The 57,671-nt window shown below is 69.3% G+C and carries 50 protein-coding genes and 2 tRNA genes (1 of these 52 running past the window's edge); 24 read left to right on the forward strand and 28 right to left on the reverse strand.

What is annotated here, in order from left to right:
- The 7 genes from QC283_RS27605 to QC283_RS27635 all read left to right on the forward strand — a co-directional run.
- Window positions 1-389, forward strand: partial view of a DUF3662 and FHA domain-containing protein gene (locus tag QC283_RS27605; protein WP_279564412.1) — the 3' portion only. 505 nt of this gene lie to the left of the window's left edge; only the last 389 of its 894 coding nucleotides appear in the window; the start codon falls outside the window, past its left edge; it ends in the stop codon at window positions 387-389.
- A 10-nt stretch (window positions 390-399) separates the two neighbouring features.
- Window positions 400-918, forward strand: a complete 519-nt coding sequence (gene fhaB / locus QC283_RS27610) for an antibiotic biosynthesis regulator FhaB (RefSeq protein WP_279564413.1) — start codon at window positions 400-402, stop codon at window positions 916-918.
- Between the two features lie 141 nt (window positions 919-1,059).
- Window positions 1,060-2,607 carry a Stp1/IreP family PP2C-type Ser/Thr phosphatase gene (locus QC283_RS27615; RefSeq protein WP_279564414.1) on the forward strand — a complete coding sequence of 516 codons (1,548 nt, stop codon included), beginning with the start codon at window positions 1,060-1,062 and terminating at the stop codon, window positions 2,605-2,607.
- A 27-nt stretch (window positions 2,608-2,634) separates the two neighbouring features.
- Entirely contained in the window at window positions 2,635-4,071 is a 1,437-nt protein-coding gene (locus QC283_RS27620) for an FtsW/RodA/SpoVE family cell cycle protein (RefSeq protein ID WP_279564415.1), read from the forward strand.
- The gene (locus tag QC283_RS27625) at window positions 4,068-5,540 is read left to right on the forward strand and encodes a peptidoglycan D,D-transpeptidase FtsI family protein (RefSeq protein WP_279564416.1); all 1,473 of its coding nucleotides are present in this window, start codon (window positions 4,068-4,070) and stop codon (window positions 5,538-5,540) included. The genes QC283_RS27620 and QC283_RS27625 overlap by 4 nt, the downstream gene beginning before the upstream one ends.
- 190 nt (window positions 5,541-5,730) lie before the next feature.
- A complete protein-coding gene (gene pknB / locus QC283_RS27630; RefSeq protein ID WP_279564417.1) occupies window positions 5,731-7,746 on the forward strand; it encodes a Stk1 family PASTA domain-containing Ser/Thr kinase in 2,016 nt (671 codons plus the stop codon).
- A 150-nt stretch (window positions 7,747-7,896) separates the two neighbouring features.
- Window positions 7,897-8,943: a restriction endonuclease gene (locus tag QC283_RS27635; RefSeq protein ID WP_279564418.1), complete on the forward strand. Its 1,047-nt coding sequence runs from the start codon at window positions 7,897-7,899 to the stop codon at window positions 8,941-8,943.
- Window positions 8,944-9,012: 69 nt separating this feature from the next.
- On the opposite strand, the gene QC283_RS27640 is transcribed toward QC283_RS27635, so the two are convergent.
- The 5 genes from QC283_RS27640 to QC283_RS27660 form a co-directional block, all read right to left on the reverse strand.
- Window positions 9,013-9,786: a class E sortase gene (locus QC283_RS27640; RefSeq protein ID WP_279564419.1), complete on the reverse strand. Its 774-nt coding sequence runs from the start codon at window positions 9,784-9,786 to the stop codon at window positions 9,013-9,015.
- 13 nt (window positions 9,787-9,799) lie between these two features.
- Window positions 9,800-10,897, reverse strand: a complete 1,098-nt coding sequence (locus QC283_RS27645) for a class E sortase (protein WP_279564420.1) — start codon at window positions 10,895-10,897, stop codon at window positions 9,800-9,802.
- The gene (locus tag QC283_RS27650) at window positions 10,894-11,532 is read right to left on the reverse strand and encodes an aminodeoxychorismate/anthranilate synthase component II (RefSeq protein WP_279564421.1); all 639 of its coding nucleotides are present in this window, start codon (window positions 11,530-11,532) and stop codon (window positions 10,894-10,896) included. Before QC283_RS27650 ends, QC283_RS27645 begins: the two co-directional genes overlap by 4 nt.
- Window positions 11,529-11,690 carry a hypothetical protein gene (locus QC283_RS27655; protein ID WP_043382636.1) on the reverse strand — a complete coding sequence of 54 codons (162 nt, stop codon included), beginning with the start codon at window positions 11,688-11,690 and terminating at the stop codon, window positions 11,529-11,531. Before QC283_RS27655 ends, QC283_RS27650 begins: the two co-directional genes overlap by 4 nt.
- Before the next feature lie 81 nt (window positions 11,691-11,771).
- Window positions 11,772-12,551: a DUF881 domain-containing protein gene (locus QC283_RS27660; protein ID WP_279564422.1), complete on the reverse strand. Its 780-nt coding sequence runs from the start codon at window positions 12,549-12,551 to the stop codon at window positions 11,772-11,774.
- A 121-nt stretch (window positions 12,552-12,672) separates the two neighbouring features.
- On the opposite strand from QC283_RS27660, the gene crgA reads away from it, so the two are divergent.
- Window positions 12,673-12,927, forward strand: a complete 255-nt coding sequence (gene crgA / locus QC283_RS27665; protein WP_121748040.1) for a cell division protein CrgA — start codon at window positions 12,673-12,675, stop codon at window positions 12,925-12,927.
- A 256-nt stretch (window positions 12,928-13,183) separates the two neighbouring features.
- On the opposite strand, the gene QC283_RS27670 is transcribed toward crgA, so the two are convergent.
- Together QC283_RS27670 and QC283_RS27675 are read right to left on the reverse strand one after the other, a co-directional pair.
- Entirely contained in the window at window positions 13,184-14,071 is an 888-nt protein-coding gene (locus tag QC283_RS27670) for a rhomboid family intramembrane serine protease (protein WP_279564423.1), read from the reverse strand.
- Between the two features lie 103 nt (window positions 14,072-14,174).
- A complete protein-coding gene (locus QC283_RS27675; protein WP_279564424.1) occupies window positions 14,175-14,708 on the reverse strand; it encodes a peptidylprolyl isomerase in 534 nt (177 codons plus the stop codon).
- 319 nt (window positions 14,709-15,027) lie between these two features.
- Between QC283_RS27675 and QC283_RS27680 the strand changes: the two genes are divergently transcribed.
- The gene (locus tag QC283_RS27680; protein ID WP_279564425.1) at window positions 15,028-15,726 is read left to right on the forward strand and encodes a DUF5324 family protein; all 699 of its coding nucleotides are present in this window, start codon (window positions 15,028-15,030) and stop codon (window positions 15,724-15,726) included.
- Between the two features lie 93 nt (window positions 15,727-15,819).
- On the opposite strand, the gene QC283_RS27685 is transcribed toward QC283_RS27680, so the two are convergent.
- The gene (locus QC283_RS27685; RefSeq protein ID WP_279564426.1) at window positions 15,820-16,596 is read right to left on the reverse strand and encodes an isoprenyl transferase; all 777 of its coding nucleotides are present in this window, start codon (window positions 16,594-16,596) and stop codon (window positions 15,820-15,822) included.
- Between the two features lie 432 nt (window positions 16,597-17,028).
- Window positions 17,029-17,101: transfer RNA gene (locus QC283_RS27690), tRNA-Ala, on the reverse strand.
- Between the two features lie 178 nt (window positions 17,102-17,279).
- Here QC283_RS27690 and QC283_RS27695 point away from each other — a divergent pair.
- Both QC283_RS27695 and QC283_RS27700 read left to right on the forward strand, forming a co-directional pair.
- Window positions 17,280-17,828 (forward strand): helix-turn-helix domain-containing protein, encoded by a 549-nt coding sequence (locus tag QC283_RS27695; RefSeq protein WP_279564427.1) that lies wholly within the window; start codon window positions 17,280-17,282, stop codon window positions 17,826-17,828.
- Window positions 17,829-17,913: 85 nt separating this feature from the next.
- Complete coding sequence (locus QC283_RS27700) at window positions 17,914-19,545, forward strand: serine/threonine-protein kinase (protein ID WP_279564428.1); 1,632 nt, start codon at window positions 17,914-17,916, stop codon at window positions 19,543-19,545.
- Between the two features lie 80 nt (window positions 19,546-19,625).
- On the opposite strand, the gene QC283_RS27705 is transcribed toward QC283_RS27700, so the two are convergent.
- Together QC283_RS27705 and QC283_RS27710 are read right to left on the reverse strand one after the other, a co-directional pair.
- On the reverse strand, window positions 19,626-21,056 hold the full coding sequence (locus tag QC283_RS27705; protein ID WP_443032702.1) for a hypothetical protein: 1,431 nt from the start codon (window positions 21,054-21,056) through the stop codon (window positions 19,626-19,628).
- 209 nt (window positions 21,057-21,265) lie between these two features.
- Window positions 21,266-21,394: a DLW-39 family protein gene (locus QC283_RS27710; RefSeq protein WP_003999697.1), complete on the reverse strand. Its 129-nt coding sequence runs from the start codon at window positions 21,392-21,394 to the stop codon at window positions 21,266-21,268.
- A gap of 337 nt (window positions 21,395-21,731) precedes the next feature.
- Here QC283_RS27710 and QC283_RS27715 point away from each other — a divergent pair, with 337 nt between their 5' ends.
- Window positions 21,732-22,103 carry a DUF6344 domain-containing protein gene (locus QC283_RS27715; protein ID WP_279564429.1) on the forward strand — a complete coding sequence of 124 codons (372 nt, stop codon included), beginning with the start codon at window positions 21,732-21,734 and terminating at the stop codon, window positions 22,101-22,103.
- 245 nt (window positions 22,104-22,348) lie between these two features.
- The gene (locus tag QC283_RS27720; RefSeq protein WP_279564430.1) at window positions 22,349-23,116 is read left to right on the forward strand and encodes a glycosyltransferase family 2 protein; all 768 of its coding nucleotides are present in this window, start codon (window positions 22,349-22,351) and stop codon (window positions 23,114-23,116) included.
- Between the two features lie 55 nt (window positions 23,117-23,171).
- On the opposite strand, the gene QC283_RS27725 is transcribed toward QC283_RS27720, so the two are convergent.
- Both QC283_RS27725 and QC283_RS27730 read right to left on the reverse strand, forming a co-directional pair.
- Window positions 23,172-24,125: an FkbM family methyltransferase gene (locus QC283_RS27725; RefSeq protein WP_279564431.1), complete on the reverse strand. Its 954-nt coding sequence runs from the start codon at window positions 24,123-24,125 to the stop codon at window positions 23,172-23,174.
- Window positions 24,126-24,145: 20 nt separating this feature from the next.
- Entirely contained in the window at window positions 24,146-24,340 is a 195-nt protein-coding gene (locus QC283_RS27730; RefSeq protein ID WP_279564432.1) for a ferredoxin, read from the reverse strand.
- A 488-nt stretch (window positions 24,341-24,828) separates the two neighbouring features.
- Between QC283_RS27730 and QC283_RS27735 the strand changes: the two genes are divergently transcribed.
- A complete protein-coding gene (locus tag QC283_RS27735) occupies window positions 24,829-29,031 on the forward strand; it encodes an nSTAND1 domain-containing NTPase (protein WP_279564433.1) in 4,203 nt (1,400 codons plus the stop codon).
- A gap of 345 nt (window positions 29,032-29,376) precedes the next feature.
- Window positions 29,377-29,715 (forward strand): DUF7144 family membrane protein, encoded by a 339-nt coding sequence (locus tag QC283_RS27740; protein ID WP_279564434.1) that lies wholly within the window; start codon window positions 29,377-29,379, stop codon window positions 29,713-29,715.
- 64 nt (window positions 29,716-29,779) lie between these two features.
- Here QC283_RS27740 and QC283_RS27745 read toward each other — a convergent pair.
- The 9 genes from QC283_RS27745 to dnaA form a co-directional block, all read right to left on the reverse strand.
- Window positions 29,780-29,856, reverse strand: a tRNA-Ile gene (locus tag QC283_RS27745).
- Window positions 29,857-29,956: 100 nt separating this feature from the next.
- On the reverse strand, window positions 29,957-30,703 hold the full coding sequence (locus QC283_RS27750; protein WP_279564435.1) for a DUF3566 domain-containing protein: 747 nt from the start codon (window positions 30,701-30,703) through the stop codon (window positions 29,957-29,959).
- A gap of 18 nt (window positions 30,704-30,721) precedes the next feature.
- Window positions 30,722-33,316 (reverse strand): DNA gyrase subunit A, encoded by a 2,595-nt coding sequence (gene gyrA, locus QC283_RS27755; RefSeq protein WP_279564436.1) that lies wholly within the window; start codon window positions 33,314-33,316, stop codon window positions 30,722-30,724.
- A gap of 42 nt (window positions 33,317-33,358) precedes the next feature.
- Window positions 33,359-35,419 (reverse strand): DNA topoisomerase (ATP-hydrolyzing) subunit B, encoded by a 2,061-nt coding sequence (gene gyrB / locus QC283_RS27760; RefSeq protein ID WP_279564437.1) that lies wholly within the window; start codon window positions 35,417-35,419, stop codon window positions 33,359-33,361.
- A gap of 435 nt (window positions 35,420-35,854) precedes the next feature.
- On the reverse strand, window positions 35,855-36,460 hold the full coding sequence (locus tag QC283_RS27765; RefSeq protein ID WP_279564438.1) for a DUF721 domain-containing protein: 606 nt from the start codon (window positions 36,458-36,460) through the stop codon (window positions 35,855-35,857).
- Window positions 36,457-37,578 carry a DNA replication/repair protein RecF gene (gene recF, locus QC283_RS27770; protein WP_279564439.1) on the reverse strand — a complete coding sequence of 374 codons (1,122 nt, stop codon included), beginning with the start codon at window positions 37,576-37,578 and terminating at the stop codon, window positions 36,457-36,459. Before recF ends, QC283_RS27765 begins: the two co-directional genes overlap by 4 nt.
- Window positions 37,579-37,642: 64 nt before the next feature.
- The gene (gene gnd, locus QC283_RS27775) at window positions 37,643-38,518 is read right to left on the reverse strand and encodes a phosphogluconate dehydrogenase (NAD(+)-dependent, decarboxylating) (protein WP_279564440.1); all 876 of its coding nucleotides are present in this window, start codon (window positions 38,516-38,518) and stop codon (window positions 37,643-37,645) included.
- Between the two features lie 216 nt (window positions 38,519-38,734).
- The gene (gene dnaN / locus QC283_RS27780) at window positions 38,735-39,865 is read right to left on the reverse strand and encodes a DNA polymerase III subunit beta (RefSeq protein WP_003975054.1); all 1,131 of its coding nucleotides are present in this window, start codon (window positions 39,863-39,865) and stop codon (window positions 38,735-38,737) included.
- Between the two features lie 936 nt (window positions 39,866-40,801).
- Window positions 40,802-42,727: a chromosomal replication initiator protein DnaA gene (dnaA, locus tag QC283_RS27785; protein WP_279564441.1), complete on the reverse strand. Its 1,926-nt coding sequence runs from the start codon at window positions 42,725-42,727 to the stop codon at window positions 40,802-40,804.
- 376 nt (window positions 42,728-43,103) lie between these two features.
- On the opposite strand from dnaA, the gene rpmH reads away from it, so the two are divergent.
- The 9 genes from rpmH (at window position 43,104) to QC283_RS27830 (ending at window position 50,128) form a co-directional block, all read left to right on the forward strand.
- Window positions 43,104-43,241: a 50S ribosomal protein L34 gene (gene rpmH, locus QC283_RS27790; protein ID WP_069813595.1), complete on the forward strand. Its 138-nt coding sequence runs from the start codon at window positions 43,104-43,106 to the stop codon at window positions 43,239-43,241.
- 21 nt (window positions 43,242-43,262) lie between these two features.
- Complete coding sequence (gene rnpA, locus QC283_RS27795; protein ID WP_279564442.1) at window positions 43,263-43,634, forward strand: ribonuclease P protein component; 372 nt, start codon at window positions 43,263-43,265, stop codon at window positions 43,632-43,634.
- A complete protein-coding gene (gene yidD / locus QC283_RS27800; RefSeq protein ID WP_279564443.1) occupies window positions 43,631-44,005 on the forward strand; it encodes a membrane protein insertion efficiency factor YidD in 375 nt (124 codons plus the stop codon). Before rnpA ends, yidD begins: the two co-directional genes overlap by 4 nt.
- Before the next feature lie 3 nt (window positions 44,006-44,008).
- Complete coding sequence (yidC, locus tag QC283_RS27805; protein ID WP_279564444.1) at window positions 44,009-45,295, forward strand: membrane protein insertase YidC; 1,287 nt, start codon at window positions 44,009-44,011, stop codon at window positions 45,293-45,295.
- Window positions 45,296-45,310: 15 nt separating this feature from the next.
- A complete protein-coding gene (locus QC283_RS27810) occupies window positions 45,311-45,823 on the forward strand; it encodes a Jag family protein (protein ID WP_279564445.1) in 513 nt (170 codons plus the stop codon).
- Window positions 45,824-45,948: 125 nt separating this feature from the next.
- Window positions 45,949-46,668: a 16S rRNA (guanine(527)-N(7))-methyltransferase RsmG gene (gene rsmG / locus QC283_RS27815; RefSeq protein WP_279564446.1), complete on the forward strand. Its 720-nt coding sequence runs from the start codon at window positions 45,949-45,951 to the stop codon at window positions 46,666-46,668.
- Between the two features lie 326 nt (window positions 46,669-46,994).
- Window positions 46,995-48,068, forward strand: coding sequence for a ParA family protein (locus QC283_RS27820; RefSeq protein ID WP_279564473.1), 1,074 nt, complete (start codon window positions 46,995-46,997; stop codon window positions 48,066-48,068).
- Window positions 48,065-49,177: a ParB/RepB/Spo0J family partition protein gene (locus tag QC283_RS27825; RefSeq protein WP_279564447.1), complete on the forward strand. Its 1,113-nt coding sequence runs from the start codon at window positions 48,065-48,067 to the stop codon at window positions 49,175-49,177. Before QC283_RS27820 ends, QC283_RS27825 begins: the two co-directional genes overlap by 4 nt.
- Before the next feature lie 333 nt (window positions 49,178-49,510).
- A complete protein-coding gene (locus tag QC283_RS27830) occupies window positions 49,511-50,128 on the forward strand; it encodes a GNAT family N-acetyltransferase (protein WP_279564448.1) in 618 nt (205 codons plus the stop codon).
- Between the two features lie 84 nt (window positions 50,129-50,212).
- On the opposite strand, the gene trxA is transcribed toward QC283_RS27830, so the two are convergent.
- The 6 genes from trxA to murJ form a co-directional block, all read right to left on the reverse strand.
- Window positions 50,213-50,545, reverse strand: coding sequence for a thioredoxin (gene trxA, locus QC283_RS27835; protein ID WP_003975042.1), 333 nt, complete (start codon window positions 50,543-50,545; stop codon window positions 50,213-50,215).
- Between the two features lie 41 nt (window positions 50,546-50,586).
- Window positions 50,587-51,555, reverse strand: a complete 969-nt coding sequence (gene trxB / locus QC283_RS27840) for a thioredoxin-disulfide reductase (RefSeq protein WP_279564449.1) — start codon at window positions 51,553-51,555, stop codon at window positions 50,587-50,589.
- A gap of 162 nt (window positions 51,556-51,717) precedes the next feature.
- On the reverse strand, window positions 51,718-52,617 hold the full coding sequence (locus tag QC283_RS27845; protein WP_279564450.1) for an anti-sigma factor family protein: 900 nt from the start codon (window positions 52,615-52,617) through the stop codon (window positions 51,718-51,720).
- A gap of 17 nt (window positions 52,618-52,634) precedes the next feature.
- Window positions 52,635-53,360: an RNA polymerase sigma factor SigM gene (sigM, locus tag QC283_RS27850; protein ID WP_279564451.1), complete on the reverse strand. Its 726-nt coding sequence runs from the start codon at window positions 53,358-53,360 to the stop codon at window positions 52,635-52,637.
- Between the two features lie 31 nt (window positions 53,361-53,391).
- A complete protein-coding gene (locus QC283_RS27855) occupies window positions 53,392-55,110 on the reverse strand; it encodes a protein kinase family protein (protein ID WP_279564452.1) in 1,719 nt (572 codons plus the stop codon).
- Window positions 55,111-55,250: 140 nt separating this feature from the next.
- Window positions 55,251-57,671 (reverse strand): murein biosynthesis integral membrane protein MurJ, encoded by a 2,421-nt coding sequence (murJ, locus tag QC283_RS27860; protein WP_279564453.1) that lies wholly within the window; start codon window positions 57,669-57,671, stop codon window positions 55,251-55,253.

Raw genomic sequence — 57,671 nt, forward strand, 5'->3', positions numbered from 1 at the left:
CCCCGCCCATGCCGGCCGCGCCGCCACCCGGCGGGCGCCCCGGCGGCTACGGCTACCCCCCGGCCGCGGGCGCCCAGCAACCCCCGGCCGCACCCGCGTCCGGCGGACGCACCCGCCACTGGATCGAGATCAACGGCACCCGCCACCAGATCTCCCGCGCGACACTCGTACTCGGACGCAGCACCGAGGCCGACGTGCGGATCGACGACCCCGGCGTCTCCCGCCGGCACTGCGAAATCCGGACCGGAACGCCCTCGACGATCCAGGATCTCGGGTCCACCAACGGCATCGTGGTGGACGGGCAGCACACCACCCGCGCTACGCTCCGCGACGGCTCGCGGATCGTCGTGGGCAGCACCACCATTCTCTATAGGCAAGCCGAAGGGTGATCCGGGGGCAATGTCAGAGCTGACCCTCACGGTCATGCGGCTGGGTTTTCTCGCCGTACTGTGGCTGTTCGTGATCGTGGCCGTGCAGGTCATCCGCAGCGACCTGTTCGGTACGCGAGTCACCCAGCGCGGAGCGCGGCGCGACGCCGCCCGACCGCAGCAGGCCGCCACGCGCCAGGGCCAGGCGCCTCCACCGCAGCGCCAGCAGCCCAGCGGCGGCCGGGGCCGCCGAGGCGCGCCCACCAAACTCGTCGTCACGGAGGGCACCCTCACCGGCACCACCGTTGCCCTCCAGGGCCAGACCATCACGCTCGGCCGGGCACACGACTCGACCATCGTGCTGGACGACGACTACGCCTCCAGCCGCCATGCCAGGATCTACCCGGACCAGAACGGCCAGTGGATCGTCGAGGACCTGGGCTCCACCAACGGCACCTACCTGGACCGGTCCCGGCTGACGACCCCCACACCGATCGGGCCGGGATCGCCGATCCGCATCGGCAAGACCGTCATCGAGCTGCGGAAGTAGTGCTACACCAATGAAAGAGCGCGAGCGGAGCGAGCACGCAGCGGCGGCCGGCACCCCGGGCCACGGCGCGCTCCCGACCGGAGGGTGGGCAGTGTGGCTCGACACGACCGGCTGCAGTCGGAGCCGACAGGCGAGGTGCGCATGAGTCTGTCACTGCGCTTCGCCGCCGGATCGCACAAGGGCATGATCCGCGAGGGCAACGAGGACTCCGGCTACGCCGGTCCCCGCCTGCTCGCCATCGCCGACGGCATGGGCGGCCAGGCCGCCGGTGAGGTCGCCTCCTCCGAGGTGATCTCCACCATCGTCGCCCTCGACGACGACGTGCCCGGCTCCGACATCCTCACCTCCCTCGGCACCGCCGTGCAGCGCGCCAACGACCAGCTCCGCCAGATGGTCGAGGAGGACCCCGCCCTCGAAGGCATGGGCACCACCCTCACCGCCCTGCTCTGGACCGGCCAGCGCCTCGGCCTCGTCCACGTCGGCGACTCCCGCGCCTACCTCCTGCGCGACGGCGTCCTCACCCAGATCACGCAGGACCACACCTGGGTGCAGCGCCTCGTCGACGAAGGACGCATCACCGAGGAGGAGGCGGGCACCCACCCGCAGCGCTCCCTGCTGATGCGCGCCCTCGGCAGCGGCGACCACGTCGAACCCGACCTGTCCATCCGCGAGGTACGGGCCGGCGACCGCTACCTCATCTGCTCCGACGGGCTCTCCGGCGTCGTCTCCCACCAGACGATGGAAGACACCCTCGCCAGCTACCAGGGCCCCCAGGAAACCGTGCAGGAGCTCATCCAGCTCGCCCTGCGCGGCGGCGGCCCCGACAACATCACCGTCATCATCGCCGACGTCCTCGACCTCGACACCGGGGACACCCTCGCCGGCCAGCTCTCCGACACCCCGATCGTCGTCGGCGCCGTCGCCGAGAACCAGGCCCAGTTCGGCGACAACGGCATCATGCAGACCCCGGCCGGCCGCGCCGCCGGCCTCGGCCGCCAGGGCGGACAGCGCGGCGGGGGCGGCGAGTTCGGCCCGCCCGGCAGCGGCGACATCACCGGCTACATCCCGGCCGGCGACTTCGACGACTACGGGCCCGACGACTTCGTCAAACCCCGCAAGAACCGCAAGTGGCTGAAGAGATCCCTCTACACCGTCCTCGCCCTCGCCGTCATCGGCGGCGGCACGTACGGCGGCTGGCGCTGGACCCAGACCCAGTACTACGTCGGCACCAAGGACGACCACGTCGCCCTGTACCGCGGCATCAGCCAGGACCTCGCCTGGGTCTCCCTGTCGAAGGTCCAGAAGGACCACCCCGAGATCGAACTCAAGTACCTGCCGCCCTACCAGCAGAAACTCGTCGAGTCCACGATCGCCGAAGGCGACCTGGCCGACGCCCGGGCGAAGATCGAGGAACTGGCGGTCCAGGCATCCGCCTGCCAGAAGCAGGCCGACCAGCGCACCGCGGACACCGAGAAGAACGCCAAGACGGGCGAGGGCGAGGCCGGAGGCACCACGGGAACCACCCCCGCCTCCTTCACGTCCAAGGCCTCACCGACCCCGAACCCGTCGGGATCACCGAAGGCACCCGAATCGTCCGAGTCCCCGTCCACGACCGCACCCACTCCAGGCCCCGGCCCGACCCTCTCGGAGGAAGAGCAGAAGGTCGTCTCGCTGTGCGGTAAGCAGTAGGCAAGCCGTGAGAGGCCCCGTCACACGATGAGCAGTTCCACCAACTCGCCGACACACCACACGTCCACGATCGGCGCCATCGGCGCCCCGAGCCGGCGCAACACCGAGCTGGCTCTGCTCGTGTTCGCCGTCGTCATCCCGGTCTTCGCCTACGCCAACGTAGGACTGGCCATCAACGACGAGGTGCCCGCCGGCCTGCTGAGCTACGGCCTCGGCCTCGGCCTCCTGGCCGCCGTCGGCCACCTCGTCGTCCGCAAGTTCGCCCCGTACGCGGACCCGCTGATGCTGCCCCTGGCCACCCTGCTCAACGGACTCGGACTCGTCGCCATCTGGCGCCTCGACCAGTCCGAACTGCTCCAGAGCATCGACCAGGCCGGTAACGCCGCACCCCGCCAGCTGATGTACACCGCGATGGGCATCGCCCTGTTCGTCGCCGTCATGATCTTCCTCAAGGACCACCGCGTCCTACAGCGCTACACCTACATCTCCATGGTCGGCGCCCTGGTCCTCCTGCTGCTCCCCCTGGTACCGGGCCTCGGCAAGAACGTCTTCGGCGCCCGCATCTGGATCCAGATCGGCTCCTTCTCCATCCAGCCCGGCGAATTCGCCAAGATCGTCCTCGCGATCTTCTTCGCCGGCTACCTCATGGTGAAACGCGACGCCCTCGCCCTGGCCAGCCGCCGCTTCATGGGCCTCTACCTGCCCCGCGGACGCGACCTCGGCCCGATCCTCGTCGTCTGGGCGATCTCGATCCTCATCCTCGTCTTCGAGACCGACCTCGGCACCTCGCTGCTCTTCTTCGGCATGTTCGTGATCATGCTGTACGTCGCCACCGAGCGGACCAGCTGGATCGTCTTCGGCATGCTGATGTCCGCCGCCGGCGCCGTCGGCGTGGCCAGCTTCGAACCCCACATCCAGCAGCGCGTCGACGCCTGGCTCGACCCGATGCGCGAGTACACGCTCTCCCGCGCCGGCCAGGTCGGCCACTCCGAACAGGCCATGCAGGCCCTGTGGGCCTTCGGCTCCGGCGGCACCCTCGGCACCGGCTGGGGCCAGGGCCACTCCGACCTCATCCGCTTCGCCTCCAACTCCGACTTCATCCTCGCCACCTTCGGCGAGGAACTCGGCCTCGCCGGCCTCATGGCACTCCTCCTGCTCTACGCGCTGATCGTGGAACGCGGCGTACGCACCGCCCTCGCCGCCCGCGACCCGTTCGGCAAGCTCCTCGCCATCGGCCTCTCCGGCGCCTTCGCCCTCCAGGTCTTCGTCGTCGCCGGCGGCGTCATGGGCCTCATCCCGCTCACCGGCATGACCATGCCCTTCCTGGCCTACGGCGGCTCCTCCGTCATCGCCAACTGGGCACTGATCGGCATCCTGCTGCGCATCAGCGACACCGCCCGCAGACCGGCACCCGCCGCACCCGCCAACCCGGACGCCGAAATGACCCAGGTGGTCCGCTCGTGAACAAGCCACTGCGCCGCATCGCGATCTTCTGCGGCCTCCTCGTCCTCACCCTGCTCATCCGCGACAACTGGCTCCAGTACGTCCAGGCGGACGAGCTCAAGGAGGACGAGCACAACCGCCGCGTCGCCATCGAGCGGTACGCCAGCCCACGCGGCGACATCATCGTCGACGGCCAGGCCATCACCGGCCACGCCACCACCAAGGGCGACTTCAAGTACAAGCGCACCTACAAGGACGGCGCCATGTGGGCGCCCGTGACCGGATACGTCTCCCAGGCCTACGGCGCCACCCAGCTCGAAGCCATCGACGACGGCATCCTCACCGGCAACGACGACCGGCTCTTCTTCCGCAACACCCTCGACATGATCACCGGCAAGAAGCGCGAAGGCGGCAACGTCGTCACCACCCTCAACAGCGCCGCCCAGAAGGCCGCCTACGACGGCCTGAAGAAGCAGGGCGCCAAGGGAGCCGTCGTCGCCCTCGAACCGTCCACCGGCAAGATCCTCTCGATGGCCTCCTACCCGTCGTACGACCCCACCTCGATCGCCGGCGGAAGCGACGCCGACGGCGAGGCCTGGAACAAACTCCAGAAGAAGAACAACCCCGACGACCCGATGCTCAACCGCGCCCTGCGCGAGGTCTACCCGCCCGGCTCCACCTTCAAGGTGCTCACCGCCGCGGCCGCCCTGGAGCACGACCTGTACGACTCGGCGGACGACAAGACCGACTCCCCCCTGCCCTGGACGATGCCCGGCACCACCACCGACCTGCCCAACGAGGGCGACCTCCCCTGCGAGAACGCCACCCTCCGCGAGGCACTCCGCGTGTCCTGCAACACCGTCTTCGGCAAGATCGGCGCCGACCTCGGCAACGACAAGATGCTCGAGACCGCCAAGAAGTTCGGCTTCGACGAGGAGCAGTTCGTCCCCGTCCGCTCCAACGCCTCCGTCTTCTCCGGCGACATGAACGCGTCACAGACCGCGCTCTCCGCCATCGGCCAGTACAACACCGCCGCCACCCCCCTGCAGATGGCCATGGTCACCTCGGCCATCGCCAACAACGGCACCCTGATGAAGCCGTACATGGTCGACGAACTCCAGGACCCGGGCCTCGACACCACCGAGAAGACGGACCCCGAGGAGTTGAGCAAGCCGCTCTCCGCGGACAACGCCCAGATCCTCCAGTCCATGATGGAAACCGTCGTCAAGGACGGAACGGGAACCAACGCGCGGATCGACGGCGTCACCGTGGGCGGCAAGACCGGCACCGCACAGCACGGCGTCGACAACAGCGAGAACCCCTACGCCTGGTTCATCTCGTACGCCAAGGGCGACGACGACAGCTCACCCGTCGCCGTGGCCGTGGTGATCGAGGACGAGAACGCCAACCGTGACGACATCTCCGGCGGCGGCCTCGCGGCACCGATCGCGAAGAACGTCATGGAGGCCGTCATCGAAAGCAAGAAGTAACCGCGCCATGAACGGGACGTGACTCCGCTCACGTCCCCTTCACATCGGCGCACGTTGCGATACCGGTCCTGTATCGGCTGCCCGGCTTGGCCAAGTCACACAAAGCAAGCCGGGTACCGTAGGCCGGACGGCAGCCTCCGACCGTACAAGCATGCCGGTCGGGACCGACGGAGAGGGCTGGTAGGTAGCTATGGAAGAGCCGCGTCGCCTCGGCGGCCGGTACGAGCTGGGCCCGGTGCTCGGCCGTGGTGGCATGGCGGAGGTTTACCACGCACATGACACCCGGCTCGGACGCCAGGTAGCGGTGAAGACGCTGCGCGCGGACCTCGCGCGCGACCCGTCCTTCCAGGCCCGCTTCCGCCGGGAGGCCCAGTCGGCCGCCTCGCTCAACCACCCCGCGATCGTGGCGGTCTACGACACGGGCGAGGACTACATCGACAACGTGTCGATCCCGTACATCGTCATGGAGTACGTCGACGGCTCCACACTCCGCGAACTGCTCCACTCCGGCCGCAGACTGCTGCCGGAGCGGACCCTGGAGATGACCATCGGCATCCTCCAGGCCCTGGAGTACTCGCACCGCGCCGGCATCGTCCACCGCGACATCAAACCGGCCAACGTCATGCTGACGCGGGACGGCCAGGTCAAGGTCATGGACTTCGGCATCGCCCGCGCCATGGGCGACTCCGGCATGACCATGACCCAGACCGCCGCGGTCATCGGCACCGCCCAGTACCTCTCCCCGGAGCAGGCCAAGGGCGAACAGGTCGACGCCCGCTCCGACCTGTACTCCACCGGCTGCCTGCTCTACGAGCTGCTCACGGTCCGCCCGCCCTTCGTCGGCGACTCCCCGGTCGCCGTCGCCTACCAGCACGTCCGCGAGGAACCGCAGGCGCCCAGCGTCTTCGACCCCGAGATCACGCCCGAGATGGACGCGATCGTGCTGAAGGCCCTGGTCAAGGACCCCGACTACCGCTACCAGTCGGCCGACGAGATGCGCGCCGACATCGAGGCCTGCCTCGACGGCCAGCCGGTCGGCGCCACCGCCGCACTGGGCGCCATGACCGCGGGCGGCTACGGCGCCTACCCCGACGACCAGCCGACCACCGCCCTGCGCTCCGACGCCGGAGCGGGCGCCACGACGATGCTGCCGCCCATGAACGCGGACGACGGCGGCTACGGCTACGACGACCGCCCCGACCGGCGCCGCCAGCAGCCCCGCAAGTCCCACACCTCCACGATCTTCCTGGTCCTGGCCGGCGTCCTCGTCCTCGTCGGCGCCATCCTCATCGGCAAGTACGCCATCGGGGGAGGAGGAGGACCGGGCAACGACAAGGTGTCGGTACCCAGCCTCATCGGCCTGACCAAGGACGACGCCCAGCAACAGGCGACCAACGCCGACCTGGAACTGGCCTTCACGGAGAAGCCCTGCGAGGACCAGAAGAAGGGCAGCATCTGCTCCCAGGACCCCAAACAGGGCACCGAGGTCGACAAGAAGTCCACCGTCAACCTCGTCGTCTCCACCGGCGCCCCGAAGGTCGCCGTGCCGAACGTGATCGACAAGAACATCGACGAGGCCACCCAGCAGCTCGAGGACAAGGGCTTCGTCGTCGAGCAGAAGCAGACCGAGTCCTCCCAGGACGAGGGCACCGTCCTCAGCCAGAACCCCGACCCGGGCAACGAGCTGGAGAAGGGCTCCACGGTGACCCTGGAGGTCGCCAAGGCCGCGGAGAAGGCCACGGTGCCCGACGTCGTCGGCCGTACCTGTGACGAGGCCAAGGCCCAGGTGGAGAGCGGCGGCGACCTCACGGCCGTCTGCACCGAGCAGCCCACGACCGACCCGAACCAGAACGGCAAGGTCATCTCCACCACACCGCAGTCCGGCCAGCAGGTCGACAAGGGCTCGCAGGTGACGATCGCCATCGGCAAGGTCGCCGAGAAGACCAAGGTGCCGGAGGTCCGCACCCAGAGCCTCGCGCAGGCACGGCAGACCCTCCAGCAGAGCGGCTTCACCAACGTCCAGGTCGCCCCCGGCGCCCCGGGCGACGACAACGCCACGGTGATCGCCATCGACCCGCAGCCCGGCACCGAGGTCGACGACCCGGCCGCCACGCCCATCACCCTCACCACCATGGGCGGCAACGGCAACGGCGGTGGCGGCGGCAACGGCGGCGGCTTCATCGGTGGCCTGCGCGGCGACGACTGACCCACCCCGCGCACCCCGGAACGGCCAGAGCCCCGGCCCCTCAGCGGAGGGACCGGGGCTCCGTCGTGCGCGTCGCCGGTCATCGATCGTGTCTTCGTATGTCATGACTCGTTGACTCAGGGTGACCACACAACCCGAGGGAGGAACGACATGATCAGCGAGACTGCCCTGCTGGAATCAGCGACCCTGCGCAGCACTGTCCTCGAACACACGGACGTACTCGACCGCGTCAAGGCGCTGTCCCTGCTGCCGGACGGCATGCATGTGACCACGGCGATGGTGGCGGCCTACTTCGGCGTCACCACTGAAGCCATCCGCCAGCTCAAAGCAAGGCACCGTGAGGAGCTGTCCCGCAACGGCATGCTGACACTGCAAGGCCCTGAGCTCGCACAATTCAAGCGTGACATCCTGTCACGCTATCCGGGAGGTTATCCACAGCCCCGGTCAAGCCTCACCCTCTACTCGCGTCGTTCCGTGCTCAACATCGCCATGCTCCTCCGGGACAGCGACGTCGCGCGTCAGGTCCGTGTGTATCTGCTCGACATGGAGTACCAGGCCCGCACACAGCCTGTGGACAACCCTCCCGCGGCAGCCTCCGCCGCCCTCGACGCCCGCATCGACGAGCGCATCACCCACATCCTCGGCAGGACCGTCGTACCGATGTTCAACGCCCTGATCGAGGCATCGAGCGACCACCGACAAGAGCTCATCGCTCTCCGCACAGGCGTCCAGCGCATCGAGAAGCGGCTCCGACAGCACCACGCTCGACTGCAGCGACTGGAAAGCCCACGAGAGGACCGTCCGCTGGTCGGCGTCATGGCCTCCATGGACGCCATGAACGGCCGTGAGTTCGAGGAGCACGTCGCCACACTGCTCCGCCGCGACGGCTGCACCAACGTCATCGTGCGTGGTGGCAACAGGGACCGAGGCATCGACATCACCGCGCTCACAGCCGACGGGCGAACCCTCGCCGTCCAGTGCAAGAGGTTCGCGCCTCACCTCTCCATCACCAGCCCCGAGGTCCAGAAGTTCGTCGGAGCGAAAGTCCTGCACAGCTCCGAGGTAGCCCTGTTCGTGGCGACGTGCCCCTTCACGCGGGACGCCCGGAACATCGCCGCCGAGGGCGGCATCACCGCGGTACACCGCGGGCTCCTGGAGGAATGGAGCGCCGGTGCACCACTGACTGTCCTGCAGTGAGATGAACGAAGAGGCCCGAAGCCGCAAGGGTAAGTTGCGGCTTCGGGCCTCCGTCATCCTAGGCTCACCTCAGCGCAGTTCCTTCGGCGGAGTCCGCTCCCCGTCCACCTTCTCCGTACGCACCAGCTCCCCCCACACCACGTACCGGTACCGGCTCGTGTACAGCGGTGTGCAGGTCGTCAGCGTGATGTAGTGGCCGGCCTTCTTCTTGCCGGACTCCTTGGGGACCGCGTCGAGGACCCTGACGTTGTACTTCGACGTCTCGGGAAGGACCGCGTAGGTCTTGTAGACGTACCACTTGTCCTTCGTCTCGAAGACGATCGGGTCCCCCTCCTCGATCTTGTCGATGTTGTGGAACTTCGCCCCGTGCCCGTCCCGGTGCGCCGCCAGCGAGAAGTTGCCCTCCTTGCCGGACGTCGGCAGCGCCGACTTCACCGGGTCCGTGTAGTAACCGGCCACGCCGTCGTTGAGGACCTTCATCGACGTGCCCTTCTCCACCAGGATGTCGCCGTTCCCCATCGCCGGCACGTGCAGGAACCCGATGCCCGCCTTCGTGTCCAGCGCCCCCGGACCGTCCGGGCCGACCCGGTCCTGCGCCCAGTTGTCACGGACCTGGTCGGCCTGCTTGTCCGCCGCGCGGTCGGCGACCACGTTCGTCCACCACAGCGAGTAGACGACGAACAGGCCCAGCACCAGGCCCGCGGTGATGAGGAGCTCGCCGAGGACACTGACGGCCTGCGCGACGATCCGCCCCGGGCCGCGTCCGCGGCGGCGTGCCGCGGGGCCCGGTGAACCGTCCGCGCCGGTCCGCTCTTCGTGCTCCGTGTCGGTGCTCGCTGCCACTGGTCATCCGCCCTTAACTGACGAGCGCATCCGGCTTGCCCTTGCTGCGCGGCCGTTCCTCGACCATCTTGCCCCAGACGATCATCCGGTACTTACTGGTGAACTCCGGAGTGCAGGTCGTGAGCGTGATGTACCGGCCCGACTCCTTGAACCCCGACTGCTTCGGCACCGGATCGAGAACACTGATGTTGCTCGGCGACGTCACCGGCAGGATCGACGCCATCTTGTACACGAAGTACCTGTCCTGAGTCTCCACGACGATCGGATCGCCCGGACCCAGCTTGTTGATGTACCGGAACGGTTCACCATGCGTGTTGCGATGCCCCGCCAGCCCGAAGTTGCCCGTCTTCGCGTCCGGCATCGCCGTCTTCAGCGCGCCCTCGGCATAGTGCCCGACCATCCCCCGGTCCAGCACCTTCTCGTCGTCGATGCCCTCCGCGATCGGCACCACCACGTCCAGCTTGGGAATGTGCAGCAGCGCGAAACCCTGCCCCGGCTCGAAGACCCCCGGATTCCGCTTGCCGTTCGCCCAGTCCTCCTGGAGGCTGCTCGCCGCCTTGTCCGCCTGCGCCTGCGCCCGCACGTTCGTCCACCACAACTGGTACGTGACGAACAGCAGCATCAGCACACCGGACGTGATGAAGACCTCACCGATCGCCCGGCTCGCGATCACGGCCGCCCCCGGCTTGCGCGCACGGGCCTGCCGACGCGCCTCAACGCGCGACAGAGGCGCTTTCGGTTCCTCGTCCGGCTCCGATACCGCCGACGACCCGCGAGCGGCCCCACGGCGCCCTTGACGCCGTTTCGCGGCCTTCCTGCGGGCCGCGCGCCCGCCATCCACGGGACCGTCCGTAGAAGCGGCGGGCCCCCCTCGCTCCCGCGGCGGCTCCGGAACCCGCAGCGCCACCGTCTCGTCGTCCTCGACGACCGGCCGATACGCCCCCTCCGAAGAGAAGTCGCCGGAAGAGAAGCCCTCGGAAGAGAAGTCCCCGGAAGAGAAGCCCTCGTACCAACCGTCCCCGAACGCACCGGAATCCCCGTACGGCTGCCCGTACGAGGATCCCTGGTCACCGGCCGCGCCGGAGTCGCGCTCGGGGCGCAGTGCGGTCACGCCGTGGCCCTGCCCACCACCGGGGCGAGCCCCGCCGACCTCGCCACCGCGCCCTGGTCGCCGCACTCCACCAGCCAGTTGGCCAGCATCCGGTGCCCGTGCTCGGTCAGCACCGACTCCGGATGGAACTGCACACCCTCGACCGGCAGTTCACGGTGGCGCAGCCCCATCACGATCCCGTCCGGCGTACGGGCCGTCACCTCCAGCTCCGCCGGCACCGTGGCCGGCTCCGCCGCCAGCGAGTGGTACCGCGTCGCCGTGAAGGGGGACGGCAGCCCCGCGAAGACGCCCCGGCCCGCGTGCTCGACCGGCGAGGTCTTGCCGTGCAGCAGCTCCGGCGCCCGGTCCACCACACCCCCGTACGCCACCTGCATCGACTGCATGCCCAGACAGACCCCGAAGACCGGCACCCCGGTCGCCGCGCAGTGCCGCACCATCTCGACGCACACGCCCGCCTGCTCCGGCGTTCCCGGCCCCGGCGACAGCAGTACGCCGTCGAAACCGTCCTGGGCGTGCGCCGTCGACACCTCGTCGTTGCGCAGCACCTCGCACTCGGCACCCAGCTGGTACAGGTACTGCACCAGGTTGAAGACGAAGCTGTCGTAGTTGTCGACGACGAGGATGCGCGCGCTCACTGGTTGTCCACCGTCACATCGTTGAAGGGAAGCAGCGGTTCGGCCCACGGGAAGACGTACTGGAACAGGACGTAGACCACGGCCACCGCCAGCACCAGCGAGAGCAGCGCCTTCACCCACGCGTTCCCCGGCAGATGCCGCCAGATCCAGCCGTACATGCCGTCCCTTCCGTCGCACCACGGCGCCGGAATCACGCCGTACGGCACCAGACTAACGGCGCGAGGCCCTGCGGAACGGCGTCAATCCACAGGCCGGGCATAGTGCAGGTCCGCCGTGCCCGAGTAGCCCGGCAGCGTCACCCGTCCCTCGTCCTCGACCTTCCAGCCGAGCCCGTAGACATTGACGTACACCATGTAGTTCTGGATCGTCGGCGATGCCGCCAGCGCCTCCCTCAGCCGCTCCGGATCACCGACCGCCTGGATCTTGTACGGCGGCGAGTAGACCCGGCCCTGCAGAATCAGCGTGTTGCCCACGCAGCGCACCGCGCTGGTGGAGATCAGCCGCTGGTCCATGACCTTGATGCCCTCCGCCCCGCCCTGCCACAGCGCGTTCACCACGGCCTGCAGATCCTGCTGGTGGATCACCAGGTAGTCGGGCTCGGGCTCCGGGTAGCCGGGGAGCTTGGCGGTGGCGTCCGGCGGGGCGTCGTCGAGCGTGACCGAGATCGACTCACCCTTCAGCTTCTGCGTACCCGCCTTCTTCTCCAGCTCCGCGAGCCTGTCCGCCTCCGCCTTCGTACTTCCGTTGTCGCGCTCGGCGAGCGCGTCGACGTCGTCCCTCAGAGCCGCGTTGGACTCCTCCAGCCGACCGTTCTCCCGGCTCCGCTCATGGATGAGATCGGACAACTTGAGCAAAGAGGCATCCGTGCGGATATTGGTGCCCTTGGCGGTATTGAAGCTGGTGAAGAAAATGAGCCCCGCGAGCGCGAAGACGGCTGCCGTGAGTACCCGCACCGGCCGGAAACGGCGCTTGCGGACAGGACTGGATTCAGTCCCGGAGGAGTCGGCAGAATTGCTCAACGTACCCTTATCTCCTTCGGCGCCACGGAAGCACTACGCTAACGGACGCCCGGGGGAGCGCTTCAAGTCCCCGACCCCGTTCCCTGCGCGGCCACGCAGCGCATCGACAGGAGAGACCCTCGTGCCGAAGTCACGTATCCGCAAGAAGGCCGACTACACGCCGCCGCCCTCGAAGCAGGCGACCAGCATCAAGCTGACCAGCCGCAGCTGGGTCGCGCCCGTCATGCTGGCCATGTTCGTCATCGGCCTCGCCTGGATCGTCGTCTTCTATGTCACCGACGGTTCACTTCCCATCGACGCGCTGGGCAACTGGAACATCGTGGTGGGCTTCGGTTTCATCGCCGCCGGATTCGGTGTCTCGACGCAGTGGAAGTAGCTCCGCGGTAACGCCGCAGTAGCTCTGCCCAGGACTATCCACGGAGTTATCCACAGGCGCCGTCCACATGGTGGGGAAAAGAAAGACGATCTGTGGATAACCCACTGGGCATTGACGCCGGTGTGACGGAAGTACCGGTACCCGAAAACATGTTCGCCCCCTGCCTGACCTGCGGAAACGAAGGTCAGTGTCAGGGGGCACTCTTGTTCTCGCACACTGTGCACAAGATCCGGCACCTACTGTGGACAACGGGCGCTCAGGTGAGCTGGGCGGTTCTCAACAGGGTCAGACCGACGACGGCCACGAGGACCACCGCGCAGGTGCCGTACTGCACGAGCGTCCGCCGCTCGCGCGGGGCGTGGAGCATCGCGTAGCCGATCGCGGCGCCGGCGACGAGGCCGCCGACGTGGGCCTGCCAGGCGATGTTGGCCCAGGTGAAGGTGAAGACCAGGTTGATCGCCAGCAGGATGACGATCGGCCGCATGTCCGCGTTGAGGCGGCGGACGAGGGCCGCGGTGGCGCCGAAGAGGCCGAAGACCGCGCCGGAGGCGCCGAGGGTGGCCGTGGTGGGTGAGGCGAGCAGGTAGGTGAGGGCGCTGCCGGCCAGGCCGGAGACGAGGTAGAGCGTGAGGTAGCGGGCCCTGCCGAGGGCCGCTTCCAGGGGGCCGCCGAGGAACCAGAGGCTGAGCATGTTGAAGCCGATGTGCCAGATCTCCTGGTGGGTGAACATCGTGGTCACCAGGCGGTACCACTCGCCCTCCGCGACGCCTTCGGTCGGGACGAAGGGGGCGGGGGGCCATCGCCCGATGAGGACCAGGTCACCGAGGAACGACGAAGACAGGGCGTGGACGGCGATGAAGACCGCCGCGTTGATCCCGATGAGGATCTTGGTGAGGAGGTGGGGGTCGGCGGCGATGGTCCCGCCCGCGAGGGTGCGGGGCCTGGAGGCGGCGGGGGCGGGCCCGGTGCCGCTGCGGCCGGTGGCGCATTCGGGGCAGTGGAAGCCGACGGAGGCGTTGACCATGCAGTCGGGGCAGATGGGGCGTTCGCAGCGGGTGCAGCTGATGCCGGTCTCGCGGTCGGGGTGGCGGTAGCAGCCGGGCGGTTTCTGGGCGTCCGGTGAGCCGGCTGCCGCGTGGTCCATGGCGTCCCCTCGGTCGTCCTGCGAGCGGTGTGCGCAAATGCACCGCCCCGCCCGTCTTTACGGATGGGCGGGGCGTTTGGTTCCTGCCCTGTGGGCGGGCGGGTCAGTCGTCGCGGGTCTCGACGGCGACCGATTCGATGACGACGTCGTTGACGGGGCGGTCTGTGCGGGGGTTGGTCTGGGTGGTGGCGATGGTATCGACGACCTTCTGGCTGGCCGCGTCGGTCACCTCGCCGAAGATCGTGTGCTTGCGGTTCAGCCATGTCGTCGGGGAGACGGTGATGAAGAACTGCGAGCCGTTGGTGCCGGGGCCGGCGTTGGCCATGGCCAGCAGGTAGGGCTTGTCGAAGGCGAGGTCGGGGTGGAACTCGTCCTCGAACTGGTAGCCGGGGTCGCCGGTGCCGTTGCCCAGCGGGTCACCGCCCTGGATCATGAAGCCGCTGAGGACCCGGTGGAAGACCGTGCCGTCGTAGAGCCTGGCCGTGGTCTTCTCGCCGGTGGCGGGGTGGGTCCACTCCCGCTCGCCCTGGGCGAGTTCGACGAAGTTTTTGACCGTCCTGGGGGCGTGGTTCGGCAGCAGGCGGATCTTGATGTGGCCTTGGCTGGTCTTCAGGGTGGCGTAGAGCTGCTCGGCCACGGTGTGCCTTCCGTTGTCTATTCGTGCGCTTCGATCCTCGCACGGTGGGGACGCGCAGGTCGCTCATGTCGCTGGGTCACGAGCGCGGGTCGTCGATCCGTGGCATTGTCGTCGACAGGCTCTCGTTGCCCGGTATTCATCCGTTATCGATGTTGATCGGCTCTTGTTCGCAACTTCGTCACCGCTTGTCACAGAGGGCCCGAAGACACCGTCTGTGACCCGGATGCCCGCCCTCACATGCCTGGCAGCAGGTCCGCAGGCATGATCCGTAAAAGGGTGGAAAGTCGAATTACCGTACGCCACCGAGGAGGAGGAACCCGTGACCCGCATCGACAGCGTGCGCGCCGCGACCGGTTCGGCGAAGGACAGCGTGCTGCACGCCGCGGAAGTGGTGGCGCCCTACGCCGACACGGCCAAGGACAGGGCCGCTCACTATGCACAGGAGGCGCGCGGACGGCTGGCGCCCAAGGTGTCGCAGGCCGCGTGTCAGGCCCGTCTCCAGTATGGGGCGCATGTGGCGCCGCGGCTGGATCAGGCCCGTACGCATGTGCCGCCGAAGATGGACGCGGCCGCGCAGGAGGCGGCCGTCCGTGCGCGACTGGCTGCCCGGCAGGCGGCTGACTACTCGCGGCCGAGGATCGAGCAGGCGGTGGCCGCGGCTGGGCCCGTCAGGGACGAGGCCGCTGCCCGGGGTGCTGCCGCGTTGGCCGCGCTGCGGGGTCAGGTCACGGCCAAGGAGATCCAGCGGCTGACGCGCAGGCATCGGCGCCGGGCGAGGGCCGGGCGTATCGCCCGGGTCCTGGCGGTGGCGGGGGTGGTCGCGGGCGGTGCGTTCGCTGCCTGGAAGTGGTGGGACAAGCAGGCGAACCCGGACTGGTTGGTGGAGCCGCCGGAGGCGACGGAGGTTGCCGAGTCGGGGCGGCTGACGTCGGTGGACGGCACCGGTGAGGCGCTTCTCGATCCCGAGGTGCAGGCCAAGCAGGCGCAGGAGGAGGCGGAGGGCGACGAGCTCCGCTGAGCTTCGCCGACGTGGGTCGGTATTCACATCGCCGCGGGGCGGAAGACTTGAGGGTCTTCCGCCCCGCGGCGATGTTTCACGTGAAACTTCTGCTCAGCGGCCGTAGCGGCGTTCGCGCAGGGAGTAGGAGCGCAGGGCGCGCAGGAAGTCGATCTCGCGGAAGTCCGGCCAGTAGGTCTCGCAGAAGTGGACTTCGGCGTAGGCGGACTGCCAGAGGAGGAATCCGGAGAGCCGCTGTTCGCCGGAGGTGCGGATGATGAGGTCGGATTCGGACCGTGTCTTGGAGTACAGGTGCTTGGAGATGTGCTCCATGGTGAAGGTCTCGATGAACTCGTCGATGTCCCCGCCCTGGGAGCTGTGCTCGGTCAGGGCGGACCGTACGGCGTCGACGATCTCCCGTCGGCCTCCGTAGCCGACGGCGACGTCGACCTTGGTGCCGCCTTGGCGGCCCTGGGTGGCGGCAGTGGCGGTCTTGAGGCGGCTCGCGGACTCGGCGGGCAGCAGGTCCAGTGCGCCGACGGCTTCGACGGGCCAGGGGTTGCCCGGTGCGGCCAGTTGTTCGACGACCTCGGCGATGATGTCGATGAGCGGGGTCAGCTGTTCCTCGGGGCGACGGAGGTTGTCGTCGGAGAGCATGAACAGGGTGACGTGCTCGATCTGCGCGGAGTCGCACCAGCGCAGGAAGTCCTGCACCTTTGCCCCGCCGGCCCGGTAGCCCTCTCGGGGGTCGTCGATGCCCGACATCTTGGCCCACCGGCGGTTGCCGTCGAGCATAATGCCGATGTGCTGTGGGCGCTGGCGTCCCTCCAACTCTCTGACCAGGCGCTTCATATAGATCGCGTCGAGAGCGGCCCGTACCTTCGCCCGCATGGTCTACCCCTTCCACCTCGTCGGCAGCGGCCGGTCGGCTGCGACGGCGATGTGCCACGTGGCACCGCCCCGCAGGGGTGTGGCGCTGGTGCCCTGTGGGGTGACGATATCAAGAGCAGACAGCTCCACCGGGGTGCTCGACGGGCCCCTGGGGGTCGGTGTACGCCGTGGGGCCGCGGTTGTTCCGGTCGCGCGGTCCGGCGGCGGTGTCCAGGGACGCGGTCGCATCAACTTCCTTCCCTGCTGAGGCGGTTGACGATCATGTCGGTGTGTGTCGTCCGAGGGGGACGGCCGGGTGTCACCCGTCACTTCTCGGGGCCGGTCCTGTGACCGGTGACGGGGCCGCGGGGTGGTGGGTGCCGTGTTCCGGGACACTTCCCGAAACGCGCAGACGCCCTCCGGGAAGTGTCCCGGAGGGCGTCTGACCTGCGGTGGAGCCTAGGGGAGTCGAACCCCTGACATCTGCCATGCAAAGACAGCGCTCTACCAACTGAGCTAAGGCCCCTTGAGAGGCATCCGGCCGGTGTACCGCGTACTGGCGGGTGCCGCAGACAAGAGTACCGGGTCGCCCCCGGTATCTCACAAATGATTGGGGGTCCCGGGGAAACAGCACGCTCCGTAAGATGCTCGGCGTGGTTCGCTGGAGCGAACTGCGGTTTTTGGGGAAGCGATGGGGAGACGCAATGGACGCCGCACAGCAGGAAGCCACCGCAAGAGCGCGGGAACTGCAGCGGAACTGGTACGGGGAGCCGCTGGGGGCGCTCTTCCGTAGGCTCATCGACGATCTTGGTCTCAACCAGGCTCGTCTCGCAGGGGTGCTGGGGCTGTCCGCGCCGATGCTGTCGCAGCTGATGAGCGGCCAGCGGGCGAAGATCGGCAACCCCGCGGTGGTCCAGCGGGTGCAGCTGCTGCAGGACCTGGCGGGGCAGGTCGCGGACGGCAGCGTGAGCGCGGCCGAGGCGACGGAGCGCATGGACGAGATCAAGAAGTCGCAGGGGGGCTCGGTGCTCAGCAACACCACGACGACCACGAGCAGTTCGGGAGCGCCCACGGTCAAGCGGGTGGTCCGCGAGATCCAGTCGCTGCTGCGCTCGGTGGCCGCCGCCGGGGACATCATCGACGCGGCGGACGCCCTGTCGCCCTCCCACCCGGAACTGGCGGAGTTCCTGCGGGTGTACGGCGCGGGCCGCACCTCGGACGCGGTGGCGCACTACCAGTCCCACCAGAACTGATCCCGGGTCCGGTCGCCGGGAGGGGTTCGGCGGCCGGATCGCGCAAGTGGCGTGACAGGTTCCAGGGGAGGAGCGGCGCACAGCCATGGGTGAGGTGTTCGCGGGCCGGTACGAGCTGGTCGACCCGATCGGCCGCGGCGGGGTCGGTGCCGTCTGGCGTGCCTGGGACCACCGCCGTCGGCGGTATGTGGCCGCCAAGGTGCTCCAGCAGCGGGACGCGCACTCGCTGCTGCGGTTCGTGCGTGAGCAGGCGATGCGGATCGATCACCCGCATGTGCTCGCGCCGGCGAGCTGGGCCGCCGACGACGACAAGGTCATGTTCACCATGGACCTGGTCGCGGGCGGTTCGCTCGTCCACCTGGTCGGGGACTACGGCCCCCTGCCGCCCGCCTTCGTCTGCACGCTCCTCGACCAGCTGCTGTCGGGCCTGGCCGCGGTACATGCCGAGGGCGTCGTGCACCGTGACATCAAGCCCGCCAACCTGCTGCTCGAAGCGACCGGGACGGGCCGGCCCCGGCTGCGGCTGTCCGACTTCGGCATCGCGATGCGGCTGGGTGAGCCCCGGCTGACGGAGACCAACCTCGTGGTGGGGACGCCGGGTTACCTGGCGCCGGAGCAGATGATGGGCGCGGAACCGGACTTCCCCGCGGACCTGTTCGCGGTGGGCCTGGTCGCCCTGTACCTGCTGGAGGGAGCCAAGCCCAACGCCAAGGCGCTGGTGCAGTACTTCGCCGAGCACGGGACGCCGCCCGCGCCGCAGGGGGTTCCCGAGCCGCTGTGGCAGGTCGTGGCGACGCTGGTGCAGCCGGACCCGCCCGCGAGGTTCCGTACGGCGACGGGGGCGCGCAAGGCGCTGGCCTCGGCGGCGGAGTTGTTGCCGGAGCCCGGGCCCGACGACGAGCTGATCGAGATCTTCGACCAGATCGGCCCGCTGCCTTCGGGGTTCGGACCGGAGGGGCCTCTCAAGCGGGCGTCGGGGGTGGACGCCACCCCGGCGGACCCACGACGGCCGTCCGACCTGTCCGGTCGGTCTGACCCGTCCGGTCGGTCTGGCCCGTCCGCTCCGTCCGACCCGCCCGGGGACGCTTCCGACCCGTCCAGCCCGGAAGCGTCCCCGGGCGGCACGCCGTCGCTCCCGGGCGGCACGCCTCCCTTACCGGACGGTACGCCGTCCCTCTCAGGCAGTACGCCGTCGTTCCCGGGCAGTACGCCACCCAGCCCGGCCGAAGCGTGGTCCCCGCACCCCTCGGGATGGAGCCCGGACGCGGCCCCGCCCGCCCCGGGCCCAAGACCGTCCGCCCCGGACGGTGCGCAGGCGGCGTCGTTCCCCGGGTCCGCTCGGCCGGCCGGCATGTCGGAGACCGGAAGTTTCCACCTGCCGCCCCCGCAGACGCACGTCGCCTCCCCGCCGGTACCCGGTCCGCAATCGCACGCACAGGCCCCGGCCTTCCAAGGAAGCCCGCGGTACCGGCCCCCGTACCCGCCACCTCCGGCTGAGGCCCTGACGTCGCCGCCCCCGCAGCAGCGCGTCGACGTGCCCACCGCCTCGTACACCGCGCGGAGCCCGCGAACGGCCCCTCCTGCCCGGGCGTACCGGCAGCACCGTGCGGCACGGCGGCGGCGCCGTCCCGGGCCTCCGGCCAGGGTGGCCGTACCTCTTCTGCTCCTCGCCCTGGCCTGCTACGCCGTGGGCTTCTGGGCCCTGACCCGGATCTGATCCACAGCCGCGCCGGGGCGATCGGTCCGGGGCCTCCGTCAGGTCGTCAGCCGCGCCGGGGCGATGGGTCCGGGCCTGCGTCAGGTCGTCCCGCCTGGCCTGCGCCGTGCCGCCACCGTCCACACGCCAAGGCCGACGAGCAGCAGGGTGCCGGTACCGATCCCGCCCACGGCGACCGCCTTCATCGCGAGGTCGTCACTCGCGGCTGCGCCCTTCTCCGGCGCGGCCGCCCGTTCCTGGGCCGTGACCTCGAAGACGCCCTTCGGCTCGGACTCCCCGGCGTACTCGGGGCCGTCCTGCGCCGTTCCCCCGAGCCGTACGCGCAGCGTCAGCTCGAAGGGCCCCTCGCCGAAGTCGTCGGTCACCTGCGCCGCGAGGTGCACCACGAGGTAGTGGTCGCCGGCGAACCGCATCGCACCGGTCTGTCGGTCGGTGGCGTACCGGTTGGCGTAGGCGACCGGCGGCAGGGGAGCCAGGTCGGCCGTCGTCCGGCGGCCGGTGTAGCCCTTGGCCGCGTCCTCGACCTCGCCGCGCGCGGGGTTGTGGAGGGCGAGGTGCAGGGCGCTGGTGGCGTAGCCGGAGCCGTCGCCGGAGCCGCCGAGTTCGGCGGTCGCGTACAGCTGGCGGCCCCAGTCGACCGGCACCTTGTAGAAGAGGGTCTGTCCGGGCCGGATGTCGTCGCGCCAGGCGCCCTGTCCGACGCTGGTGGCGTGGGCGAAGCCGCTGCCGCCCGGGCGGCGTTCCGGATCGCCGGTGAGGGGCTCGGGCGATGCGGAGTTCCAGGCCTCGGGTGCGGTGGTCGCGCCGGTCTGCTTCGGGTGGGGCTCGGTGACGGCGGTGAGTTCCAGGTCCCAGGCCTTCGGCGGGGAGTCCTGGGGTCGGGACCGCTCGACCGTGACGTAGTAGGTGCCGGGGTCCTGGCACCGGGTCTCGCCGGGGGTGATCTCGCGGGTGATCCAGGCCGTGACCGGGCGTGCGCTGTGGGCGGCGCCGAAGGTCGCGCTGTCCGAGGTGCAGGATCCGCCGTCGGCGTCCTGTAAGGAGACCCGGATGCCGTCGACCGCGGTGACCTCGCCGCCGGGGCCGGGTACGGCGGTGACGGAGACGTAGGTGTCCAGGGCGGCGGAGCCGAGTTCGAGGCGGTAGTGGAGGGTGCCGTCTCTCGGCAGGGAGCTGCGGTACGTGGCGCCGGGTTCCAGCGGTGCGGCGTCCGAGGCGCCGCTCGCGCCCTCGATCCGCCGCGCGTCCTCGGCGAAGGTGTAACCGACGGGCCCGTCGGCCGCGAGAGCCGCGCCGCCGCCGGGCAGAGCGGCGGTCGTGGCCAGTACCGCTGTCACGACGGCCAGCCGCGCGGGCGTCCCCCGCAGGGGCGCGCGCGGCGTGAGCGGCGCGGGCGCGGGCGCCGACGCGGTCCGCGCGTACGCCGGCGACCGGTCACGCCCCGCTCCGGCACGCCCCCACCCGGCTCGTCCCCTCCCAGCACGCCGCCAAGCCGTACACCACCGACCCATCACCCGCCACCCCTCGCGCTCACCGGCGCTGTCGCCGCCACCCGGACCGACCGTGGCCCATCCTGCCGCGCGCCCCGCTCTCCCGTGCCCTCGCTCGGAATCCCGGCAGCGGTACCGCGGCCGCAGCGCCCCGGCGACAGAACCCGGGCAACACAAAACCCCGACCGTATGACGGCCGGGGTCTGCTCAGGACCGGATGTCGGTCGTACTCACGAACCCGTGGGCACGGAGTCAGTCGCCTCCGTCCACAGATCCTGCTCGGCGCGATCCGCCTGGATCTGGCGGTACACGAGGAGCCCGCCGATGGCGGCCAGTGCGACCAGGAGAAGCTTCTTCACCGCGCGACCTCGTCTTTCCTTGACGTAGGGGACCTCTGGCGCCCGACTATACACACCGGCCGATACCGATCGGTTACCTGTGTCGGCGGCCAACTGACCGTCGCCAGAACCCGATAAGAGCGGACGAAGCCGTTCTGATCGGACGGTGATCACACCTCCACGGACGGTTACTTTGACCGTCTCCCTCCCGTCTGAGCACCTTTTCCGCCCCCTTGCGCCCATCCGGGTGGTGTTCATCTGAACATCCACGCGCCGCGAGCGTTGGTCCACCACTTCGCGGTGCTCATACACATCATGAGGAAAGTACGCAAATCGCCCAACCCGAAAGTGAGGGGTCATGGCCCGGAACAAGGTCCTGACGCTGTGGACCACCATCGTCACCGCCTTCCTCGCGCTGTGCACGGCGCTCGGACTTGTCACGACGACCGCCTCGGCGGCCGTACCGCAGACCGGAACGCACAGCAACACCGAGAGCGCCTCCCCCGAGGCGGCACCCGCGACGGCGGTCCCCTGGTCCTGGTCACGTACCGGCTCCCTGCCTCCCACGATGAAACAGCGCATCCGCGCCGAGGCCCACGGCAAGGCCCCCAGCTGCCGCAACCGCCCGCTCGCCGACGCCCCCGCGGCCACCGACCTCCTGTGCGACGACCCCGCCGAGTCCCCGGCCCAGCACGCCGCCGCACAGCACACCGCGCCTCTGCAGCGCTGAGCGGCCAGGCGCGCGCACGGCACCCGTCGCGCCGCCCACGCCCAGCCCCGACGTCACGGCGATCTGCGTACAGCACCACACGCGAGAAACGGCCCGGCCGCTCGACAGAGCAGCCGGGCCGCCGCCATGTCTGCGGCGACCCCACTCCTCAGAACCTCTTGGAGAGCCGTAGCCTGGCCCGGAACCGGTGAGCCGGCGAAGGCCGCCGCGCCGGACCCCTCATCCGGAAAGGTGGGAACGCTGCCGTGAGCCGGCGCATCGTCGTCATCACCGCCGTCCACGGCCCCTCGGCCCGCTTTCTGCCGCAGGCCCATGCCTCGTTGCGCGCGCAGGAGCTGCCCGACGGGTGGGAATGGCGCTGGGTGATCCAGGAGGACGGGCGGACGGACGACATACGGCCGCACGTGCCTGATGACCCACGCGTCGTCTTCCGGCAGGGACGGCGGGGGCAGCAGGGCGGCCCCGGGGTGGCCCGCACGATGGCCCTGCCCCACGCGGACGGCGAGTACGTGAAGACCCTCGACGCCGACGATCAGCTTCCGCCGGGCACCCTGGCCCGCGACCTGGCCGCCCTCGAGGCCGACGCCACGCTCGGATGGGCGACGTCCCGGGCCCTGGACCTCCTGCCGGACGGTTCGACGGCCGGCTTCCCGGGCGACCCGGGCCACGGGCCGATCGAACGCGGCGAAGTGCTCGACTTCTGGAAGGCGAACGCCTTCCGCGCCCAGGTCCACCCGGCGACCCTCCTGGTGCGGCGCGATCTGCTGCTCGCGCTCGGCGGCTGGATGGCCCTGCCCGCATCCGAGGACACCGGCCTGCTGCTGGCGCTCAACTGCGTGAGCCGGGGCTGGTTCTCCGAAGAGGTGGGCCTTCTCTACCGCAAGTGGGAGGGCCAGGTGACCGGTCAGGCGGCCCATGTGGACCCCGCGGAACGGAATGCCCGGATGGCGGTGGTGGAGGCCAGGGCACGGTCGCTGGCCTCCCTCGGATGGAGTTTCCCGGCCGGGGCCTGAAGCTCACGGCCCCGCCCCGCCCGGCCAGGCCCCGCAGCCGGGCGGCCAGGCGGAGTCAGATCAGCGTCTCGGCGTCGACCCGGGAGAAGACCAGGTCGCTCTCGGCGGTGACCGGCCCGCGCCATCGCACTGGGGGCTCGGGACGGCGGAGGGCACCCGGATAGCTCCGCGGCGCGTAGTCGTTGGCCAGGCGGTAGGTGTGGAAGCCGTGCTCGCGCATCGTCTCGAGCAGCTCTTCGACGGAATCGCCCAGTCGCTCCATGCGCCCAGGAGTCACCTCCACAGCGATCTCCGCGTCGGGACGGAGTTCGTCGAGCATCGGGGCGAGCCCGCGGACGACACCGCCTTCCGCGCCTTCCACATCGATCTTGATCACACGTGCTCGCGCGATCTCGTCCGGCTGGAGGAGCTCGGGCAGTGGACGCGCCTCCGTCTCGAAGGTGGACTCCGCCGGTCCGTCCCACGGCACGATGCTGTTCGCGCCCATGTTCCGTGAGCTCGCGAGGACGAAGGTGAGCGTCCTGCGGCTGTCCGAGACCGCGGCGTTGACCGCACGGATGTTGTCGCACCCGTTGATCCCGGCGTGCTGGAGCACCCGCCGGTGGAAGGCGGGGGACGCCTCGATCGCCACCACCCGGCCCGTCGTCCCCACCAGCCGGGAGCCGTAGACGCTCAGAAACCCGATGTTCGCACCGACGTCGACGAGGACGTCGCCGGTCCGGAGCCGACTCGCGAGCCACCGCATCAGGTGGGGCTCCCACACGCCGTACATGTAGATGTACCGCTGGATCAGGTCCTGGGTGTCCACCGCGAACCTGGCTGCGGACTCTGCCCCGGGCCCGGCCCCGGACATGGCGTCGAACCTGGCGTCGACCACCCTTTGACGGGGGTGGTCGCGCAGGCGGGGGCTCAGGTAACGCGCGGCGACCACTCCCTTGAGCAGCGTGCCGGGAGCCCTTCTCACGTATCCGCGGGCAAGTGTGACGAGTAGTTCGGAAGGCGCTGACATCCTCGATTCCCCTCGGATGCTCAGTGCTCCCCCGTGATGGTGATCGCAGCGGAGGGGCACCCCTCGGCCGCCTCGCGCACCCGTGGCACGTCGACATCGTGCTCACGTCCGGGTATCACGGCGCCCAGACCGCCCACCTTGGTGAAGACGGACGGGGCCCGGTGGACGCAGTCGCCGGAGCCGTAGCACTGCTCGGGGTCGACGGAGATCCTCATACGCACTCCAGCGGCGGTCGGTTCGGAACCATCACGACCTGCCTGCCCGCGGACGGGTGCCCTGAATCCGTCCGGTCGGCCCGCCTGTTGCCCCGCCGGCCGGAAGATCGTCCAGCGTCGCGCGGTCCGGTGACCGGCGACGGTTCGGGGACCGGGCCGCGCCGACATGGTCCGGCACCGGTCCCTCCCCTCGTGGGGACCGCTGCCGAACCATGCCGGCGGCGTGTTGTACGCGGTACCGGACCGGGTCGGTGAGGGCTGCGTCGGCGAAAGCTGACCGAGAACGTGCGGCCTCACGGGGTGGCCCCGCGGGCGCTGGGCCGCTGACCTGTCCGGGTGTCGGGCGGCCGGCTCGCGACTGCGACGTGATCCTGCCATCTGTGGTCGCCGACGAGGAGGTTCCGGCGCCGCGACCATGACGTAGCCGCAGGTCAGGCGTATAGAGTGAGTTTTCCGGTCCGGACGTCCAGGTGCGGGGGAAGTAAGGAGTGGAGACCTTGGGTTTCGACTCAGGGGCACGCACGGCCTTCGCGGAACGTCTCGCACTGCTGTACAAGGAGGCCGGCAACCCTCCCCTCAAACGCGTGTCCGAGGCGGTCGCCCGGCTCCAGCGGGTCGACGAACGAGGCCGCCCCGTACGGGTCTCCGCACAGCGGATCAGCGACTGGCGGCGGGCCAGGAACGTACCCGCCCAGTTTCCCGCCCTCGCGGCGGTGCTGCACGTCCTCGTCCCCCTGGCGCGGCGCGCGCGACCCGTACCGGTCTCCCCGGGCCTGTACGACCTGGGCCAGTGGCAGCGCCTGTGGGAGCGGGCGGTGGCCGACCCGACCGGCGAGCGCCCGGTGCCGTCCGCCGCGGACCAGGAACGCCTCCCGGCCGAGCCCCCGGCCGAGCCCGGCGGTGTCTGCCCCTACCGCGGACTGGCCGCGTACCGTCAGCAGGACGCCGGCTGGTTCTTCGGGCGGAAGCGGAGCACGGACGCCCTCGTCGACCAGCTCCGCGCCGCACAGGACACGGGCGGGCTGGTCATGCTCGTGGGCGCCTCGGGGGCTGGAAAGTCGTCTCTGCTGAACGCCGGTCTGGTGCCTGCCCTGCGAAACGGCGCGCTGGACGAAGAGGCCGACGAGAACAGCGAGAACAACAGGGACAGCGGGGACAGCGGGGACAGCGGGTACGACGGGACCGCCCGGCCCAGGAAGGTACTCCAGCTCGTGCCGGGAGGCGATCCGCTCGGCGAGCTGGCCCGCCGGATCCCCGAGCTCGCGCCCGTCGTCGCCGCCGTGTCCACGGCCTCCACCGGCTCCTCCTCCGCCGCGAAGGACGCGGCGGAGGAGGAGCCGGGCGCCGCGGAAGTCACGCGTGCGGCCAGGAAGGCCTTCGCGGCATGGGCCCGCGGCAGGGCGCGGACGTCGACGGCCGAGACGTCGACGACAGACCAGGTGCCGACGACAGACCAGGTGCCGACGGCAGCCCAGGTACCGGCGGCAGCCCAGGTACCGGCGGCCCGTCCGGTCGTCATCGTGGACCAGTTCGAGGAGGTCTTCACCCTCTGCCCCGACGAGTCGGACCGCCGCGCCTTCGTCCGGCTCCTCCAGGCCGCCTGCGTACCCGGCGATCAGGGAGACCCGGCGCCCGCGCTCGTCGCCCTCGGGATACGCGCCGACTTCTACGAGCAGTGCCTGCGTTACCCCGAGCTGGCCGACGCCCTGCAGCACCGGCACATGGTGCTCGGGCCGCTGACCAGCGCGGAACTGCGCGAAGCCCTGACCGGGCCGGCCAGGGCCGTGGGCATGGAACTCGAACCGGGGCTGGCGGAGCTGATCATCCGGGAGGTGAGCACCGACGGCCCGCGGGGGGCACACGACGCGGGCGTGCTGCCGCTCCTGTCCCACGCCCTGCTCTCCACCTGGCAGCGGCGCAAGGCGGGCCGGCTGACGCTGGCCGGTTACCGCGCGGCCGGCGGGATCCAGGGAGCGGTGGCGGCGACCGCCGAACGGGCCTGGTCGGGACTCGACCCGGCGGCACGCACGGCCGCGCGGCTGCTCCTGCTCAGGCTCGTCAGACTGAGCGAGGACACCCAGGCCACCCGCCGGCGAGGCACCCTGCGCCGGCTGGCGGAGGAGTCGAGGGATCCCGGCAAGACGGAGGAATCGCTCGAGGCACTGGTGCGCGCCCGGCTGGTGACACTCGACGCGGACACCGTGGAGATCACTCACGAGGCGCTGCTCCACGCCTGGCCCCGCCTGCGCGAGTGGATCGACCGGGACCGCACCGGCAACCTGCTGCGCCAGCGGCTGGAGGAGGACGGCCGGGCCTGGGAGGAGTCGGACCGGGACGCCTCGCTGCTCTACCGGGGCTCCCGCCTGGAGCAGGCCCGCGGCTGGTCGGAGTCGGACGACGGCACCTTCCTGACCCGGAGCGCGGTGGAGTTCCTGGCCGCCGCGGTCAGGCTGCGCAGGCGCACCGTCCTGATCAGCCGTGCCGCCGTGTCGGCGCTGGTCGTCCTGGCGCTCGTGGCGGTCGGTTCGGCGGTGATCGCGTGGCAGCAGCGCAACGACGCGGTGTTCGAGCAGGTGGTCGCCGAGGCGGACCGCGTCCAGTACACGGACCCGTCGCTGTCGGCCCAGCTCGACCTGGCGGCGCACCGCCTGCGGCCGGACGACGACGGCGTGCGGAACCGGCTGCTCTCGATCGTGAACGCGCCGCTGGCCACGCCACTGCTCGGCCACACGGGCGCCGTCTACCTCACTTCCTACAGCCCCGACGGACGGACCCTGGCGACGGCCAGCTACGACCGGACCGTGCGGCTGTGGGACGTGTCGGACCCCGCCCGTCCGAAACAGCTGGGCGAGGCCCTCACCGGACACACGAGCTGGGTGAGCTCGGCGGTGTTCAGCCCGGACGGCCGCACCCTGGCCAGCGCCTCGGACGACGGCACGATCCTGCTCTGGGACATCGGCGACCCCAGCCGCCCGCGCCCGCTCGGTGCTCCCCTGGCCGGCCGGGGCGGCACCGTCTACCTGCTCGCCTTCAGTCCGGACGGCCGCACTCTGGCCTCCGCCCACGACGACCGTGCCGTACGGCTGTGGAACGTCACCGACCCGCGCCGTCCGGAGGCGCTCGACGCCCTGACGGGCCCCACCGCGGCGGTGCGCTCGGTGGCGTTCAGCCCTGACGGGCGGACGCTGGCAGCCGGCGGCGACGACGACACGGTCAGACTCTGGAACGTGGCCGATCCACGCCGCCCGGAGCGGATCGGCGCGCCGCTGACCGGTCACACCGGCCTGGTGCACTCCGTGGCCTTCAGCCCCGACGGACGCACACTCGCCACCGGCAGCGCGGACGACACCGTCCGGCTCTGGGACGTGACCGACCCGGGCCACGCGACACGGATCGGCTCACCGCTGACCGGGCACACCGGCCCCGTCTGGTCGGTGGCCTTCAGCCCCGACGGGGACATGCTCGCCGCGGCCAGCGCGGACAGCACGGCGAGCCTGTGGAACGTCGACGACCCCGCCCACCCGTCGCAGATCGGTGTGCCCCTCGCGGGAAGCAGCGGGGAGATGTACGCCCTGGGTTTCAGCCCCGACGGCCGCACCCTCGCCACCGGCAGCGGCGACAGCAAGGCCCGCCTGTGGTCGATACCGACGTCGGACATGAACGGCCGCATCGGAGCGTTCCGCCCGGACGGGCACGTACTGGCCACGGCGGCGCGCGACGGAAGGGTCCGGCTGTGGGACGTGACCGACCCCGACCGGCCCCTGTCACTGGGCGCACCCTTCAGACCGGGGGAGGGCGACATCCGGTCGCTCGTGTTCTCCCCGGACGGCGACACCCTCGCCGTGCTGACCGGAAGCCGCGCGGTACAGCTGTGGAACGTCACGGACCCGGCCGTGCCCACCGCCCACGGGCCCCCCGTAGCGCTGCGCACCCGCTACGCGGGCCCCGGCACGCTGGCGTTCAGCCCGGACGGCCACACCCTGGCCACGGCCTACGACGACCGCACCGTCCAGCTGTGGAACACCGCCGACCCGTCCCGCCCCCGCCCGCTCGGCAAGCCCCTCACCGGCCACACGGGATACGTCAACACCCTCGCCTTCAGCCCGGACGGCCATACGCTGGCCAGCGGCAGCGCGGACGACACCGTGCGGCTCTGGGACGTGACCGACCCCGGCCACGCCACACGCCTCGGCGCGCCCCGTACAGGGCACCTGGGACCCGTCAACGCGCTCGCCTACAGCCCGGACGGTCATACGCTGGCCAGCGGCAGCGACGACGGCACGGTCCGGCTCTGGGACGTCGGCGACGGCGACGGCACGAACCGGTCGGTCTCCACCCTCACGGGCCACACCGACTCGGTGGTGTCACTGTCGTACCGCCAGGACGGCGCCACCCTGGCCAGCGGCGCCAACGACAACACGGTCCGGCTCTGGGACGTCCACACGCCCGCCGAAGCCGATGCCATCGGGGAGTCGATGAGCCCCAACGCCAAGACCGGCAGCTTCCTGTCCTTCAGCCCCGTGAGTCACATGCTCGGGGTGTCCAGCGGCACGGACACCGTCCGGCTGTGGAACCTGGGTGTGGACGACGCCATCGACAGCATCTGCTCGGCCACCCGGGGCGTACTGACCGAGGAGAAGTGGCACGAGCACCTGCCGCGCCTCTCGTACGAACCCCCGTGCGATCAGTGAATGGCTCCCGCCACACATCCGACCTTGTTAGCCTTGGCCACAGCCCGGCCGCTGGCGCATCCCCCGTCGCCAGCGGCCGGGCGTTCTCGTCCGCCGTTCCCACGGGGAGCCTTGACGCCTGGAGCAGCCCCGTATGCCCCAGTGCGGTCGCCGCGCGACCGCTGCGGGGTGACGCTGTGACCGTGAAGGGATGCGTTCGCTTCCCGCCGCGCCGTGAGGCGCGGTGACGGCCGCCCCGAGACGAAGGGTCGACAGGTCATGGTGGACATGCCTCATGGAGCACGGCAGGAGACCAGAGGCGCCCGGAACGATGGCCAGCCGGCCGGACCGATGAGGTACTTCGGTGTGCCGCTCCTCATCAGCGGCGTGCTGAGCATCCTCCAGGGCATCGCCGGCATCGCCAAGGACCGCCTTTTCGGCGTGCCACGCCACTACGAGTACCGGTTCGACCTCACCAGCTGGGGCTGGATCCACCTCGTCGTGGGTGTCGCGCTGGTGCTGATCGGTGTGGCGGTGCTGCGGGCGGTGAGCTGGGGCCGCGCGGCCGCGGTGACAATCGCGGCGATCAGCCTGGTGACCCAGTTCATGTTCATCCCCTACTACCCCCTGTGGTCGATCAGTGTGATGACGCTCGACCTGATCATCCTGTGGGGCATGGCCCGGCTCGCCGCCACCTTCGCTTGACCGGACAACCAAAAGACCGGACGCGAAAAGACCCCCAGCCGCTACCGGCTGGGGGTCTTCACACTGGTGGGGCTAACAGGATTTGAACCTGTGGCCTCATCCTTATCAGGGATGCGCTCTAACCAACTGAGCTATAGCCCCGCCGCGCTCTGCGGTGTATGTCCCGCGCGCTGACTCCTGAAGATTAGCGCACGAGGCGGGCAGTCCCAAAATCGGTTGGCGCGCGGCCGCCGAGCGACGATCACTCGTCCTCGGCGAGCGTCAGCTCCACACCGCCGACGAAGCCGGCGGACAGGTTGTAGATGAACGCGCCGAGCGTGGCCAGCGCCGTCGCGAGGACGACGTCGATGACCGCGATGACCGTCGTGAACAGCAGCACGTTGCTCAGTGAGAGGAACGACTGCAGGTCGAAGCCGTTGGACTCGTTCGAGCCGGTCGCCTCGGAGACCGTGCTGCCGACCGACGAGAAGACGCCCATGGCGTCCATGACCATCCACAGCACGGCGGACGCGACGATCGTGCAGATGCCGAGCGCGATGGAGAGCAGGAAGCTGACCTTCATCACCGACCAGGGGTCGGCCTTCGACACGCGCAGGCGTGCCTTGCGGACGCGGGGCGTGGTGCGTGCGCCGGTGCGCGGGCGGCGCACGGCGGCGGACGCGTTGCCGCCCTGGGTGCCCTGGCCTCCCTGGGTCTGGTAGGCCTGCGGCGGGTGGTACGGCCCGCCGGGCTGCTGGGGCTGCCGTTCTCCCGGCAGCGGCGAGGCCGCGGCTTGTGTCTGCTGGCCTCGGGTGTCCGTCACAGTTCCCCCCTGGGATCCATGCGTCTTGGACGAGCTCGCCGAATGGGAGTCGGTCGCGTCGTCGTCGATCTTGCGCAGTTGAGTCGTGTGCGAATCCGTCGCACGCGCTGCGGAGCCACGGCCGCCGCCGCCCGTATCCGTACCCCTGGAGGTACCGGCCGATCCGGCGCCCGTGGCTCCGCTCACGATGACTCTCTCCTCGTGCTACTCAGCCGAGGGCGCCTCACCCTCGTCCGTGCCGGTGGTCGCGGCACCCTCGGCGGTCTCGTCGACGACCACATCGCCGTCGACCTCCTCCGCCTCGCGTCCCGCCTCGGCGTTGCGTGCGATGCCGACGACGGCATCGCGCTTGCCCAGATTGATCAGTTGAACGCCCATGGTGTCACGGCCCGTCTCCCTGACCCCGCTGACTCGCGTACGAATCACACCGCCAGAGAGTGTGATGGCGAGGATCTCGTCGTGCTCCTCGACCACCAGCGCGCCCACGAGCGATCCACGGTCCTCGACGATCTTGGCAGCCTTGATGCCGAGGCCGCCGCGGCCCTGGACCCGGTACTCGTCGACAGAGGTCCGCTTCGCGTAACCGCCGTCAGTGGCAGTGAACACGAACGTACCGGCTCGAACAACATTCATCGAGAGCAGTTCGTCCCCTTCGCGGAAACTCATGCCCTTTACGCCCGAGGTGGCACGGCCCATCGGGCGCAGCGTGTCGTCCGAGGCGGTGAACCTGATCGACTGCGCCTTCTTACTGATCAACAGAAGATCGTCCTCGGCGGAGACCAGTTCCGCGCCGATCAGTTCGTCGTCGGAACCGTCCGCCTGCTCACGCAGGTTGATGGCGATCACACCACCCGAGCGCGGCGAGTCGTAGTCCTTCAGCGGCGTCTTCTTCACCAGGCCGGCCTTGGTGGCCAGGACCAGGTAGGGCACCGCCTCGTAGTCGCGGATCGCGCGGATCTGGGCGATCGACTCGTCCGGCTGGAAGGCCAGCAGGTTCGCCACGTGCTGACCGCGCGCGTCGCGGCCGGCGTCGGGCAGCTCGTAGGCCTTCGCACGGTAGACCCGGCCCTTGTTGGTGAAGAAGAGCAGCCAGTGGTGCGTGGTGGACACGAAGAAGTGGTTGACGATGTCGTCTTCCTTGAGCTTCGTGCCGCGCACGCCCTTGCCGCCGCGCTTCTGCGCCCGGTAGTCGTCGGTCTTGGTGCGCTTGATGTAACCGCCACGCGTGACCGTGACGACGATGTCCTCCTCGGCGATCAGGTCCTCGATGGACATGTCGCCCTCGTACGGGATCAGCTTGGTCTTGCGGTCGTCGCCGAACTTCTCGACGAGCGCGGCCAGCTCCTCGCCGACGATCCCCCGCTGGCGGACCGGGGAGGAGAGGATCTCCCGGTACTCGGTGATCTTCGCCTGGAGCTCGTCGTGCTCCCGGACGATCTTCTGGCGCTCCAGGGCCGCCAGGCGGCGCAGCTGCATCTCCAGGATCGCGTTGGCCTGGATCTCGTCGATCTCCAGCAGGTCCATCAGGCCGCCGCGCGCGATCTCCACCGTGTCACTGCGCCGGATCAGCGCGATGACCTCGTCGATGGCGTCCAGGGCCTTCAGCAGGCCACGCAGGATGTGCGCCCGCTCCTCGGCCTTGCGCAGGCGGAACTTCGTACGCCGGACGATGACCTCGATCTGGTGGTTCACCCAGTGGCGGATGAACGCGTCCAGGGAGAGGGTGCGCGGCACACCGTCGACCAGGGCCAGCATGTTGGCGCTGAAGTTCGACTGCAGGTCGGTGTGCTTGTACAGGTTGTTCAGGACGACCTTGGCGACCGCGTCCCGCTTGAGCACGATGACCAGGCGCTGGCCGGTGCGGGACGACGTCTCGTCACGGACGTCCGCGATGCCGCCGATCTTGCCGTCCTTCACCAGGTCGGCGATCTTCTGCGCGAGGTTGTCCGGGTTGGTCTGGTACGGCAGCTCCGTGACCACCAGGCACTGGCGGTTCTGGATCTCCTCGACCTCGACGACCGCCCGCATGGTGATCGAGCCGCGCCCTGTGCGGTAGGCCTCCTCGATGCCCGTACGGCCCACCACCAGCGCGCCGGTCGGGAAGTCCGGGCCCTTGATGCGCTCGATGAGCGCATCGAGCAGGTCTTCGTGGGAGGCCTCGTAGTTCTCCAGGTACCACTGGGCGCCGGCCGCGACCTCGCGCAGGTTGTGCGGCGGGATGTTGGTCGCCATGCCGACCGCGATACCGGCCGAGCCGTTGATCAGCAGGTTCGGGAAGCGGGCGGGCAGGACGGTCGGCTCCTGGGAGCGGCCGTCGTAGTTGTCCGTGAAGTCGACGGTCTCCTCGTCGATGTCACGGACCATCTCCATGGCCAGCGGCGCCATCTTGCACTCGGTGTACCGCATGGCCGCCGCCGGGTCGTTGCCCGGCGAACCGAAGTTGCCGTTGGAGTCGACGAGCGGCATGCGCATCGACCACGGCTGGGCGAGGCGCACCAGGGCATCGTAGATGGAGCTGTCGCCGTGCGGGTGGTAGTTGCCCATGACGTCGCCGACGACACGGGCGCACTTGTAGAAGCCGCGCTCGGGGCGGTAGCCGCCGTCGTACATGGCGTACAGCACGCGGCGGTGGACGGGCTTGAGGCCGTCGCGGACGTCGGGCAGCGCGCGCGAGACGATGACGGACATCGCGTAGTCGAGGTAGGAGCGCTGCATCTCCGTCTCGAGCCCCACGGGCTCGACACGCATGGCCAGGGCGTCACCCTCGGGCGTCGTCACAGGAGTGTTCTCGTCGGTCATTGCTGGTGAAGGTCCTTCCTGGTGCGGTCAGCTGAGACCGACTCAGATGTCGAGGAAGCGGACGTCCTTGGCGTTGCGCTGGATGAACTGGCGCCGTGCCTCGACGTCCTCGCCCATCAGCACCGAGAACAGGTCGTCGGCCTGCGCGGCGTCGTCCAGCGTGACCTGGCCGAGAACGCGGTGCTCCTGGTCCATGGTCGTGATGCGCAGCTCCTCGGCGTTCATCTCGCCGAGGCCCTTGAAGCGCTGCACGGAGTCCTCACGGATGCGCTTGCCGGCATTGCGGCCCATCTCGATCAGCGCGTCGCGCTCGCGGTCGGAGTACGCGTACTCGAAGTCGTCCCGGCCCCACTTGATCTTGTAGAGCGGCGGACGGGACAGGTACACGTGCCCGGCCTCGACCAGCGGCCGCATGAAGCGGAACAGGAAGGTCAGCAGCAGCGTGTTGATGTGCTGGCCGTCGACATCGGCGTCCGCCATCAAGATGATCTTGTGATAGCGGAGCTTCTCGATGTCGAAGTCCTCGTGCACCCCCGTGCCGAACGCGGAGATCATCGCCTGGATCTCCTGGTTCTGCAGGATCCGGTCGATGCGCGCCTTCTCGACGTTGAGGATCTTGCCGCGGATCGGGAGGATCGCCTGGTACTGCGGGTTCCGGCCGGACTTGGCCGAGCCGCCGGCGGAGTCTCCCTCGACGATGAAGATCTCGCACTTGGTCGGGTCGTTCGACTGGCAGTCGGACAACTTGCCCGGCAGCGACGCCGTCTCCAGCAGACCCTTACGACGCGTCAGGTCGCGGGCCTTGCGGGCCGCCACGCGCGCGGTGGCCGCCTGGATGCCCTTGCGGATGATGTCCGCGGCCTCGTTCGGGTTGCGGTCGAGCCAGTCGGCCAGGTGCTCGTAGACCACCCGCTGGACGAAGGTCTTGACCTCCGTGTTGCCCAGCTTGGTCTTGGTCTGGCCCTCGAACTGCGGCTCGCCCAGCTTCACCGAGATGATCGCCGTCAGACCCTCGCGGATGTCGTCACCCGTGAGGTTGTCGTCCTTCTCGCGCAGCAGGCGCTTGTCGCGCGCGTACTTGTTGATGAGCGAGGTCAGCGCCGCACGGAAGCCCTCCTCGTGCGTACCGCCCTCGTGGGTGTGGATGATGTTGGCGAAGGAGTAGACACCCTCGGTGTAGCCGCCGTTCCACTGCATCGCGATCTCGAGGGACAGGCTCTTGTCCTTGTCCTCGGCCTCGAGGTCGATCACTGTGGGGTGCACCAGCTCTCCCTTGCGGGAGTTGAGGTACTTCACGAAGTCGACGATGCCGCCCTCGTAGTGGTACGCGACGGTCTTGACCTCGTGCTTCTCGTCCTCGCCCGCCTCGTCCGCGCCGGCGGTCGCCTTCGCCGACTCGCGCTCGTCGGTGAGGTTGATCTTCAGGCCCTTGTTGAGGAAGGCCATCTCCTGAAAACGCCGGGAGAGCGTCTCGAAGGAGTAGTCGGTGGTCTCGAAGATGTCACCGTCGGCCCAGAAGGTGACCGACGTGCCGGTCTCCTCGGTGGCTTCGTGCCGAACCAGCGGTGCCGTGGGGACACCCAGCTTGTAGTCCTGCGTCCAGCGGTAGCCGTCGGTCCTGACCTCCACCGCGACCCTCGTGGAAAGGGCGTTGACGACGGACACACCCACACCGTGCAGACCACCGGAGACCGCGTAACCGCCGCCGCCGAACTTGCCGCCCGCGTGCAGCACGGTCAGCACGACCTCGACGGCGGGCTTGCCCTCGGAGGGGACGATGCCCACCGGGATGCCACGGCCGTTGTCGACGACCCGGACACCGCCGTCGGCGAGGATCGTGACGTCGACCGTGTCCGCGTAGCCGGCCAGCGCCTCGTCGACGGAGTTGTCCACGACCTCCTGCACCAGGTGATGCAGGCCACGTTCACCGGTCGAGCCGATGTACATACCGGGTCGCTTGCGGACCGCGTCCAGACCCTCGAGGACGGTGATGGCACTGGCGTCGTACGAGGCGGGAGCCTCGCCGTTCGGGGTGCTCACCGCTTCGTTCACGCCGGTGTCGGTGGACGGGTTGTTCTCGTTGGGGTTGCCGGAATCGGCCACGAAGCGCCCTTTCTGGCACAGCACGAGCCGGGCTCGTCGGCGGATTGCCGGAGCGGCTGCGGCATGTTGCGTTGGTAAGCCTTGATCAGCGTTGCTCAGCTTGTCCCGGACGGTCCCCACGTTCGGGGCGGGATTGTCTTCCATTCTACCGGTAGCACTGACACTGATGGGGGTTTGCCGGTACCTGAGTCCGCATGTGCCGCCCTGAACGAGGCTCGTCCGACTCCCGATATGCGGATGGGGGCCTCAAGAGGCTCACAACGGCACTCAGCGCTTCGAGGCGTCAACCCTTGGCTACTTGGGAGTCAGATCGTGATTCGCAACCGTGTGCGGTGGTACGACGGAGCAGGCGTCGAGGGTTCACACCACCCACTGACGCCCATTTATGTGAGGTACATCACCCACGTCTGACGGGGTGCCAGAGCACCCTCCGCATCACCCGTAGGTGTCGCCCGGACCCTGACTTCCGGGGGCGCGCAGCGGCCCGTAACGACGCCCGGGACCGCCGGGACCACCCGGCCCCAGCACCTTGATCATCCGAACCGACCCATGCCCGAGATCCTCGTTGAGCCGGGCCACCAGCGTCGGCGCCAGCAACCGCAGATTCGTCGCCCAGGCCGTCGAGTCACAGCGCACGACCAGCACCCGCTCGTCCTCGTCGTACCGCTCCGGCACACAGTGCTTCGCCACGTCCTCACCGACGATCTGCGGCCACCGGCCCATCACCCCGCCCACCGCGGCCGGCGTCTCCCAGCCGCGCTCGGTGATCAGGCGGTTGATCGCCGAGCCCAGCGCCATGGGGTCACGACCGTCGGCACGCGCGCCGGAGCGCAGGCCCCCGCGCCGCGCCTGCTTCTTCTGCTGCGCAGCGTCCCCACGCGCGCGTGCGGCCTCCCGCGCCGCCCTGAGCGCCACCCGCGCGAGATCCACACCCGACGGCTCCGGGCCCGTGCCGCTGCCGCTTTCCTTGCCGCTGCCGCTTCCGTTGGCGCCGCCGCTGCCACCGGCAGGCTTTCCGAAGGCCGGTCCGTCCGCGCTCATACGCGCTCCACCGCCCCCTCCGCCACCGCGAACCGCGCCCCCGCCAGCACATCCGGTACGTCGTCGTCGACCGCGGCCGTCACCAGCACCTGCTCACCCGGGGCCACCAGCTCGGCCAGCCGCTCCCGCCGCCGCGCGTCCAGCTCGGCGAAAACGTCGTCCAGGACGAGAACGGGCTCGTTCCCCTCCGCCCGCAGCAGGTCGAACGACGCCAGCCGCAGCGCCAGCGCGTACGACCAGGACTCGCCGTGAGAGGCGTACCCCTTCGCGGGCAGCGAGCCGAGTTTGAGAAGCAGATCGTCCCGGTGCGGACCCACCAGGGTGACGCCCCGCTCGATCTCCTGCTTGCGCACCTCGGCGAGCGCCGCCATCAGCTGCTCGTAGAGATCCTCACGCGTGTGCGCCTCACCGGGCGCCGACGGCTTGTACTCCAGGGCTACGGGGCCCCCGCCCGGGGCCAGCTGCTCGTACGCCTTGTCCGCCAGCGGCTGCACCGCGGCGATCAGATCCAGCCGCTGCGCGAGCAGTTCGGCGCCCACGCGCGCCAGATGCTGGTCCCATACGTCGAGCGTGGACAGATCCATCGTGCGGCCGCCGTGGCGGCGGGCGAGCGCGGCCGACTTCAGCAGGGTGTTGCGCTGCTTGAGCACCCGGTCGTAGTCGGAACGCACCCCGGCCATGCGCGGCGAGCGGGCGGTGATCAGCTCGTCCAGGAAGCGGCGCCGCTCACCGGGGTCACCCTTCACCAGCGCGAGATCCTCGGGGGCGAACAGCACCGTACGCACGATGCCGAGCACATCACGCGGCCTGACCTGCGAGGACCTGTTGATACGGGCACGGTTGGCGCGGCCCGGGTTCAGCTCCAGCTCGATCAGCTGCTGCCGCTCGCCCTGCTTGACCTGAGCGCGGATCACCGCACGCTCGGCGCCCATGCGGACCAGGGGCGCGTCGGAGGAGACCCGGTGACTGCCGAGCGTGGCGAGATAGCCGACCGCCTCGACCAGATTCGTCTTCCCCTGCCCGTTCGGCCCGACGAAGGCGGTGACGCCCGGGTCCAGCGGGACCTCGACCCGGGCGTACGAACGGAAGTCGGCCAGCGACAGATGCGTGACGTGCATGGTCGTTCGCCGACCTCCCCAACCTTCGGGTGTTGACCTTCAGGCGTGAACCTTCGGGTGCTGCCTACTTCTTCTCGACCGCGTGCCCGCCGAACTGATTGCGCAGCGCGGCGATCATCTTCATCTGCGGCGAGTCGTCCTGCCGGGACGCGAACCGCGCGAACAGCGACGCCGTGATCGCCGGCAGCGGCACCGCGTTGTCGATCGCGGCCTCCACAGTCCAGCGTCCCTCACCGGAGTCCTGCGCGTAGCCCCGCAGCCCGCCCAGGTGCTCGTCCTCGTCCAGCGCGTTGACGGCCAGGTCCAGCAGCCAGGAGCGGATCACCGTGCCCTCCTGCCAGGACCGGAAGACCTCGCGGACGTTCTCCACGGAGTCGACCTTCTCCAGCAGCTCCCAGCCCTCGGCGTAGGCCTGCATCATCGCGTACTCGATGCCGTTGTGGACCATCTTCGCGAAGTGGCCCGCGCCCACCTTCCCGGCGTGCACGGCGCCGAAGTCGCCCTCCGGCTTGAGGGCGTCGAAGACCGGCTGCACCCTGGCGACGTTCTCCGCGTCGCCGCCGTACATCAGCGCGTAGCCGTTCTCCAGGCCCCACACGCCGCCGGAGACGCCGCAGTCGACGAAGCCTATGCCCTTGGCCGCCAGCTCCTCGGCGTGCTTCTCGTCGTCCGTCCAGCGGGAGTTCCCACCGTCCACGACGACGTCACCGGGCTCCAGCAGCTCCCCGAGCCGGTCGACGGTGGCCTGGGTGGCCTCCCCGGCCGGAACCATGACCCACACCACCCGGGGGGCGCTGAGCTTGCCCACAAGCTCTTCCAGGCTGTGGACGTCGGCGAGGTCCGGATTGCGGTCGTATCCGACGACGGTGTGGCCCGCGCGGCGGATCCGCTCGCGCATGTTGCCGCCCATCTTGCCGAGGCCGACGAGACCGAGCTCCATCAGTTGCGTTCCTTAGGTGTGCGAGGTGGCGGGACGGCACGTCCTTGCCCGCCGGATGCGTGCCGCGGCACTTTCGTACCCACGTCCGAGCCTAAACCCGGACGCCCGTGCACAGCTGTGGGCGTACGCGCTCATACGTACGCCCTCACCTGCGGGTTTACCCTCACCCTGTGGACAACCGTGGACGATCGGCGATCGACGCCGAGTCCCGAGGGCTCAGCCGCTCAGCCGCACCGGCATGATCAGGTACTTGTAGGCCTCGTCCGCCTCGGCGTCCACCGCGGGCCTGCCACTGAGCAGCGCCGGCTTCGTGGACGTCGTGAAGGAGAGCTGCGCCACCGGCGAGTCGATCGCGCTCAGACCGTCCAGCAGGAACGTCGGGTTGAAGGCGATCGAGATGTCGTCGCCCTCCAGCTGGGCGTCCACCCTTTCCACAGCCTGTGCGTCGTCGCTGGAGCCGGCCTCCAGGATGAGCACGCCCTGCTCGAAGCTGAGCCGCACCGGGGTGTTGCGCTCGGCGACCAGGGCCACACGCTTGACGGCCTCCACGAAGGGGGCGGTCTCGATCACGGCGACGCTGTTGAACTCCGTCGGGAACAGCGTCTTGTACTTCGGGAGGTCACCCTCCAGCAGGCGCGTCGTCGTACGGCGGCCCGCGCCCTCGAAACCGATCAGGCCCTCGCCCGCGCCCGAGCCGGAGAGCGCCAGGATCACCTGGTCGCCGCTGGTCAGCGCCTTGGCGGTGTCCTGCAGCGTCTTGGCGGGCACCAGGGCGACCGCGGAGATGTCCGGGTTCTCCGGCTTCCACAGGAACTCGCGGACCGCGAAGCGGTAGCGGTCGGTGGAGGCCAGCGTCACCGAGTCGCCCTCGATCTCGATGCGCACGCCGGTCAGGACGGGCAGCGTGTCGTCACGGCCGGCGGCGATGGCGACCTGCTGCACGGCCGAGGCGAAGACCTCACCGGGGACCGTGCCCGTCGCCTCCGGCATCTGCGGCAGCGCCGGGTACTCCTCCACCGGAAGGGTGTGGAGGGTGAACCGCGAGGAACCGCAGACCACCGTCGCCCGTACACCGTCTGTGGAAATCTCCACCGGCCGGTTGGGGAGGGCACGGGAGATGTCGGCGAGCAGACGGCCCGAGACGAGGACCGTGCCCTCCTCCTCGATCTCCGCCTCCACCGACACCCTCGCCGAGACCTCGTAGTCGAAGCTGGACAGGCTCAGCTGCCCCTCCTCGGCCTTCAGCAGCAGGCCCGCGAGGACCGGCGCCGGCGGACGGGCCGGGAGGCTGCGAGCCGCCCAGGCCACTGCCTCCGCGAGTACGTCGCGTTCCACCCGGATCTTCACTGTTGCCGCCTCCTGCTGTTGCCGGCGCTGCTCGCCCTGCCTGGCCTTCGTCGTCTGGATCGGTGTCATCGGTCCCGGTGAGGGGCAGGACACCGGGGACCAGTCTGACGCACCCCACTGACAGTAGGTGCCGTTCGGGGTCAAGTCGCGACGAGGGGCGGTCGGGCTCGAGAGGGCGAGTTGTGCACAGGGCCCACTTCGAAACGGATTCCGCACTCTCTCTAGTCGCTAGTAGTAGTAGGGCCTGTGGATACCGTGGATAACCTCGTTTTCCCAGGTCAGAGCAGGAATTTTGTCCACCGGTCCTGTGGGCGGAGCCGGTGGACAACCGGGCCCGTCTGTGGAGAACAGAAAGTTCTGCACACTCCGTGCACAGGGAGAGGCGACTTCTCCCCAGCTGCGTCCCCAGGTTTACCCATGTTTCCCACAGCCCAACCAGGGGGCTCGATGTGACGCCTTTCACTCGACGTGGTGAGAGAGCGCGTCGGGTTGCCGAACAGTGGACAGCCATGTGGAGAAGCTGGGGATCGCTGGGGACAACATGGCTCAGCCTGTGGGTTGCCCGTGGACAACTTCATGCACAGCTTGTGGATCCGTTCGTTGTCCACAGCCTGTGGAGATCGTTCGTCCACGAATCCACAGGCAGCTGACCTGCCCTGATGCTTCCTCAACACCTTGGCCTGTGGACAGGATCGGGACAACTTCCCAGTCCCCAAGGTGTGGACGGAAAAAAGTGACCGAATCTGTGGAGGACGGCCGTAACCCGGCAGGTAATCGAACAGCGGCTTCGTCCTCGAGGGCATGGAGCGAGCGTGCAGCGGGCATGCGGCGGGCGCGGAAAAGGCGCCCCGGAGGTGTCCGAGGCGCCTCGAGGGCCGTGCCGGCGGCTGTGCCGGTGGATGTGCCGGTGGATGTGCCCGGCTGTGGCGGCGGCCGTCAGCCGTTCTTGATGCGGTTGGTCAGCTCGGTCACCTGGTTGTAGATGGAGCGCCGCTCGGCCATCAGATTGCGGATCTTGCGGTCGGCGTGCATCACCGTGGTGTGGTCCCGGCCGCCGAACAGCGCGCCGATCTTCGGCAGTGAGAGGTCCGTCAGCTCGCGGCAGAGATACATGGCGATCTGCCGGGCCGTCACCAGAGCTCGCCCGCGCGAGGTGCCGCACAGGTCCTCGACGGTGAGGCCGAAGTAGTCGGCGGTGGCGCCCATGATGGCCGTGGACGTGATCTCGGGGGCCGAGTCCTCACCGCCGGGGATCAGGTCCTTCAGGACGATCTCGGTCAGGCCCAGGTCGACCGGCTGCCGGTTGAGCGACGCGAACGCGGTGACCCGGATCAGCGCCCCCTCCAGTTCGCGGATGTTGCGCGAGATCCGCGAGGCGATGAACTCCAGTACCTCCGGCGGGGCGTTGAGCTGCTCCTGGACCGCCTTCTTGCGCAGGATCGCGATGCGCGTCTCCAGCTCGGGGGGCTGGACGTCGGTGATCAGACCCCACTCGAAACGGTTCCGCAGCCGGTCCTCCAGTGTGACCAGCTGCTTGGGCGGCCGGTCGGAGGAGAGGACGATCTGCTTGTTGGCGTTGTGGAGGGTGTTGAAGGTGTGGAAGAACTCCTCCTGCGTCGACTCCTTGTCCGCGAGGAACTGGATGTCGTCGACGAGCAGGATGTCCATCTCGCGATAGCGCTTGCGGAAGCTGTCGCCCTTGCCGTCGCGGATCGAGTTGATGAACTCGTTGGTGAACTCCTCGGAGCTCACGTAGCGCACGCGCGTGCCGGGGTAGAGGCTGCGGGCGTAGTGCCCGATGGCGTGCAGGAGGTGGGTCTTGCCGAGTCCCGACTCCCCGTAGATGAAGAGTGGGTTGTACGCCTTGGCGGGTGCTTCGGCGACGGCGACGGCCGCGGCGTGGGCGAAGCGGTTGGAGGCGCCGATGACGAAGGTGTCGAAGAGGTACTTCGGGTTCAGCCGTGCGGTCGGCTCGCCGGGGCCGGCCGCCGGCGCGGGCTGCGCGGCCAGCGGGCCGGGGGCGCCGGTGGCGGGGCCGGGTCCGACGGGGCCGCCGCGGTGGACGTGTCCGGAGCCGGACGGCGGTTCGGGCAGGTCCCGGCGGGGGCCGCGCTGGTCGTAGTCGCCGCGCGGCTGGTCGTAGTCGCCGCGCTGTGAGTCGCCGCGGGAGTCGCCGCGCTGGGAGTCGTACGAAGGGCGGTCCGGAGGCTGCGGACGGTAGCCCTGCTGGTACGTGTCCTGCGGGTACGAGTCCTGCTGACGGGTGCCCTTGGGGTACGGCTCCTGGCCGTAGGACTCCTGCGGTGGTGACGCGTAGGGGTCCCGCTCCGGGAAGCCGAGGCGCTGCTGTTGCCAGCCGTAGTCGTCCTGCTGCGCGGGGCGGGGCCAGGGGCCGGGCTCGGGGCGCTGGTATTCCTGCGGGTAGGCGGGGCGGGCGGTGGGGAGCTGGTCGGCGCGGTGGCGGCCGTACCCGTCGTATCCCTCGTACTCGTCGCGGCCCTGGCCGGGGGCGGGGAGCTCGGGCTCCTCATAGCGGTGCGGGGGGCCGGCGGGTGCCGCCGGCGGGGTGGGGCCGGCGGGTTCGCCCGCGGTGTCGTCGACGGTGATCGCGATGCGGATGGGACGGCCGCATTCGCGGCTCAGGGTCTCGCTGACGATGGGGGCGAGACGGCCCTCCAGTACGCCTTTCGCGAATTCGTTCGGTACGGCGAGCAGGGCGGTGTCGGCGACCAGCGCAAGGGGCTGGCAGCGCCGGATCCAGTGCTCGTCCTTCGACTCGACACCCTGCCCGCGGCCCTCCCCGAGGAGTTGCTCCAGTACGCGTGGCCACACTGCGGCAAGATCGGCAGGTACGTCAGCCACAGGGCACGCTCTCTCACGAGTCCCTCGAACGTGTGATTCGGGGACGGGTCGGGATGAAACTCGGGTGGGGCAGGGATAAGGGAACGAATCGGAGTCCAGTCACGGTAGTCAGCGCGGCGGGTAGGGTTCAAGTTGTTGTCCCCAGCCTGTGGACAAGCGTCTCCCGGTCACCACTGGTTTGACCGAATGGCGCAGTCTCACGTACCGTAACCAGGTCGAGTTGTCGATGGCTGCTGCCGCCTGCCTCCGATGGGCACAGATCACGTCCAAGGTGATTGAAAAGCGGTGCACACGGGCGTAACGCGAGCTACTCGTGGGCGCACGGTGACAGCCAGGACGGCACCCCGCCAACCCCGATTCTTTCTGGAGCCCCCGAGTGAGCAAGCGCACCTTCCAGCCGAACAACCGTCGCCGTGCGAAGACCCACGGTTTCCGGCTGCGTATGCGTACCCGTGCCGGCCGCGCGATTCTGGCGACGCGCCGCAGCAAGGGTCGCAGCCGTCTGTCCGCCTGATCCCGGTCAGGTCATGACATCGTGCTGCCCACCGAGAACCGGCTGAGGCGGCGCGAGGACTTCGCGACCGCGGTTCGACGAGGTCGCCGGGCCGGCCGCCCGGCCCTCGTCGTCCACCTTCGAAGCGGTGCCACGGACCCGCACGCGCCTGGGGAGAGCGCTCCCCCGACACGTGCGGGTTTCGTCGTGAGCAAAGCTGTGGGAGGTGCGGTGGTGCGCAACAAGGTGAAGCGCAGGCTTCGCCATCTGATGCGCGACCGGATCGCCCTGTTTCCCCCCGGTAGCCTGGTAGTCGTACGAGCGCTGCCCGGTGCGGGTGACGCAGACCATGCACAGCTGGCCCGAGACCTGGATGCCGCCCTGCAGCGGCTGCTGGGAGGGGGCGCGCGATGAAGTACCCGCTGCTGGCTCTGATCAAGCTGTACCAGTGGACGATCAGTCCGCTGCTGGGGCCCGTGTGCAAGTACTACCCGTCGTGTTCCCACTACGGCTACACGGCCATCGACCGGCACGGTGCCATCAAGGGCACGGCGCTCACCGCTTGGCGCATCCTGCGGTGCAATCCGTGGTCGCTGGGCGGCGTGGACCATGTTCCGCCGCGTAAGCGTCCGCGGTGGCACGAAATGCTGCGTGGCGCCTGGCGTGCACGCAAGGGCGGGCCCTCCGCCGCCGAACCGGCCACCGAGGGACGGACTTCTCCGACGAGTCCGTCCAGTCCTTCGAGCCCGGCCGCAGAGACCCAGCCCCATGCCCAAGGAGCATGATTAGTGGACACGATTGCCAGCCTCTTCAGCTTCATCACGACACCTGTCTCCTGGGTCATCGTCCAGTTCCACAGCGTGTACGGCGCCATTTTCGGCCCTGACACCGGATGGGCCTGGGGCCTGTCCATCGTGTCCCTGGTGATTCTCATCCGTATCTGCCTGATCCCGCTCTTCGTGAAGCAGATCAAGGCGACGCGCGGGATGCAGACGCTCCAGCCGGAGATGAAGAAGATCCAGGAGCGCTACAAGAACGACAAGCAGCGCCAGTCCGAAGAGATGATGAAGCTGTACAAGGAGACGGGTACCAACCCGCTCTCCTCGTGCCTTCCCATCCTGGCGCAGTCTCCGTTCTTCTTCGCCCTGTACCACGTGCTCAACGCCATCGCGTCGAACGACACCATCGGCGTGATCGACAAGAGCCTCCTGGCGAGTGCGCAGAAGGCTCACATCTTCGGTGCGCCGCTGGCCTCGAAGTTCATGGACAGCGCCTCCAAGGTGGAGGCGCTCGGGTCCTCGCTGACGGACGTCCGGGTCGTCACCGCGATCATGATCGTGTTGATGTCGGCGTCGCAGTTCTTCACCCAGCGCCAGCTGATGACCAAGAACGTCGACACGACGGTGAAGACGCCGTTCATGCAGCAGCAGAAGATGCTGATGTACGTCTTCCCGGTCATGTTCGCCATCTTCGGCATCAACTTCCCCGTCGGTGTCCTCGTCTACTGGCTGACCACCAACGTGTGGACCATGGGCCAGCAGATGTACGTCATCCGCAACAACCCGACGCCGGGATCCAAGGCGCAGGCCGCCTACCTGGAGCGCCTGCACAAGAGCGTCACCCAGCACGGCAAGACGCGTGGTCGTGGTGAGAAGGCCATCGTGAAGGCCATCGTCGCCAAGGGCCGGGACCGCAACGAGTTCGAGCGGAAGTTCGTCAACGGTCTGAACAAGGCGGGCATGGCGGCCCAGGCCGACGGCACCGTGGTGAAGAACGACGCCGCTGTCGCCGCCCAGACCGAGGACGGGGCGACCGTGGCCACCCCCGCGACGCCGAAGCGGCAGCAGCCCAAGCGGCAGAGCAAGTCCCAGCGTCAGACCACCAAGGTGGCCGGCGAGTCCGAGCCGAAGACCTCGCTGACCAAGTCGGACGAGCCGCAGGACGGCAAGCAGGACACCAAGCCTGCGGCCGGCGCCAAGAAGCCGGCTCAGAAGTCCGGCGGCGGTGGCCGTAGCAAGGCACAGTCCGGACAGCGCAAGGGCCCGCAGCGGCCCAAGTCCCCGTCGAAGAAGTAAGAAGGAGCCCATCCCGTGACGGAAGGCACCACCTCCGCCGCTGCCGAGGGTGCAGACACCCTGACTCGCCTCGAGAACGAGGGCGAGATCGCCGCGGACTACCTGGAGGGTCTGCTCGACATCGCCGACCTCGACGGCGACATCGACATGGACGTCGAGGCCGACCGTGCCTCTGTCTCGATCATCAGCGACTCGGACGGCCGTGACCTGGAGAAGCTGGTCGGCCGGGACGGCGAGGTGCTGGAGGCACTGCAGGAGCTCACGCGCCTTGCCGTGCACCGGGAGACCGGGGACCGCAGTCGGCTGATGCTCGACATCGCGGGCTACCGGGCCAGGAAGCGCGCCGAGCTCTCCGAGCTGGGCGCCAAGGCCGCGGCCGAGGTCAGGAGCAGCGGCGAGCCCTCGCGGCTGAAGCCGATGACCCCGTTCGAGCGCAAGGTCGTGCACGACGCGGTCAAGGCCGCGGGTCTGCGCAGCGAGTCCGAGGGCGAGGAGCCGGAGCGCTTCGTCGTCGTGCTTCCCGCCTGATCGGTTCTCACGTTCTCCGGCCCCGTCTGTTGCGCAGACGGGGCCGAATTTTGTCAGCCTGATAGTTCTGGTGGTTCTGGTAGCGGCGACTGGTGCGCCGGTGCCGTACGGAAGGACGGTCCCCCGTGACGGAGGCAGCGGAGCTTCCCCCTGTGCCCGAGCAGGCGCGTGAAGTGTTCGGTGATCGGTACGCGGACGCGGTCCGCTACGCGGAGCTGCTCGCTGAGGCGGGGGTGAAGCGCGGTCTGATCGGTCCGCGTGAGGTGCCCCGCCTGTGGGAGCGGCATCTGCTGAACTGTGCGGTGCTCTCGGAGGTCGTGCCCGAGGGAGTGATGGTGTGCGACGTCGGCTCGGGCGCCGGCCTGCCGGGGATCCCGCTTGCCCTCGTCCGGGAGGACCTCAAGATCACGCTCTTGGAGCCGCTGCTGCGGCGCACGAACTTCCTGACCGAGGTCGTGGAGATGCTGGGCCTGGACCATGTCACTGTCGTGCGTGGCCGGGCCGAGGAGGTCATGGGCAAGATGCCGCCGGTGCATGTGGTGACAGCGCGTGCCGTTGCTCCGTTGGATCGGCTGGCCACATGGGGGGTTCCGCTGCTGCGCCCGTACGGCGAGATGCTCGCTCTCAAGGGAGACACGGCCGAGGAGGAGCTGAAGGCCTCGGCTACGGCGCTGAGCAAGCTGGGTGCGGTGGAGACATCCATCCTGCATGTGGGTGAGGGGGTCGTGGACCCGATGTCCACTGTGGTGCGGGTTGAGGTCGGAGAGAGCCCGGGGGGTGTGCGCTTTGCCGCCAAGCGGGCCAAGGCTGCCCGGACGGGGCGGGCACGTCGGCGTCGCGGTTAGTGGCCCAGGTGGCCGCTGTGGGGTGGGCGGTGTCGATCTGTCCCGGTGCCGATCCGTCGTGATGGTCGGCAGTACCGGCAGTACTCCACACAAGCTGCCAAAGCTACGTATGCCGGAGTGTCGCGGTAGTTCGGCTTCGGCTGCTGTGCATCGTGTTTCACGTGAAACGTCGCTCACTGCTGCACGGCATCATCAGTCGCGGCCGCGCTGCGGCCGACCCTCGTGACCGAAAGCCTCTCGGGTCGCTCGGGGAGGGCATGGAGTTGTCCACAGAGGTGGATTTCTCCACAGAACGCCAGGCCTCACTGGTTCATGACCCCGAAGGCATGGGAGGCTCTGTTCATTGCGAGCCTGAAGTCGAGGAGAGTGAATCCTTGCGGTCCGACGCCAATATCGCGGGACCGATGACCGATCCGGTCCCCGGTCCCCGTACCGAGTCGATGGGGGCGGATGTTTCACGTGAAACACCGCCTCCGATGGACGACACTCCGATCGGTCGTGCTGCCCAACTGGCGGTGGATGCGCTGGGCCGCGCCGGTGAGGGACTGCCGCGGCCCGAGCAGACCAGGGTCATGGTGGTCGCCAACCAGAAGGGCGGTGTGGGCAAGACGACGACGACCGTCAACCTTGCCGCGTCGCTCGCCCTGCACGGTGCCCGGGTCCTGGTCGTCGACCTCGACCCGCAGGGCAATGCCTCCACCGCGCTGGGTATCGACCACCACGCCGATGTCCCATCCATCTATGACGTGCTGGTCGAGAGCAGGCCGCTCTCAGAGGTGGTCCAGCCGGTCCCTGACGTCGAGGGCCTCTTCTGTGCACCCGCCACGATCGATCTCGCTGGTGCCGAGATCGAGCTGGTCTCTCTGGTGGCCCGCGAGAGCCGGCTCGAGCGGGCGATCCAGGCGTACGAGCAGCCGCTGGACTACATCCTCATCGACTGCCCGCCCTCCCTCGGCCTGCTCACGGTCAACGCGCTCGTCGCGGGCCAGGAGGTGCTGATCCCGATCCAGTGCGAGTACTACGCGCTGGAAGGGCTGGGGCAGCTCCTGCGGAACGTCGATCTGGTGCGGGGGCATCTCAACCCCACGCTGCATGTGTCGACGATCCTGCTCACCATGTACGACGGCCGGACGCGGCTCGCGTCGCAGGTCGCGGACGAGGTGCGCAGTCACTTCGGTGACGAGGTGCTGCGGACGAGCATTCCGCGTTCGGTCCGTATCTCCGAGGCCCCGAGTTACGGGCAGACCGTTCTGACCTACGATCCAGGATCGAGTGGTGCTCTCTCCTATCTGGAGGCGGCACGCGAGATCGCGTTGAGGGGCGTGGGCGTCAGCTACGACGCGACGCACGCCCACCTCGGCGCACAGAATGACCCGAACATGGTGGAGGGGATCCAGTGAGTGAGCGACGGAGGGGGCTGGGCCGTGGTCTGGGCGCACTGATCCCCAACGCTCCGACGGAGAAGTCGGTGGCCTCGGCGGCATTGGGGAACGCGGCTTCCGCCTCCCCGGGTCCGAGGCCGCTGCTGCCGAACGACCGCGGGGTGGCCGCGGCGAAGGTGGCCACGCTGCCTCCGGTTCCACGTGAAACGGAGGAGTCGGCGGCGACCAGTGCGGTATCGAGTGGTGTGGACACGCTCAGGTCGCCTGTGGGGGCGCACTTCGCGGAGGTCCCGCTCGACGCCATCACGCCGAACCCGAAGCAGCCGCGCAAGGACTTCGACGATGACGCGCTGGCTGAGCTCGTCACCTCCATCAGGGAGGTGGGTCTCCTCCAGCCGGTCGTCGTCCGGCAGACGGGCCCCGGACGCTACGAGCTCATCATGGGTGAGCGTCGTTTCCGGGCTTGCCGAGAGCTGGAGATGGATGCCATCCCCGCGATCGTGCGGGCCACGGAGGACGAGAAGCTCCTTCTGGACGCGTTGCTGGAGAACCTGCACCGGGCCCAGCTGAACCCGCTGGAGGAGGCTTTCGCCTACGACCAGCTGCTGAAGGATTTCAGCTGCACACACGACCAGCTGGCGGACCGCATCGGGCGCTCCCGGCCTCAGGTCTCCAACACGCTGCGTCTGCTGAAGCTGTCTCCGAAGGTTCAGAACCGGGTGGCCGCCGGGGTGCTCTCCGCCGGGCACGCGCGGGCACTGCTCTCCGTGGAGGACTCTGAGGAGCAGGACCGGCTGGCTCACCGGATCGTGGCCGAGGGGCTTTCGGTGCGATCGGTCGAGGAGATCGTGACCCTGATGGGTTCCCGGCCGCAGAAGACGCAGCGGGGCAAGGGCCCACGAGCCGGTGCCCTGGTCTCGCCGGCGCTCTCGGACTTGGCGACGCGGCTCTCGGACCGCTTCGAGACACGGGTGAAGGTCGATCTGGGGCAGAAGAAGGGCAAGATCACCGTGGAGTTCGCTTCCATGGAGGACCTTGAGCGGATCCTGGGAAGCCTCGCTCCCGGTGAAGGGCCCGTGCTGCAGAAGGGCCTCTTGGACGGTGAGGCCGAGGAGCTCGACTCCTGAGGCTCGGGCAGGTGGATCACGGGCGTTGCTCCAGCTGCTGACAGGGCGGGTCGTGTCCGGTGCGTACCGGAACACGGCCCGCCCTTTGCTTTGCGTCGGTGTCGGGGTCACCACATCGTGGATACGATGCGATCGGGATGGCGCAGTCACCTGGCAGTACCTCTGGGACGAGAGGAAGGCAGGGGCCATGCGAATGATGAGCCGTACCGGACTGGTGAGCGCGGGCTTGGGGCTGGGCGCGGTCGGTGGGTTCATCGGCAGCCTGCTCAGGGAACGGAGCGCTTTGACAGCCGCCCGCGACGCGGCGGGCGAAGGAAGCGAGGAACAGCCTTCATGGGGCGCCGGCTCGTACCGCTCACGCTGGACAACCTTCAGGACCTTCCCCAGCGCTGTCGCTCGTGCGTCTTCTGGGAGCTGGATCCCGTCAGCGGCGAAGCCGCGGTAAAGGCGGGCACATCGGCCCTGGAGAAGGAGTCCTGGATTTCCGCCGTCCTCCTGGACTGGGGATCATGCGGCCGGGTGGTCTACGTCGATGAGGTGCCGGTGGGCTTTGTCCTCTACGCGCCTCCCGCGTATGTACCGCGCTCGGCGGCGTTTCCCACCAGTCCTGTCTCGCCCGATGCGGTGCAGTTGATGACCGCCTTCGTGGTGCCGGGCTACCAGGGGCAGGGGCTGGGCCGGGTGATGGTCCAGACGGTAGCCAAGGATCTTTTGCGCCGGGGCTTCAAGGCGATCGAGGCGTTCGGTGACGCCCGCTGGAAGGAGCCCGCCTGTGTACTGCCGGCAGAGCACCTGCTGGCAGTGGGCTTCAAGACGGTCCGCCCTCATCCCAGCCATCCGCGGCTGCGGCTGGATCTTCGCTCGACGCTGTCCTGGAAGGAAGACGTGGAGATGGCGCTGGACCGCTTGCTCGGGGCCGTCCAGAAGGAACCGGCGCTGCGACCGCTGTAGCAGCGCGCCGGTGCGCAGGAGGTCCGGTGAAAAGCGAATGGGCCGACCCGTCCGGGTCGGCCCATTCGTGTTTCACGCGAAACGTCAGTCGGCGATGAAGTCCTCGAGGTCGCGAACGATCGCGGCCTTCGGCTTGGCACCGACGATGGTCTTGGCGACCTCGCCACCCTGGTAGACGTTCAGGGTCGGGATGGACATGACGCCGTACTTGGCGGCCGTACCCGGGTTCTCGTCGATGTTCAGCTTGACGATCTCGATCTTGTCGCCGTACTCGGCGGCGATGGCCTCGAGGGACGGCGCGATCTGGCGGCACGGACCGCACCAGGCGGCCCAGAAGTCCACCAGGACGGGCTTGTCGTTCTTGAGGACGTCCTGCTCGAAGGAGTCGTCGGTCACATGCTTCAGGGTGCCGGCCACGGCGGGCTCCTTAAGTGGTTGGTGCGTGGGGCGAACGGGGGTCAGACAGTGGTCTTCTCGGGCTCGGCCTTGTCCTCGTCGGTGAGCGCGGCGAGGAAGCGCTCGGCGTCGAGCGCGGCGGAGCAGCCGGTGCCGGCGGCGGTGATCGCCTGGCGGTACGTGTGGTCGACCACGTCACCGGCGCCGAAGACACCGGTCACGTTGGTGTGGGTCGACGGGGCTTCGACCTTCAGGTAGCCCTCCGGGTCCAGGTCGAGCTGGCCCTTGAAGAGCTCGGTGCGCGGGTCATGGCCGATCGCGATGAAGAGGCCGGTCACCGCCAGGTCGGAGAGCTCTCCGGTCTTGACGTTGCGCAGCTTCAGGCCCGACAGCTTCTGGTCACCCTGGACCTCGGCGACCTCGCTGTCCCAGACGAACGAGATCTTGGGGTCGCCGAAGGCGCGCTCCTGCATCGCCTTGGAGGCGCGCAGGGTGTCGCGGCGGTGGACGATCGTCACGGACTTGGCGAAGCGGGAGAGGAACGTGGCCTCCTCCATCGCGGTGTCACCGCCGCCGATCACGGCGATGTCCTGGTCCTTGAAGAAGAAGCCGTCGCAGGTGGCGCACCAGGAGACGCCGCGGCCGGAGAGGGCGTCCTCGTTCGGCAGGCCGAGCTTGCGGTGCTGGGAACCGGTGGTGATGATGACGGCCTTGGCTCGGTGGACCGTACCCGCGGTGTCGGTGACGGTCTTGATCTCACCGGTCAGGTCGACGGCGACGACATCGTCCGGGATCAGCTCGGCGCCGAAGCGCTCCGCCTGGGCCCGCATGTTGTCCATGAGCTCGGGGCCCATGATGCCGTCCTGGAAGCCCGGGAAGTTCTCCACCTCGGTGGTGTTCATCAGCGCACCACCCGCGGTGACGGCGCCCTCGAACACCAGCGGCTTCAGCGACGCGCGCGCGGTGTAGAGCGCCGCCGTGTAGCCGGCGGGCCCGGAGCCGATGATGATCACGTTTCGGACGTCGCTCACGGCTTCATTCCTCGTCTCTGGACTGCGTCTTCAGGGCCGGGTGGAGCTTCTGTCGGAGCTCTCACCCCACCCAACGGATCCTACGGGGCGCGCATTCCCGCTGTGCCCGGGCACACGGAGCCGAAGGTCCGGGCATAGGGGAAGAGGAGTGGGTCTCCGTGCTCAGGAACGCGCGTAGGAGTTCTTGAGAAGGATCTCGGCCTTGCTGACAGCAGGCTGTTCCACACACGTCGACTCGACGATGTACGCGGTGACACGGCTGTCGTTGGAGGCGTCGGGCAGTACGACGAGTAGGGCTTCCTTGCCCTTGTAGACGCCTTCCTTCGTGGCGAGCGCCGCGTCGTCGCGGCCGATGCCCTTCTGGACGCACTCAGGAACCGTCGGCTGTTTGAAGACGCGGTTGTCACCACCGGTTTCGGACTCCATGCCGAAGCTGCGCGGTGTACGCGGCCCGTTCTGAGCGTCCTGCTCCGTGGCGATGAGATCGGTGACCTGTTGCTTCAGCTCTCCCTCGGAGAAGGTGTCCGCGAGCGCGGTCTGCTGTCCGTGAGTGGTGTCGTCGGCCGGGTTGCCCCCGGTGAGGGAGGTGACGATCACGGTGCCGAGTCCGAGGGCGGCAGCGGCGGCCACGGTGCCGAGGACAGCGATCCTGCGTCGCCCGCTTCGCCTGTGATCCTTGCGGCCCGGGCCGGTGGACGAAGAGCGGGCATGCCCGGCGGGCCGGCCCGCCGATCCCGATGTTTCACGTGAAACACGCGCGTCGTCAGTCGCGTCGGCGGCGGGCACCGCAGTGACAGGCGCGGGCTTCGAGATGTCCGGCGTCTTGGCCCTCGGCAGGGACTCGGCCGCCAGGGCGGCGTCGATCCGGGCGGCCACGTCGTCGGGCATCCGCGTCGGTCCCGGCAGCGTGCCGAGCAGTCCCTGGATCTCCTCCAGTGACGCGTAGACGTCCGCGCAGAGCTCGCAGGTCTCCAGGTGCCGCCGTAGATCCGTGGTCCGTGAGGGCGGGAGCAGGCCTTCGGCGAGGTCGGAGATTTCCGCGACGTCAGGGTGCCCGGTCATGTCTGTCGTCGACGACGTCACGCTCGTCCACCTCCGCCCTTCACTGCGGCTGAATCGCTCGGCCCCGCATCCGACGGTCCCGCACGATGCGGTCCCGCTGCGGGTGGGACGGATGCCCCCTGCGTCCGGTTCCGTTCCGCGTCCGGCTTCCCGTTCTCGCCGCTGCCCTCCGGGCGCAGGTGGGTGAGCAACGGCAGGAGTCTGGCTCTGCCACGGGCGCACCTGCTCTTGATCGTGCCGGTCGGTACATCGAGGATGCGGGCGGCCTCCGCGACGGGATAGCCCTGCATGTCCACCAGGACTAGAGCAGCCCGCTGATCGGTCGGCAGGGTGCCCAGGGCCTCCAGTAGCTGACGATGCAGGTCGTTGCGCTCGGCAGGGGCCGAGGCCGACTCGTGCGGCTCCAGGAGCTGCTCCAGGCGCTCGGTGTCGTCGACGGGAGCGGTCTTCCGGGAGGCGGCCTTGCGGGCGCGGTCCAGGCAGGCGTTCACCGTGATGCGGTGCAGCCATGTAGTGACGGCTGCCTGCCCGCGGAAGGTGTGGGCGGCCCGGTAGGCGGAGACGAGCGCGTCCTGAACGGCGTCAGCGGCCTCCTCGCGGTCCCCCAGCGTCCGAAGGGCCACGGCCCAGAGCCGGTCGCGGTGACGGCGTACGAGTTCGCCGAAGGCTTCGGGGTCGCCCTCGACGTGCCGGGCGAGGAGGTCCTGATCGCTGATGCCGCTGTATGCGCTGTCACCCGCCATGGGCCTCCTCCCCCTCTTCCCCGGCGGGCTCTCAGCCCTTGAACGTCACGTCGGTGACTGCCTGCTTGTACCCGGCTCCGCTGTAACCGTCGGCGGGAGCACTCGGTACGGCGGTGATCCACAGCAGGACGTACCGGGTCTTGGGTGGCTTCGACGCTTTCACCGTGAGCGAGGTGCCACTGGTGGTGGCGGTCGCGATCTCCTTCATCCCGTCGATACCGGTCGAGGGCGACAGGGAGTCGGTGGCGTAGAGGTGCACCGTCGTGTGATCACCCGCGTATCGGAGACCTATCGACGCTGTCGAGAGTTCCTGGGACGAGCCGAGGTCGTAGACGATGCCGACGCCCGGCTTGTACGGCGCGAGCGTCGGCCCGTCGACGTACCTGTTCGTACGCCAGTAGGTGGAAGGGTCGCCGTCGTAGGTCTTGGCCACGTCCCCGGGTGCCTGGGCGCTGCCCTCGGCGACGTACTCCTGGGAGTCCTGGACGCTGATCGGCTTGACGGGCCTGGGCTGCTCGTCGTTCTTGTCGTTGCCGTCAGTCGTCTGCGTCTGGTTCTGGTCGTCCGCCTTGCCGCCCCGTTCCATGATGGCGTCCGCGAGCTGCCAGCTGCCCAGGCCGAGCGCGGCGATCAGCAGAGCGGAGACGCCCCACTTGAGCGCCTTGCCGGTACGGCTCTGCAGCGGGGGCGGCGGGGTCGGCACCGGCTGGGTGGCACCGGGGCGCGGCGTGGGACGGCCGTAGGCGCCCTGTTGGTAGGCCGTGCGCTGGTAGGCGGGCGGGGCCGTGTAGGAAGGCTCCGGCGGGCGGATGCGGGGCATCTCGCCGATGGCCTTCACCAGTTCCTCCGGCGTGGTGCACGGGGACTCGTGGCGCGAGGCGGTGGCGCCGTCGTTGGCGAGCGCCCGCATGGCGAGCTCGGACAGGCCGCGGTGGACGCCCGCGCGCACCTGGTCCGGTGGGATCAGCCCGATGTCCTTGGGCAGGCCGGCCAGGCCGTGGGCGTCGCTCTCGTACGGCCAGCGCTGGGTGAGAGTGGCGTACAGCAGGGCACCGATGGCCTCGGTGTCGGCGCGCTGAGGAGTGTCGGAACCAATGCCGCGGAGCGCGGCGTTGACGGCGAGTCCACGGATCCTCCACTGGCCCGTCGACGTGCGCAGCACGGCGGTGGGGCTCAGGCGCAGGTGGGCGAGGCCCTCGCGATGCGCTGCCGCCATGGCGGAGGCGATCTGACTGACCATCTGGTAGGCGTCGTACACCTCCAGCGGGCCGGAGGCGAGCAGCGCGGTCAGCTCGGTGGCGTCGGGGAGCCACTCGTGCACGACGTAGACGATGTCGTTGTCCTCGACGGCGTCGAGGACCTGGACGAAGCGGGGATCGCCGAGCAGTGCGGAGGAGCGTGCCGCTGCCAGCACGGAGCGGGCTCGGGCGTGGTCCGAGGGGAGGATGTGGACCCCGACGGCGCGGCGGAGCTTCTCGTCCACGGCCCGCCAGCTGCTGAAGCCGTCCAGACGGGTGACGCACTCCTCGAGGCGGTAGCGTCTGGCGAGCTTGTGCCCGCTGTGCAGTTCGGGAGGCGAGGCCTTGCCGGAATCCTCGCTCGTGGGGCTCCCCTGTGCCTCGTCGCTGTCCGTGTCCCGCTCCCGGTTGTTGGCCACCCCGTCGGCCGTGGACTGGTCCGCCTGGGCGGTCAGCGGCTCGTCGCCGCTGTTGTCTGCCACGTCGACGGCAGCTGTGCTCCGTTCTGCCACCGTCGTTCCTGCCTCCCCAATCAATGCGCGCCGACCGGCTCTCGATGCGCGCGGTCCGACGCCGAACCCAATTGTGCCCACAGTCCGCCGCTATGCACGACACACAGTGGCAGACGATGGTTGTGCGCCTACCCCCGGTCTCAGCGTCCCAGGCGTCCGCGCACCATGCCGACCAGTGAGTTGACTTCCTCGATGCGCATACGGCGGGCGGCGATGAAGAAGACGCCGAACAGGAGCACCCCGCCGGCCAGCAGCGCGGCGAACGATCCGAGGACGCCCTGGCCGAGCGCGCGGCTGATCGCGTAGCAGGCCGCGCCGCTGATCAGGGCGGCCGGGACGGACGCGATGCACAGCCGGGCGTAGGTCCGCAGGACCCGGGCGCCGTCGAGGTCCCCGCCGAGCCGCTTGCGCAGCCTGCGCCAGGCGATGCCCACACCGATCACGTAGGCCAGCCCGTAGGACGCGGCCATGCCGACGACGGCCCAGCGTGAGGGCAGCAGCAGGTAACACAGTGCCGAGGCAGTGGCGTTGACCACGGCCACGATGACGGTGTTGTAGAAGGGCGTCCGGGTGTCCTCGTAGGCGTAGAAGGCGCGCAGGACGACGTACTGCACGGAGTACGGGATGAGGCCGAGGCCGAAGGCCATCAGCATGTAGCCCATGTTGGTGGCTTCGCTGGTACCCGACGAGCCGAACATGAGCGTGCACATCGGGATGCCGAGAGAGACGAACCCGAAGGAGACGGGAACGATCGCGACGGCTGTAGTGCGCAGGCCCTGGGAGATGTCGTCCCGGATCGCGCCGCCGTCGTTCTCGGATGCCGAGCGGGAGATGCGGGGCAGCAGGGCGGCCATCAGGGAGACGGTGATGATGGCCTGGGGCAGGCCCCAGATCAGTTGGGCGTTGGCGTAGGCGGCGAAGCCGGTGCCGTCGACGGGCGACGCCTTGCCTGCGGCGGTGGAGAGCTGGATGACGATCATGGCGCCCGCCTGGTTGGCGAGGACGAACAGGACCGTCCACTTGGCGAGGGTGATCGCCTTGCCGAGTCCGTGGCCCTTCCAGTCGAACCGAAGCCGAAGCTTGAAGCCCGTCTCCCGCAGGTACGGGAGCATGGCCAGGGCCTGCACGATGAGGCCGAGCAGCACTCCGATGCCGAGCAGCCGCTCGCCCTCCGGCGGGATGCTCGTGACCTTCATCCCCGAGCTTTCCGCGGTGCCGTAGACCCAGATGAACATCCCGAGTGTCACGATGATGACGATGTTGTTCAGGACCGGGGTCCACATCATCGCGCCGAACCTGCCGCGGGCGTTGAGGATCTGCCCCATCACCACGTGGAGGCCCATGAAGAAGATCGAGGGCAGGAAGTAGCGGACGAAGGTGATACCGACCTCGTTCGCGGCCGGGTCACTGGCGACGGGGTTGGACAGGAGCCGGATCAGGAGTGGCGCGGCGAAGAGCGTGATCACGGTGAGCGCGCCGAGCGCCACCATGACGAGGGTCAGCAGGCGGTTGGCGTAGGCCTCGCCGCCGTCCTCGTCGTCCTTCATGGCCCGTACGAGCTGCGGTACGAAGACCGAGTTGAGGCCGCCACCGACGGTGAGGATGTAGATCATCGTCGGCAGTTGGTAGGCGACCTGGAAGGTGTCGCCGAGCAGCCCGACACCCAGCGCCGAGACGATCAGTGCCGACCGGATGAACCCGGTCAGCCGGGACACCATCGTGCCCGCCGCCATCACGGCGCTCGACTTCAGCAGACCTCCCGCGCGTCCGCCCTTCTTGGGGGCGGCCGGCGGGGCAGCGGGCTCGGGTTCCAGGAGAGGTGCCTCGGCCGCTTCCGGAGTGGGAGCCACCGCGTACTGCCCCGGTGCGGGCGCCGCGTGCTGCCCGGGCGTCGGAGCGGGGCCGCCGTACTGGCCGTGCGCCGAAGCGTTTCCGTAGGGATCGGGGCCCTGGTGCCCACCGTACTGGCCGTGCGCCGGAGCGTGTCCGTACGGGGCGGGGCCCTGGTGCCCGCCGTACTGGCCCGGCCCCGGCGTCCCGCCGTACTGCCCTGGGGCGGGGACGGAGGCCTGGTCGTCGTAGGCGGGGTGGCCGCCGCCCTGCTGCTGGTCGCGGAACAGGTGGGCGAAGGCGTCGGGCTCGTGGCGCTGCTCGCCGGCCTGGGTGACCAGGTCGTCCACGCCGACGAACTGGGTGGTCCGCGGGTCGTCGCCGTACGGCAGGTACTGCGTCGGTCCCTCGGGTTCGGGGGCCGGGGTCTGGGCCCAGACGCGCGGGTCGGGGGCGTAGGGCGACTGGGAGGGCTGGGAGTACAGCGGCTGCTGCGGCGGGTACGTGCCCGGCGGCGGCGGTGGGTGCGCGGCGCGGTCGTAGAGAGCCTCGGAGACCGGGTCCTGGGCGGAGAGGTCCTGCGCCCGGTAGGGATCCTGGTCGTAGGCATCCTGGAGATACATGTCCGCGGGCTGCTGCGGCGGTGTCTGGCCGGGGTCGGGCGGCGGACCCTCGGAGTGACCCGAGCCGTCCACGGCCTGACCGCGGTCACCGTCGTACGGCGCGTTCAT

The organism is Streptomyces sp. DH41, from assembly GCF_029813785.1.
Lineage (GTDB): Bacteria > Actinomycetota > Actinomycetes > Streptomycetales > Streptomycetaceae > Streptomyces.

Excerpts from the sequence above, each read along its gene's own strand:
- fhaB (WP_279564413.1), top strand. The coding sequence starts at position 400 with ATGTCAGAGCTGACCCTCACGGTCATGCGGCTGGGTTTTCTCGCCGTA.
- QC283_RS27615 (WP_279564414.1), top strand. The coding sequence starts at position 1,060 with ATGAGTCTGTCACTGCGCTTCGCCGCCGGATCGCACAAGGGCATGATC.
- QC283_RS27620 (WP_279564415.1), top strand. The coding sequence starts at position 2,635 with ATGAGCAGTTCCACCAACTCGCCGACACACCACACGTCCACGATCGGC.
- pknB (WP_279564417.1), top strand. The coding sequence starts at position 5,731 with ATGGAAGAGCCGCGTCGCCTCGGCGGCCGGTACGAGCTGGGCCCGGTG.
- QC283_RS27635 (WP_279564418.1), top strand. The coding sequence starts at position 7,897 with ATGATCAGCGAGACTGCCCTGCTGGAATCAGCGACCCTGCGCAGCACT.
- QC283_RS27655 (WP_043382636.1), bottom strand. The coding sequence starts at position 11,690 with ATGTACGGCTGGATCTGGCGGCATCTGCCGGGGAACGCGTGGGTGAAG.
- QC283_RS27670 (WP_279564423.1), bottom strand. The coding sequence starts at position 14,071 with ATGGACCACGCGGCAGCCGGCTCACCGGACGCCCAGAAACCGCCCGGC.
- QC283_RS27685 (WP_279564426.1), bottom strand. The coding sequence starts at position 16,596 with ATGCGGGCGAAGGTACGGGCCGCTCTCGACGCGATCTATATGAAGCGC.
- QC283_RS27695 (WP_279564427.1), top strand. The coding sequence starts at position 17,280 with ATGGACGCCGCACAGCAGGAAGCCACCGCAAGAGCGCGGGAACTGCAG.
- QC283_RS27700 (WP_279564428.1), top strand. The coding sequence starts at position 17,914 with ATGGGTGAGGTGTTCGCGGGCCGGTACGAGCTGGTCGACCCGATCGGC.
- QC283_RS27705 (WP_443032702.1), bottom strand. The coding sequence starts at position 21,056 with ATGGGTCGGTGGTGTACGGCTTGGCGGCGTGCTGGGAGGGGACGAGCC.
- QC283_RS27715 (WP_279564429.1), top strand. The coding sequence starts at position 21,732 with ATGGCCCGGAACAAGGTCCTGACGCTGTGGACCACCATCGTCACCGCC.
- QC283_RS27725 (WP_279564431.1), bottom strand. The coding sequence starts at position 24,125 with ATGTCAGCGCCTTCCGAACTACTCGTCACACTTGCCCGCGGATACGTG.
- QC283_RS27730 (WP_279564432.1), bottom strand. The coding sequence starts at position 24,340 with ATGAGGATCTCCGTCGACCCCGAGCAGTGCTACGGCTCCGGCGACTGC.
- gyrA (WP_279564436.1), bottom strand. The coding sequence starts at position 33,316 with ATGACCGACGAGAACACTCCTGTGACGACGCCCGAGGGTGACGCCCTG.
- QC283_RS27765 (WP_279564438.1), bottom strand. The coding sequence starts at position 36,460 with ATGAGCGCGGACGGACCGGCCTTCGGAAAGCCTGCCGGTGGCAGCGGC.
- recF (WP_279564439.1), bottom strand. The coding sequence starts at position 37,578 with ATGCACGTCACGCATCTGTCGCTGGCCGACTTCCGTTCGTACGCCCGG.
- gnd (WP_279564440.1), bottom strand. The coding sequence starts at position 38,518 with ATGGAGCTCGGTCTCGTCGGCCTCGGCAAGATGGGCGGCAACATGCGC.
- yidD (WP_279564443.1), top strand. The coding sequence starts at position 43,631 with ATGAAGTACCCGCTGCTGGCTCTGATCAAGCTGTACCAGTGGACGATC.
- QC283_RS27820 (WP_279564473.1), top strand. The coding sequence starts at position 46,995 with ATGGGAGGCTCTGTTCATTGCGAGCCTGAAGTCGAGGAGAGTGAATCC.
- QC283_RS27830 (WP_279564448.1), top strand. The coding sequence starts at position 49,511 with ATGGGGCGCCGGCTCGTACCGCTCACGCTGGACAACCTTCAGGACCTT.
- QC283_RS27845 (WP_279564450.1), bottom strand. The coding sequence starts at position 52,617 with ATGACCGGGCACCCTGACGTCGCGGAAATCTCCGACCTCGCCGAAGGC.
- sigM (WP_279564451.1), bottom strand. The coding sequence starts at position 53,360 with ATGGCGGGTGACAGCGCATACAGCGGCATCAGCGATCAGGACCTCCTC.
- murJ (WP_279564453.1), bottom strand. The coding sequence starts at position 57,671 with ATGAACGCGCCGTACGACGGTGACCGCGGTCAGGCCGTGGACGGCTCG.